The organism is Lysobacter sp. cf310 (genome assembly GCF_900114355.1).
Lineage (GTDB): Bacteria > Pseudomonadota > Gammaproteobacteria > Xanthomonadales > Xanthomonadaceae > Lysobacter.
On record NZ_FOSS01000006.1, the window covers coordinates 172065 to 226266 of the forward strand.

Here is a 54202-nt window from a genome sequence, read left to right on the forward strand (position 1 = left end):
GCCGGTGATCGACACCACCGGCACCCTCGACGCCGCTACCCGCCAGAACCTGGAAGCGCAGGCGCGCGCGCTGCAACAGCGCAAGGGCAGTCAGCTGCAGGTGCTGGTGGTGCCGACCACCCAGCCCGAAGACATCGCCCAGTACGCGGTGCGCGCGTTCGAGCAGTGGAAGATCGGCCGCAAGGGCGTCGACGACGGCGTCCTGCTGGTGGTCGCCAAGGAAGACCGGCGGGTCCGCATCGAGGTCGGTTACGGCCTGGAAGGCGCGATCCCCGATGCCACCGCCAGCCGCGTGATCCAGGAATATCTGGTGCCGCATTTCCGTAGCGGCGACTACGCCGGCGGCATCACCGAGGCCAGCGCGGCGCTGACCAAGCTCATCGACGGCGAACCCTTGCCCGCACCGATGGCCGACAACCGCGGCGACGAGGGCGGTGGCGGCGGCGAGAGCTTTTTGATCGCCCTGTTCGTGGCCTTCGTCGTGGCCCAGGTCGCGCGCGCCATCTTCAACGGCGCGCCGCGCCCGCTGCGCGCCCTGCTCGGCGCCGGCGCGGCCGGCGGCGTGGCCTGGCTGCTGTCCTCCTTGCTGCTGGTCGGCGGCATCGGCGCGGCGATCGGTTTCGTGATCGGCCTGATCAGCACGCCGCGCGGCGGCCGCTTCGCCCGCGACGCGGGCTGGGGCGGTTGGGGCGGTGGCGGCGGTGGTTGGGGCGGAGGCGGTTTCGGCGGCGGCGGTGGCGGCGGCTGGTCCGGTGGCGGCGGCATGAGCGGAGGCGGTGGCGCCTCCGGAAGTTGGTGACGGAGACCACGCCCATGCGCCTGCTCAAGCACCTGTTCGCCCCCTCGGCCGCGCGCCTGTTCCCCGAGCCCTTGCTGCGGCGCATCGCCGCGGCGATCGCGGCCAGCGAGCTGCGCCACACCGGCGAGATCTGTTTCGCGGTCGAGCCCGCGCTGCACCCGCGCGCGGTCTGGGCCGGGCGCCAGGCGCGCGCAGCGGCCATGGACGCGTTCGCGCAGCTGCGGGTCTGGGACACGCGCGCCAACAACGGCGTGCTGCTGTACCTGCTGCTGGCCGATCACCGCATCGAGATCGTCGCCGATCGCGGCTTCGAAGGTCGGGTCAGCGCCGAGCAGTGGCGCGGGGTCTGTCAGCTGGTCGAGGAGCGCCTGCGCTTGGGCGATGCCGAGGCCGCCGTGCTGGGCGGGATCGAGGCGCTGTCGGCGCTGCTGGCCGAGCACTACCCGCGTGCCGACGGCGATCAGGACGTGAACGAGCTGCCGGACCTGCCGCGGATTCTTTGAGGCGCGACTCGGGCCTGGCGGCTCGGGCTTCGGGCGAGCGGCGTAAGCCGCGACCGCGGCCCCGCTAGCCTGCGCCAGCCGCTGGAGTCCGGTCGCGACTCACGTCGCTCCTACCCCAAAGCGACCAGCGGGGGCCCGCGGGCCGGCCCGCCGGCCGCGACGCACCGTTTCGCCGCAATCGCCTTCCGGTCACGGCCGGGCAAGGCACGCGCCATGCCCCTCGGGCACAATACCGGCATCCCCAAACCGCCGGGCCGCTACGCCGCATGATCTACCTGCACCAGATCGATCCGATCGCCGTCCATCTCGGCCCGCTGCAAGTGCATTGGTACGGGATCATGTACCTGATCGGCTTCGGCCTGGCCTGGTGGCTGGGGCAGCGCCGGGTGCGCGCCGGGCGCCTGCCGGGCGTGAGCGAACAGGCCTACGGCGACCTGCTGTTCTACGCCATGCTCGGCGTGGTGCTGGGCGGCCGCTTCGGCTACGTGCTGTTCTACGCCTTCGGCGATCTGCTGCAGGATCCGTTGATGCTGTTCCGCATCTGGGAAGGCGGCATGAGCTTCCACGGCGGTTTGCTGGGCGTGATGGCCGCGGCGCTGTGGTGGGCGCGCAAGCACCGCCTGCATTTCTTCGACGTGATGGATTTCGTCGCCCCGCTGGTGCCGCCGGGCCTGGGCTTCGGCCGCCTCGGCAACTACATCGGCGGCGAGCTCTGGGGCAAGTTCACCGAGGCCGGTTGGGGCGTGATCTTCCCGCGCGCGCCGGAGCTCAGCAACTGGACTGCGCAGCAGATCCAAAGCCAGTACGCCAGCGGCGCGCTCAATCATTTCGCGCGCCATCCCTCGCAGCTCTACCAGGCCGCGCTCGAAGGCCTGACCATGTTCGTGCTGCTGTGGTGGTTCTCCAGCAAGCCGCGTCCGCGTTATGCGGTGTCGGGCCTGTTCGCGCTGCTGTACGGCTGCTTCCGCTTCCTGGTCGAGTTCGTGCGCGTGCCCGACGCCAAGCCCGGCTACATCGCCTTCGGCTGGCTGACCATGGGACAGTTGCTGAGCGTGCCGCTGATCCTGCTGGGCCTGTACTGGCTGTGGCTGTCGCGCCGCTCGCCGACCCTGCAACCGCAAGCCGTCGCGCCGAAGGAGGGCTGACCGATGCGCCAATACCTCGACCTGCTGCGGCACGTGCTGGAGCACGGCAGCGAAAAATCCGACCGCACCGGCACCGGCACGCGCAGCGTGTTCGGCTGGCAACTGCGCTTCGATCTGAACCAGGGTTTCCCGCTGGTCACGACCAAGAAGCTGCACCTGCGCTCGATCGTGCACGAGCTGCTGTGGTTCCTGCAGGGCGATACCAACGTCGCCTACCTGAAGGACAACAAGGTCAGCATCTGGGACGAATGGGCCGACGCCGACGGCGAGCTGGGCCCGGTCTACGGCAAGCAGTGGCGACGCTGGGCCGGCGCCGATGGGGTCGAGATCGACCAGATCCGCTGGGTGATCGACGAGATCAAGCGCAATCCGGATTCGCGCCGCCTGATCGTCAGCGCCTGGAACGTCGCCGACCTGCCGCGCATGGCGCTGATGCCCTGCCACACCATGTTTCAGTTCTACGTCGCCGACGGCAAGCTCAGCTGCCAGCTCTATCAGCGCAGCGGCGATATCTTCCTGGGCGTGCCGTTCAACATCGCCAGCTACGCCCTGCTGACCCACATGGTCGCGCAGGTCTGCGGGCTGGGGGTGGGCGATTTCGTGCACACCCTGGGCGACGCGCATCTGTACTCCAACCATTACGAACAGGCGCGCGAGCAGCTGTCGCGCGAACCGCGCGCGCTGCCGACGCTGACGCTGAATCCGCAGGTGACCGACATCTTCGGTTTCCGCTACGACGACATCGCGATCGAACACTACGACCCCTTGCCGGCGATCAAGGCGCCGGTCGCGGTCTGAGGGCATAGCCCCGGGGGAGGGCGCATGAGGGGACAAGGAGCCGTCACCGCCGCCTGGGCGCTGGGCCTGGTCGCGACGCTGTGCGCGACCGCGCTGCTCGCCGCCGATCCGGAGCCGGTCCGCGCCGACGGTCCCGCCGGCAGCATCCGCCTGCCGGCCGGCATCGACGCCGAGCCGCCGGCATTGCAGACCACCGGCAACGGCCCGCGCAGCAGCCAGGTCCTGCGCCACACCCGCAACGGCAAGACCGCGCAGGCGAGCCTGCTGCAATCCTGCGCGAGCGCGCCGCCGGACCTGCGCAGCGAGAAGAACCTCGAGATGCTGATGCAGGGACTGGCGGTGATGCAGCGCCAGACCCTGGGCAAGGTCAACGGCTGGGTGACGCTGGGCGAACGACGCGCCTACCGCATGGACTCGGTGCGCGACGGTGGCGGCGCCGCGACGATGTGGATGGCGCCCATGGGCGAGAAGATGGCCGTGCTGCGCTACGAGCGCCCGGCCGATTTCGCGCTCGACGACGAGATGATCGTGGCGATCGAAAGGATGGAATTGCGATGCGGTTCGACACCCTGACCCGGGCCGCGTTCGCGGCCTTGCTGATGGCGGCCTTGTGGCTGCCGGCCGCGTCCGCGCAGACCACGGACGACGAGCGCGCGCTGGCCGCCCGCGCTTACGCGCGTATCCAGCCGGCGCTGCGCGAAATGATGAAGAAAGCCTATGCGGACAGCCTGGCCAGCGGCGAGCCCAGCGCGCTCGACGGCTGCGAAGCCGCCTCCAAGCGGCAGGCGCGCGCCGATCTCGAGCGCGACACCACGGCGCTGGTGTTGGAGCTGTTCTTCAGCGAACAGATGCAGCGGCGCGTGGAGGACATCCTGGTGGAAGTCTACGATGCCGAGCAACTGCGCATGACCGCCGAGGGCGGCAATGCGCCGTCGCGTCCGGAGCAGTCGGCCAAGATAGCCAGTTCGTTCCGCGAGCTGAGTGCGGATTTCCTGCGCAGCGTCAGCCAGGACAGCCGCTTCGCCACCGCCATGGTCGATGCGCTGCAAAACGCGCGCGAGCAGTTGAAGCGATGCCGCGCGGAGCAGGGCGCGGGTTGAGCATGCCGTTAACGGGGAGCGGCGGGCGCGTGGTCGTGCCGTCGCAACAGATCGCCATCACCACGAGGGGAAGTGCAGTGTCGAATATCAAGGGAATCGTGTCCGCCGGCGCGCTCGCGTTGGCCATCGTTGTGGGCCTGGTCAACGCGCAGGCGGCGACCTCGCCGAAGTACGAGGCCGCGCTGGAGCGCTATTTCCAGATGACCTACGGCCATCAGATCGAGCAGCTCGGCATCGACGAGCTGTCGGAGAAGTTCCGCGAGGGCGCGATGTCCAAGCCCGAGGCCAAGGCCTGTCCGGCGCTGGGCAAGGCGATCGACGAGTTCTCCAAGAACGAGTTCCGCAAGGCCATCACCGATTACTTCCATTCGCCGGAGCTCAAGGCGCAGATCCTGGCGGCCATGCGCAAGCAGCTGACCGAGGGCGATCTCAACGCCTACCTGGCCTTCGTCGACACGCCGGCCGGCAAGCAGTACCTGCAGCACAGCCAGGCCTCGAACGTCGAGGTCGAAAAGGCCATGACCGAGATGACCGACAAGATGGACGAATCGCCGGCGTTCAAGGCCATGATGACCGACATGGTCACCAAGCTGGTGCCGGTGATGATGAGCTGCCCGCGCGACAAGAAGTAAGCGCGTTGCCGCGTCCCGCCGCGGGAAGCGGCGGGCGGACCGCAGGGAGAGGCGCCCGGTTTGCGAATGAGGTGAGCGGATGAACGCGATAGCGAGATGGCACCAGGCGGTCGAGGACGCGTGTGCGCGGCGCGCCGATCTGGGCTTGTTGATCCTGCGCGTCGCGATCGGCGCGCACCTGATGGTCATGACCCAGGACAACGTGTTTTCCTGGGCGCGCATGCTCGAGTTCCGCGATTTCATGGTCCACCACGGCTTCGCGTTTCCGCTGCTGTGCGCGGTGTTGTCGGTGATCGGCCAGTTCTTCGGCGGCCTGGCCCTGGTGCTGGGACTGTGCACGCGCTTCGCCGGCCTGATGATCGCGATCAACTTCGTGGTCGCGGTATGGATGGTGGATTCGAAAGCGCCGTATCCCGGCGCGTTTCCGGCCCTGGCCCTGGTCGCGGCCGGGCTGTGCCTGATGTTCACCGGCGGCGGGCGCTACTCGCTGGACCGCGTCTGGCGTAAGCGGCCGTGATGCGCCTGTCGCTGATCGCGGCGCTGGACCGCGACCGCGGCATCGGCCGCGGCAACGAACTGCCGTGGCGCCTGCCCGACGATCTCAAGCGCTTCAAGGCGCTGACCCTGGGCAAGCCGGTGCTGATGGGGCGCAAGACCGCGCAGTCGCTGGGCCGCGCCCTGCCGGGCCGGCGCAACCTGGTGCTCACGCGTTCGGGCGAGGTGCCGTACCCGGCCATGCAGGCGGTGACCTCGGTCGAGGAAGCGCTCGCGCTCGCCCACGAGGACGGCGCGCCGGAGTTGTGCGTGATCGGCGGCGGCGAGATCTACACGCTGTGCCTGCCAGCCGCGACCCATCTGCACCTGACTTACGTCGACACCGTGGTCGCCGACGCGGACGCGCATTTCCCGCGCTTCGACCTCCAGGACTGGCGCGTGCTCGCGCGCGAACATCACGGCGCCGACGAACGCCACGCCTTCGCGTTCGAGTTCGTCGATTACGCGCGCATCGGCATGGACGCCTGAGGCCGGGCCCCGGCCCCGCACCATCGACCCCGTAGGATGCGGTGAGCCGCAGGCGAACCGCATCGCCGCGAATTCGGGCGATGCGGTTACCGCCGCACCCTACGGCGTGCTCGCCAGCGCGCGTTCCAGCATCGGCCGGTAATGCCCGGTGATCTCGTAGGCGAACAACAGATCGCCCTCCTCGGTGCCGCGCGCGATGTTGTGCAGGATCAGCGGGTTGCCGCGCCAGCCTTTGCGGTCGGAGACGATGCCGATGTGCGGGGTGCCGCCGCCCAGGTCCCAGGTGACCAGATCGCCGGGGCGGTAATCGACGGCGCGATCGCTGACGGTCTGCTGCCAGCCCTGACGTTCGAACCAGCGCCGCAGGTTGGGCACGCGGCGGTGGTCGATGCTGCGGTCGGTGCCGCGCGCGCCCCAGCTTTGCGGATAGCGCGCGAAATTCGCGCGCATGTCCTCGTGCACCGCCTGCTGCAGGTCCAGGCCCTGCGCGCGCAGGGCGCGGATCACCACGTCGGTGCACACGCCGCGGTCGGCGGCGACGTCGCCGCCGGGATAGTCCAGACGCACGTAGGCGGGATCGTAGTAACGCACCACGCCGACCTGGGCGCGCGCCGCGCGCACCAGCGGATGGGTGGGCGCGCTCGCGCGCGCAGGCGCGGGCGGCGCGGCGGCGGGCGCTTGCGCGGCCGCAGGCTGGGCCGGACTGTCGCTGGAGCGGTCCGCGCAAGCCGCGCAGGCCGCGGCCAGCAAGGCGACGGCCGCGTAGCGCAGCAGCGTCGCGATGCGTGGCTTCATGCCGGGCGCGGCGGCCGCGGCTTGGGCGGATTGGCCGGCACGTCGCGGCCCGGCACCTGCACGATGCGCAGCTCGTCGGTGTCCAGCTGCAGGGCGGTGAGCTTGCCGCCCCAGACCGCGCCGGTGTCGATCGCGTGCACGCCGTGGCCGATGAACAAGCCCAGCGTCGACCAGTGGCCGCACACGATCTTGAGGTCGCGCTCGACCCGGCCCGGCACTTCGTACCAGGGATACAGGCCGACCGGCTGAGTGCCCGGGCTGCCCTTGTCCTCGAAGGCGATGCGGCCGCGCGGGGTGCAATAGCGCAGGCGGGTGAAGATGTTGATGATCGCGCGATGGCGGTCGATGCCGGCCAGCTTGGGATTCCAGGCCGGGCGGTCGCCGTACATGTTCTTGAGCAGGCGCTGGTACTGATCGCTGTGCAGGCGCTCTTCGATCTCGCGCGCGTGGCGTTCGGCCAACTGGGTGGTCCACTTCGGCGCCAGGCCGGCGTGCACCATCATCCAGCCCAGCGAGCGATCGGCGTGGACCAGCTTTTGCCGGCGCAGCCAGCCCAGCAGTTCGTCGCGGTCCTCGGCCAGCACGATGCGCTGCAGGTCGGGGTTGACCTTGCGCTGCTCTTCCTCGCGGCGTTCGCCGATCGCCAGCAGCGACAGGTCGTGGTTGCCCAGCACGACCACGCTGTTGGCGCGCAGCGAATGCACCAGGCGCAGCGTCTCCAGCGACTGCCCGCCGCGGTTGACCAGGTCGCCGCAGAACCACAACCGGTCGCGGGCGGGGTCGAAATTGATCCGCTCCAGCAATCGCTGGGTGGGGTCGTAGCAGCCTTGCAGGTCGCCGATGGCCCAGACGCTCATATCCGATCGTTCCGTGCCGTCAGTGCAGAGTGCGCGGCACGGTCAGGGTGAAGGCCGGAATCGGCGCTTCGAAGCGGGTGCCGTCGTCGGCGACCATCGCATAGCTGCCCTCCATCGTGCCCAGGCTGGTTTCCAGCACGGCACCGGAGGTGTACTCGAAGTCCTCGCCCGGGCGCAGCCAGGGTTGCTCGCCGACCACGCCTTCGCCCTCGACCTCCTGGACCTTGCCGTTGGCGTCGGTGATCACCCAGTGGCGCGAGAGCAGGCGCGCGGGCACGCGCCCGGCGTTGCGGATGTTGATGGTGTAGGCAAAGACGTAGCGGTCCTGCTCCGGCTCGGACTGATCGTCGAGGTAGCGGGTGGCGACGGCGATGTCGAAAGCGTAGTCGTGGCGGTGTTCCATGCCGGCAGTGTAAGCAAAGCGGGCATGAAGCGGGAATGAGCATTCGCGTACCAGGTCGCGTTGCGGCCGCGCGGACGCCGCCGGAGGCCGTGGCGACGCCCCGCGAACCCGGTACCGCGGCTCAGTTTTCCGGCGCCAGGTCCTTCAGCGAATTCGCCAGACGCACGAAATCGGCGACCTCGATCTGCTCGGCGCGCGCATCGGGGCGCACGCCGGCGGCTTCGATCGCCGCCGCGTCGCAGATCTGCGACAGCGCGTTGCGCAGGGTCTTGCGGCGCTGGCCGAAGGCGTCGCGCACCACCCGCGCGAAACGCGCGTGGTCGTCGATGCCGATGCGCTCGGGCGCGCGCGGGATCAGCCGCACCACCGCCGAATCCACCTTCGGCGGCGGCCGGAACGCGGCCGGCGGCACGTCGAACAGGGCGGTGACCTCGCAATAGGCCTGCAGCATCACCCCGAGCCGGCCGTAGACCTTGCTGCCGGGGCCGGCGGCCATGCGGTCGACGACTTCCTTCTGCAGCATGAAGTGCATGTCGACGATCGCTTCGGCGTGTTCCAGCGCATGGAACAGGATCGGCGAGGACAGGTTGTAGGGCAGGTTGCCGACCAGGCGGATCGGCCCGTTGTTGTGGGCCAGCGCGCCGAAATCGACGGTGAGTACGTCGCGGTGTATGACCTCGAGCGTGCCGTGGGCGCGCGCGCCCTCGGTGAGCGGGAAAATCAGGTCGCGGTCGAACTCGATCACGGTCAGCTCGCCGTGGCGGTCCAGCAGCGGGAAGGTGATCGCGCCCTGGCCGGGACCGATCTCGACCAGGCGGTCGCCGGGCTGCGGATCCACCGCCTGCACGATCATCGCGATGATGTCGCGGTCGTGCAGGAAGTGCTGGCCGAGGTGCTTCTTGGCGTCGGCGGTGAAGCCTTTGGCGTGGGCTTTGGCCGTGCCGGTCATGACGGTGCTCCGTGCTGGCGGGTGCGCGCGATGCGGGCGCAGGTCTCGGCCGCGGCGATCAGGCTGGAAGGGTCGGCCAGGCCGCGGCCGGCCAAGTCTAGGGCGGTGCCGTGGTCGACGGCGACGCGCGGGTAGGGCAGGCCCAGGGTCAGGTTCACCGCGCGCTCGAAACCGCTGTACTTGAGCACCGGCAGGCCCTGGTCGTGGTACATGGCCACCACCGCATCGAAGCCGCGCAGCTTGGCCGGCAGGAAGGCGGTGTCGGCCGGCAGCGGGCCGATCAGGTTCAGGCCCTGGGCGCGCAGCGCGGCCAGCACCGGTTCGATGACCTCGATCTCCTCGCGCCCCAGATGCCCGGCCTCGCCCGCGTGCGGGTTGAGCCCGAGCACGGCGATGGCCGGCTCGGCGATGCCGAAATCGGCGCGCAGGGCGGCGTGGACGATACGCAGGGTGCGCGCCAGCGGCTCGGCCTGGATCGCGTCGGCGACCGCGCGCAGCGGCAGGTGGGTGGTGGCCAGGGCGACCCGGACCAGGTCGTTGGCCAGCATCATCACCACCTCGCGCCCGGCCTGGGCGGCCAGCAGTTCGGTGGTGCCGGTGTAGGGGATGCCGCCCTGGTTGATCGCGGCTTTGTGCACCGGGCCGGTGACCAGGCCGTCGTAGTCGCCGCTCAGGCAGCCCTGGGCGGCCTCGTGCAGGGCCCGGATCACGGCGGCGGCGTTGGCGGGGTCGGCGCTGCCGAAGGCGGGCAGGCTGGCCTGTTCGATCTCGACCAGGGACAGCTCGCCCGGCCGCAGCGCCGCCTGTTCAGGCGGCAGCAGCTTCAAAGGCAGGTTCAGGACTTCGGCCGCGGCGCGCAGGCTGCGCGGGTCGGCGTAGGCGGTCAGGGCGTAGTCGCGCGGGCGCTGGATCAGCCGCAGGCACAACTCCGGCCCGACGCCGGCCGGCTCGCCCGGCACCAGCGCGAGCCGGGGAGGGCTCACTCAGCCGCCGCTGGCGGGCGCCGCGGGGGCGTCGGCGGTGGCGGCCTTGCCGACGCGGATGTCGACGAAGGCTTCGCCGCGCTTCTCGCGCAGGAAGCGGTTCCACTCGTCCTCGAGCTTGCGCCGGCCGATGGTCTCCTGGACCTGGGCGCGGCGGTTGCGGTCGCCGACGTCGGTCTGGCGGCTGCCGGTGCGCTCGACGATGTGCCAGCCGGCCGGGGTGCGGATCGGCTGCGAGATCTGGTTGTCCTGCAGGCCGGCGACGGCGCCGCCGAACTCGGGACCGAACTCGTCCTGGGTGAACCAGCCGAGGTCGCCGCCCTTGGCGCGCGAATTCAGGTCTTCGCTGTCCTTGACCACTTCGTCGAAGGCGGCGCCGCCGGCCAGACGCGCGCGCAGGGTCTCGGCCTTGGCCTTGGCCTGCGCTTCGGTGACGGTGTCGGTGACGCGGACCAGGATGTGGCGGGCCTTGTACTGGGTGACCATGGCCGGCGCGGCCTGCGAGGCGTCGCGGGTCTCGACCAGCTTGAGCAGCTGGAAGCCGCTGGGGCCGCGGATCGGCGCGGTCACCTGGCCGGCGCTCATGTTGCGCATCAGCTCGGCGAAGGCGTTCGGGATTTCGTCGGTGCTGCGCCAGCCCAGGTCGCCGCCTTCCAGCGCGTTGGGGCTGTCGGAGTAGCGCACCGCGGCCGCGGCGAAGTCCATCTCGCCCTTGTCGATCAGGGCCTTCACGCCCTCGATCTTCTTCTGGGCGGTGGCGATCTGCTCGGCGGTGGCGCCCTCGGGCAGGCCGACCAGGATGTGGGCCAGGTGGTACTGGGTGCCGGAGTTGGCCTGCGCGGCCAGGGCGGCGTCGATCTCGGCGTCGCTGACCGACACGCGGGTCTGGGCGAAACGCTGACGCAGGCGCTGGGTCAGCAGCTCGTCGCGGATCGAGGCGCGGAATTCGTTGTAGCTGCCGCCGTCGCGGGCCAGCTGCTGGCGCAGCTGCTCGAGGCTGATGCGGTTCTGCTGGGCGATGCCGCCGATGGCCTGGTCGACTTCCTGGTCGGTCACGCGCACGCCGCTGTTCTGGGCGTAGGCGACCTGGATCTTGAGCAGGATCAGGCGCTCGAGCACCTGCCGTTCCAGCACGTCGCGCGGCGGCAGCTGGTTCTCGCGGCCGGCGTACTGGGCCAGGATGTTGGTCACGGCGCGGTCGAGTTCGGTGCGCAGGACCACGTCCTCGTCCACCACCGCGGCGATACGATCGATCGGCTGCACTTCCTGGGCGGACGCCGCGCCGATGGGCAGCAGCACCCCGCCGGACAGCACGCCGACGGCCAGCACACAAGCGAGTAGTTTCTTCATAGGGTCGGGTCGGGGGTGGGATCGGTCTGGCCGCGGGTCACGGACGAGGGCGGCACGAGATAAAGATCGTCGCGATCGTAGCCGAGAATAGCACGGCGCAATACCCGCTCCGTGTTCTGTCCGGCCGAGCCTAGGCCCTTGAGTTCGAACTCGACCTGAAGCGAACTGTTGAGGTCGCCGGAGCGGTCGCGCAGGTAGCGGCGGGCCACCACGCGCACCGCCAGACAGCAGCTTTCCCACTGCAGGCCGGCGATCTGCTCGAGCGGCTTCTTGTCCAGCAGCGAGTAGTAATAGCGGCCGACCACGCTCCAGTTCTCGTTGATCGGATACAGGAACGACAGGTCGGCCTGCTCCAGCAGATCCTTGCGGGTGACCGGATTGCGGCGGTAGCGGTAGCCGATGTTGACGATGCCGGCGTCGCCGAACAGGTAGCGCGCGCGCAGGCTGGCCAGGTCCTGGCCGCGGAACTTGGGGTTGTACTGGTAGGTGCCGTTGATGGTCCAGCGATCGCTGGGCGACACGCTGACGTCGGCGACCCAGGCCGACTTGCCCTGTTCGATCGGGCTTTCGCCGGGCACGGTGACCTGGCTGTCGTCGAAGTACTGGATCTGGCCGATGCTGGCCGACAGCCGCTCGCGGCCGTCGTCCTCGCTGATCAGGCGCGTGGTCAAGGCCACGGTGAGCTGGTTGGCGTCGGCCTGGCGGTCGGCGCCGCTGTAACGGTTGTCGCGGAACAGCTGGCCCCAGCTGAAGGTCATGGGGTCGGTGTCGAAGATCGGCAGGCTGTCCTGGTTGCGATAGGGCGCGCGCAGGTAGAACACGCGCGGCTCCAGGGTGTGCAGGTAGCGATCGCCGCGGATGGTGGTGTCGCGGTCGAAGTACAGGCCGGCGTCGACCGAGGTGATCGGCAGGCTGCGGTTGGGCGACTTGTCGTAGAAGCGCGCATCCATATCCGGCGTGTACGGGATGCCCTGCTGCTGGGCGTAGGCGCGCGCGTTGGTGGTCGCCAGTTCGCGCGCCTTGGCCGCTTCCAACTCGTAGGCGGTGTAGCGGAACGCCAGCTTGGGACGGATGAACCAGCTCGCGCCCTCCAGCGGCAGGGACAGGTAGGGCTTGACGTCGAAGCGGCTGCCGCCGGGCAGGGCCACGTCGCGCGAGACCCGCTTACCGTCGGCCTGGGCGTAGCGCACGATTTCGTCGGTGTGCTGGAAGCGCACCAGTTCGGTATCGACGCCGGCCTCGAACCAGCGGCCGAACGGCTGCGCCCAGCGGAAGTAGGCGCGCGGCAGACGGTCGTAGGGCAGGCTGCGTTCGGTCAGGGTGTAGTCGGCGAGCTGGTAGTGGTCGGCCATGAGGCCGGCCTCCCAGTGGCGGCCGCGGCCGTACAGGCCGATGTCGCTGCGGATCGAGTAGGCGGACACGCCGTACAGGCTGTTGCTGAAGTCCTGCAGGTAGTACTTGTCGCTGACCCAGGCCAGGTTGGTCGAGGCGTACCAGTTGGCGTCCAGGCTGTGGCTGGCCTTGAGCGCGAACTGGCCGCGGTTGTCTTCCGGCAGTTCCTCGGGGCGCAAGGCCTGGTCGGCGTAGTCGGTATAGCGCGACGGCCGGTCGCCCGGCAGCTTGTCGCTGGGCATGAAGTTGGCGTAGACCTCGCCCTTGCCGTCCGGGTACAGCCAGCGGAATTCGCCGCCGAGCACGCCGCCGCGCTTGGCCATGATGCGCGGGTACAAGGTGGCGTCGTAGTTCGGCGCCAGGTTGAGGTAGATCGGCTGCTTGTAGTCGAAGCCGTTCTTGCCCGAGAGCGAGATCGCCGGATACAGCAGGCCGGTCTGGCGGCGCTCGTCGATCGGGAACTTGAACCAGGGCACGTACAGCACCGGCACCTTGCCGATGTGCAGGGTCGCGTTGTGGGCGACGCCGAATCCGTCCTCGGTGTCCAGGTCGATCTGACGCGAACGCAGCTCCCACACGCGCTGGTTGGGCGGGCAGGTGGAATAGGTGGAGCCGACCAGCTTGCCCTTGGCGCCGGTGAGGTCGATGCGCTCGGCGCCGCCGTTGCCGCGACGCTGGGTGAGCTGGTACTGCACGTCCTCGATGCGGTGGGTGTCGGCATTCTGGTCGCCGGACGCGCGCTGCGCGGTCATGCGCATGCCGTTGTCCTGGTAGCGCACGTTGCCGTCGGCGGTGTACTTGCCGGTGTTCTCGTTGTAGGACAGCTTGTCGGTGCCGATGAACTGGTCGCCGCGGCTGAGCTTGACGTTGTCCTGGACGACGATGTTCTCGTCGTCGCCGGCGCGTTCGAGCACGCCGCCGTCGATGTCGGTGGGGTTGCTGGTGCGCTCTTCGGCGGTGCCGACCGGGGCCGGCGCGTCGGCGAACGCGGGCACCACGTCCTGGATCGGGCACAGGCCCCAATTCTCCTCGTCGTCGCCGGAGGCGGCCTGGGCGGGCAGCGCGATGGCGATGCACAGCGACAAGGGAAGCAGGCGTAGGGGTTTGTGCACGCGGCCATCCGGCGGACAGAAATCGGCCGTTAGCTTGCCGCATCCCTTGCAGGGGGGCAACGCGAAACGCCGGCCGCGGGCCCGCGTCGTTCATCTTGCGCGCGCGGACGGCACCCGCGGGGCCCGCGCGATGCGCATGCGCGGCCCCGGGCGGGCGACGAGCGCGGACGGGGCCGGTCGCCACGGTTCGGGGGCCGGATACGATGCCGCCCGGCCGTGGCGCGGCCGGGCGGCGGAGGCGGCGGGCGCGCGGATCGCGCCCGCCCGCGGGCTCAGGGCTGGCCGGTGCGCGGCGGCACGCCGTCGCCCTTCAGGTAGGTGTCGAGGAAGCTCAGGATCTTGCCGTAGCCCTCGATCTGGTTCTTCTTCTTGCTGAAGCCGTGGCCTTCGTCGTCGAACACGACGTACTCCACCGGTACGCCGTTCTTGCGCACCGCGGCCACGATCTCGTCGGACTCGGGCTTGATCACGCGCGGGTCGTTGGCGCCCTGCAGCACCATCAGCGGCTTGTTGATCTTGTCGGCGTGGAACAGCGGCGAGGTCGCGATCAGGAAATCGCGCTGGGTGGCCGGATCGCCGATCTCCTTGTACAGCGCCAGACGGAAGCTCTCCCAGTACGGCGGGATGCTCTCCAGCGTGCGCAACCAGTTGGTCACGCCGAAGATGTCGACGCCGACCTTGAACTCGTCGGGGTGGAAGGCCAGCGCGGCCACGGTCATGTAGCCGCCGTAGCTGCCGCCGATGATGCCGATGCGGTCGGGATCGACGTAGTCCAGCGATTGCAGGTACTTCTTGGCCGAGATCGTGTCCTGCAGCGGCTCGCGGCCGTGCTTGCCGTCGTCGGCGGCGAAGAAGGTCTTGCCGTAGCCGGAGCTGCCGCGGTTGTTGATGCCCAGCACCACGTAGCCGTGGTTGGCCAGGTACTGGATCACCGCGCTGTGCGCGCGGGTGGTCTGGCCGCCCGGGCCGCCGTGCACCCACACCAGCGCCGGCGCCTTGGCCTGGGCGGTGGCCTGGTGCGGCTTCCACAGGATGTTCGGGATCGCCATGCCGTCGAAGCTCTTGAAGCGCACCACGCTGGAGTCGACCAGGTCGGTCGCGGCGATGGCGGGGTTGAGCGAGCGGGTGAGCTGCTTGGGCTGGCCGCCGAAGCTGAGCGTGTACAGGTCGTTGGGCTGGCGGTCGCCGTTGAGGTAGAACGCCATGCGCTTTTCCGAGCGCGAGATGCTGACGTTGCGGATCTCGCCGGCCGGCAGCTTGGGCAAGACGACCGGCTTGCCGCTGGCGTAGTCGAACACCTGGATCGCGGTGCTGCCGTCCTGGTTGATCGCGACCACGCGGTACTTGCCGTCATGCGAGAAGTAGTTGTCGGTGATGTCCCAGTCGCTGCTCTGCACCGGTTCGTGCTTCCAGCTGCCCAGCTCGACCCGACGCAACTGCGCGAACTCGCCCTGGTCGTTGGCGGTGTAGTACAGCCACTTGGAGTCGGGGCTGAAATCCTGGCCGGCGAACTGGGCCTCGCCGCTGTGCGCGGAGACCTTGGTGGCCTTGCCGCTGCTCAATTCGGCCACGAACAGGTCGGAGTCGTTGGTGGTGTTGGGCTTGGACAGCGCGATCCAGCGGCCGTCGGCCGAGATCGGGCCGATCTCGTAGGCGTCGGCGTTGCGATAGACCAGCTCGCGCGCGTAGTCGCCGCTGGCGTAGCGGTAGAGGTCGAACACCTTGGGATCGCGCTCGTTGCTGCTGACGTAGAAGTGCCGGCCGTCGTGGCTGAAGCCGGCGAAGGCGGCCTTGAGCTTGTCGCCCGGGGTGAGGTCGCGCTCCTTGCCGTCGCTGCCGATCACGTACAGGTGATTGAGCTCGTTGCCGCCCTGGTCGCGGGTGAACAGCACGCGGTCGTCATGCGGGAAGTAGGCGACCGCATAGGTGCTGTCGACCGTCGAGCGCGTCACCGGCGTCCATTCGCCGCCGTCCACCGGCATCGAATAGGCGTTCCAGATGCCGGACTTGTTGGACGAGAACAGCAGCCGCGATTCGTCGGCCGAGAACGAGGCGCCGGCCACGCCGACGGTGTCGATGAAGTCCTGGATGCGGTACTGCTTGGACGGCAGCGCCGTCGCGGGCGTGGCCTGGGCCGACGGCGTCGCGGCGGTGGCGGCGCAGACGGGGATCAGCGCGGCCAAGGCCAGGGCCAGGGCCAGAGGGGTGCGGGCGAAACCGGAACGGGTCATGGAACGGTCCTTGTAGGCAGTCGCGGAAACGGCGGCGCGGCCACGGACCGGGTCCGTCGCCGCGAGGGAAGGCGACTGCGAATATAGGCCGGCCGGCGCCGCAGCGGTTAGCCCGGGCCGGCGATCGCGCTCAGCGCGCGGGCGCGAGCAGGGCGCCCACGTGGGCCACCGCGCATTCGCGCAGGGCGGCCAGGTCGTAGCCGCCTTCGAGCATGGAGACCACGCGGCCCAGCGCGTGCTTGTCGGCGATCGCGACCAGTTCGGCGGTGATCCACCGGTAGTCGTCGCCGTCCAGCTCCAGTTGCGCGAGCGGGTCGCGCCGGTGCGCGTCGAAGCCGGCCGAGATCAGCACCAGCTGCGGTCGGAACGCGTCGATCGCCGGCAGCAGGCGCTCGCGCCAGACCTTGCGGAAGGTCTCGCTGCCGGCGCCGGGCGGCAGCGGCGCGTTGATGATGTTGCCGACTCCGCGCTCGTCGGCGTAGCCGGTGTCGGGGTACAGCGGCATCTGGTGCGAGCTCACGTACAGCACGCGCGGATCGGTGTCGAAGATCGCCTGGGTGCCGTTGCCGTGGTGGACGTCGAAATCGATCACCGCCACCCGCGCCAAGCCGTGCTTGTCGCAGGCGTGGGCGGCGGCGACGGCGATGTTGTTGAACAGGCAGAAGCCCATCGCGGCCGAACCGGTGGCGTGATGGCCGGGCGGGCGCACCGCGCAGAACGCGCGCGTCTCCTCGCCCTTGAGCACCGCATCGACCGCGGCCACGCCGGCGCCGGCCGCGCGCAGGGCGGCCTCGGCCGAGCCCGGCGCCAGCACGGTGTCGGGATCCAGTTGCATCGGCCCGTCGACCGGCGTGTCCAGCACCAGCGCCAGCAGGGCGTCGTCGTGCGCGCGCAGCAGTTGGCCGCGGCTGGCGCTGGGCGCCTCGTGCCAGTCCAGGGCGGCGAAGGATTCGCGCAGGGCTTCGGTGACCGCGACCAGGCGCAGCGGCCGCTCGGCATGACCCGGACCCGGGTCGTGGCGTGTGCAGGCCGGATGCGTATAGACGCGCATCGCTAGCCCTTGCGGCGCTCGTGGTTCCACAGCACCTCGCCGTGGCCGCTGCAGCGCGCGAGCACACGGGCCAGCACGAACAGCAGATCGGAGAGGCGATTGAGGTAACGCACGGCTTCGGGGCGCACGTCTTCCAGCCGCGACAACGCCACCGTCTCGCGCTCGGCGCGGCGCACCACGGTGCGCGCGATGTGGCAGCGCGCCGCGGCTTCGCCGCCGCCCGGCAGGATGAAATCCTTCAGCGGCGGCAGGTCTTCGTTATGCGCGTCCAGCCACTGTTCGAGGCGGTCGATGTCGGCGTCGAAGATGGCGGCGTGGCCGGGGATGCACAGCTCGCCGCCGAGATCGAACATCTGGTGCTGGATCGCGACCAGCTGGTCGCGGATCGCGTCCGGCAGCTCGCTGGCCAGGACCAGGCCTATCGTCGAGTTGGCCTCGTCGACCGTGCCGTAGGCGCCGACGCGCGCCGAATCCTTGGCGACGCGGCTGCCGTCGCCCAGGCCGGTGCTGCCGTCGTCGCCGGTGCGGGTGTAGATCTTGGAGAGACGGTTGCCCATCGGCCGGCGCGGATCAGCGCTTGTCGGCGACGTTCGCGCTGGCCGCCGCGGGCTTGCCGGCGGCCGCGGCGACGATCGCATGCACGACCGCGGCGATGCCGACGTAGGTGGCGGCGGTCTGCATGTAGGGCAGCAGCCACTGGACGTAATTCGCGGCCCAGCCGGCCACGGTCTTCTCGGCCACCGAGGCCGACAGCCAGTAGAAGCCGCCCTGGCTGAGCAGCTGGCAGACCATCGTCGAGGCGACCAGGGCGACCGCGGTCAGGGCCAGGCTGCGCCAGCTGCGCGAGTAGTGGTGCGCGACGAACAGGCCGCCGGCCCACATCGCGAAGTAGGCCGGCACCAGGAACCAGTACGCCGCCGACACGCAGTAGTGCTGCCAGAAGCTCTGGCCCTGGCCGGTGATGACCGCGTAGTCGACCACGACCGCCAGCGCCATCAGGGCCGGGAAGGCCCAGCGCGTCCACTGGCGCAGGTAGAAGCCGCCGATGAAGAACACCGCCCAGGAGGCGTCCGGGATCGGCGCCCAGTGATTGACGCGCGTGGCGACCATCAATAGGGCCAGCAGGGCGAGGATCAGACTGCGTTGGGTGGTGGGCTTCATGGCTAAGGCTCCCGACGCCGGACTGGCGCGCCAATCCCGCCATTCTAAGGAACCTGCGGCGAAAGTGCCGTATCCGGTCGCTAAGTGCTTGATCGGAGGATGCCGGCCGGGCGCGAAAGCGCGAATGCGCGCGGCGGCCACGGATTCGTCGCGGGTGCGGTCGTATCATGAACGCATGAACCAAGACGCCCACGCGCCCTCCGATCCGGCGCAGACCCTCCACGATGTGCTGATCGTCGGCGGCGGCCTGGTCGGCGCCAGCCTGGCGATCGCCCTGGACCGCAGCGGCCTGCGCGTCGGCCTGATCGAGGCCGCGCCGCCGGGCGCGCTGCCGGCGGTGTTCGACGAACGCAACCTCAGCTTCGCCGAGGCCACCGTCAACGCCCTGGGCGCCTTGGGCGTGCTGCAGAAGCTGCGCGCGCCCAGCGGCGCGATCCGCCGCATCCACATCAGCCGGCGCGGCGATTTCGGCCGCAGCCTGCTCGACGCGCACCGCTACGGCCGCGAGGAGTTCGGCCGGGTGGTGACCGCGCGCGACTTCGGCGAGGCCCTGGAGGCGCGTCTGGCGGAACTGCCGCGCCTGCAGCGCTACCGTCCGCTGCGCTTCGTCGGCCTGGCCGAGGACGACGGCGGCACGCGCGCGGTGCGGGTCGCCGACGGCGCCGGCGAGCGCGTGCTGCATGCGCGCCTGCTGGTCGCCGCCGACGGCACCCGCAGCGGCGTGCGCGAGGCGCTGGACATCGCCGTGGACGAGCACGACTACCAACAGACCTTGTTCGTGACCCGCCTGCGCGCCGAGCGCGCGCCCGACGGCACCGCCTACGAACGCCTGGGCGAAGGCGGCCCGACCGCGTTGCTGCCGCGCGGCGACGGCCACTACGGTTTGGTCCACGGCGTGCTGCGCGAGCAGGCCGATGCGGTCGCGGGCCTGGACGAGGCCGGTTTCCTGGCCCAGGCCCAGGACGCGTTCGGCTGGCGGGTCGGCCGCTTCCTCGCCTGCGGCGCGCGCAACGCCTATCCGGCGATCCGCGTGCTGGCCCAGCGCCGCGTGGCCGCGCGTGTGCTGCTGATCGGCAACGCCGCCCAGACCATCCACCCGATCGGCGCGCAGGGCTTCAACCTCGGCCTGCGCGATGCGCTGACCCTGGCCGAACTGATCGAAGCCGCGCGTAGCGACACCGGTGAGCTCGACTGCGGCGCGCCGGCCCTGCTCGACGCCTACGAACGCCGCCGCCGGGAGGACCGCGAACGCACCATCGCGTTCTCCGACGGCCTGGCCCGGGTCACCGCCAACGCATCGCCGCTGCTGCGGCCGCTGCGCAGCCTGGGCCTGTTCGCGGCCGATCGGCTGCCGTCGGTGCAGGCCTATCTGGTCGGCGGCGCGATGGGCTATCGCGGCGATGTGCCGGCCCTGTGCCGCGGGGCGCAGGCATGAGCCGGCGCGGTCCGCTGGACGTGATCGTGGTCGGCGCCGGCGTGGTCGGCGCGGCCGCCGCGCTGGCGTTCGCGCGCGACGGCCTGGACGTGGCGCTGGTCGAAAGCCGCGAGCCGCCGCGCTGGCGCGAGGACGCGCCCGACCTGCGCGTGTACGCGTTCGCGCCCGACAACGCGGCCCTGCTCGACGATCTCGGCGTGTGGCGCGGCGTGCTCGACGCGCGCGCGCAGCCGTATCGCGCGATGCGGGTCTGGGACGCGGCCGGCGGCGGCGAGCTCAGCTTCGAGGCCGATGCCTTCGGCCGGCGCGAGCTGGGCTGGATCGTCGAACACGGCTTGCTGGTCGATCGCCTGTGGGCGGCCTTGCCGGCCGCCGGCGTGCGCCTGCATTGCCCCGAACAAGTCGTCGGCCTGGAACAGACGCCCGAGGGCGACAGCGCCGAACTGCTGCTGGCCGGCGGCAGCCGCCTGCGCGCGCGCCTGGTGCTGGGCGCCGACGGCGCCGAATCGCAGCTGCGCGGCCTGGCCGGCATCGAGGCGCCCGCGCACGACTACGGCCAGCACGGCCTGGTCGCCTACGTCGATCACGCGCAGCCGCATCAGGCGACCTGCTGGCAGCGCTTCCTGCCCACCGGGCCGCTCGCGTTCCTGCCTTATGCGGGGCACGACGGGCGCCGCAGCTCGATCGTCTGGACCTTGCCCACGGCCGAGGCCGAACGTCTGCTCGAAGTCGACGACACCGGCTTCCAGCGCGAACTCGGGCATGCCTTCGGTGGGCGTCTGGGCGCGATCACCGGCGTGTCCAAGCGCGTCGCCTTCCCCTTGCGCCGACAGCTCGCGCAGAAGTACGTGAGCGGCCGCGTCGCGATCGCCGGCGACGCCGCGCACGTGGTGCATCCGCTGGCCGGGCAGGGCGTGAACCTGGGCCTGCGCGACATCGCCGCCTTGCGCGGCGTGCTCGCGGGCGCGCAGCGCCGCGGCGCCGATCCCGGCGGCGCCACCCGTCTGCAGCGCTGGGAGCGCGAACGCCGCAGCGAGAACGCCTTGGCCGCCTACGGCTTCGACGGCCTCAATCGTCTGTTCTCCAACGACGCGGTCGCCGCGACCTTGTTGCGCGGCCCGCTGCTGGGCCTGGCCGGCAAGCTGCCGCCGGTCACGCACGCGTTCTGGCGCCGCGCCGCGGGCGTGTAAGTACGCGCGCGGCGCCTCAGCCCACGTAGGACGGCGGTCGCCTGAGCAACAGGTACAGTGCCACCGCCACGCCGATCGCGGCCACCGCCATCACGTAGTACGCCGGCGCCATGCCGCCCAGCCCGCGCATCCACGGCGAGGCCAGCAGCGGCGGCGTGCTGGCGCCGAACACCGCATAGGCGACGTTGTAGGAAAACGACAGGCCCGAGAATCGCACCGGCGCCGGGAACGCGGCCACCATCACCGCCGGGATCACCCCGACCACGCCGACGAAGACGCCGGCCAGCGCGTACATCAGCAGGAAGTGCTGGGCGCCGTGATTGAGGTCGTAGTAGAGCGCGTAGCTGCTCAGCAGCACGCCCAGCGCGCCGATCAGCAGGGCGCGCGCGCGCCCGATCTTGTCCGCGAGCAGGCCCGCGCCGACCGCGCTCAGGGTCAGGCAGAACGCGGCCAGGCTGTTGCCCAGAAAGGCCTGCGCGGGCGCGATGCCGAAGCGCTGCTGCACGATGGTCGGCGTCATCAGGACGATCACCACGATCGCCGCGGTCAGCAGCCAGGTCACCAGCATCGACAGCGCCACGCCGCCCGCGTGCTCGCGCAGCACCCGCTTCAGGGGCAGCTCCTGCACCAGCTGACGGCTCTCGCGCATGGCCGTGAACACCGGCGTCTCGCTGAGCCAGCGCCGCAGGTACACGGCGAAGAAACCGAATACGCCGCCGATCAGGAACGGCAGGCGCCAGGCCCAGTCCAGCACCTGCGCCGGCGCGAACCAGGTGTTGACCGCGGCCGAGATCAGCGAGCCGATCAGGATGCCGGCGGTAAGCCCGGCCGAGAGGCTGGCGCAGGCGAAGCCGACCCGGTTCGGCGGCACGTGCTCGGCCACGAAGGTCCAGGCGCCGGGCACTTCGCCGCCGATCGCGATGCCCTGGACGATGCGCAGCGCCAGCAGCAACAGCGGCGCGGCGATGCCGATCTGCGCGTACACCGGCAGCAGGCCGATGCCCAGGGTCGGCAGCGCCATCAGGAACACGCTGAGGGTGAACATGCGCTTGCGCCCGGAGCGGTCGCCGAAGTGGGCCATCACGATGCCGCCGATCGGTCGCACCAGATAACCGGCGGCGAAGATGCCGTAGACCTGCAGGGTCGACAGCCAGCCCGGCATGTCGGGCGGAAAGAACAGCTGGCGCAGGCTCTCGGTCAGGAAGACGAAGATGACGAAATCGTAGAACTCCAGCGCGCCGCCCAGTGCGGCCAGCGACAGCGTGCGCAGGTCCTTGCGATCCAGGGCGCGTGCGGCGGGCGCGGGGGGCGCGGAGAGATCGGTCATCGGGCGTGGGCGGCGGCGGACGGAACCGGCAATGTACGGCAAAGCCCGCGCGCCGCGTGCGCCCGGGTTTGCGGTTCGCGGCCCGCGCTCAGGTGTTGGGGCGGTGCCCGTAGCTGAGCACGCGGGTGATCTGCCAGACCCCGTCCTTCAGCCGCCACACGATCACGAAATCGGCGATGCCGTCGCAGCGGCCGCTGTCGAACTGGCAGAAGCGGTGCGAGCCCTGGGCGATCGCGCCGAAATCCTTGATCGGGAATACCTTGAGGCTGCCCGCGATCAGCTCGCGACGGAAGTGGCCGCACACGTATTTCTCGGTATTGGCGAGCATGTCCTTGCGCGACCAGGTGACGCCGCCGTTGTCGTGATAGAACTCGACGCCTTCGTCGAAGTAGTCGGCGTGCTTCTGCAATTGCCCGGGTTTGTCGCAGGTGTTGAAGGCATCGAACACCGCGGCGTCCAGGGCCGAGACCGTGTCGAACAGCGGATCGGCGGCCGGCTTGGCGTTGGCGGCGGGGGCGGCGTATGCGCCCGGCGCCACGACGGCGAGCGCGGCGACGATCAGCGGGAATAACGTGTTCATGCGGGTCTCGGCGCGGGCGGGGGCGATCGTCCGACTATACGGAGACCGCGCGGGGCCGCATCTGACGGAAGGCATGGGGCCCAATGGCCGCCGCACAGCGCGACGCCCCGAACGATCGGGGCGTCGCGATGCCTCATGGCGTTCGGCCGGGCCGGCCGCCGCGCTTACATGCGTCCTTCCAGTTCGCGCGGGCTCAGATAACCGTCGCCGTCGATATCCAGCAGGACGAAGTCGGCGGTCAGCGCCGCGTGGCCGCCGGCTTCGGTGCGGTTGATGCGGCCGTCGCGATCGCCGTCCAGGGCCGGGAAATCGATGCGGTAACCGACGCTGGCCTGCGATGCCGGCGGCGCGGTGGTCGCTTGCGCGGTGGCGTCGGCGGCGGCCTGCGCGCGCAGGCTGGCATCGGCGGCGGCGCTGCTGGCGTCGCGCGCGGCCAGCGCGGCCTGACCCGCTTCGGCGGCGGCCGCGACCGGATTGGCGCCGGTCTGGGCCGCGGTCTGCGCGGCCTGGGCTTCCTGCGCCGCGCTCACCGCGCGCTGGGCCGCGGTCTGCGCCTCGATCGAGGATTGCTTGGCTTGATAGGACGTCGCCGCCGCGATGGCGGCGCCGTGCTCGGTGACCGCGCCGGCCTTGCGCGCCGCGATCGCCGCTTGCGCGGCGGTTTGCGCAGCCGCGGCATCGTCGCGCGCATTGCGCGCATCGTCGACGGCGACCTTGGCATCGGCGTTGGCGTTGACCTGCGCGCCGACCTTGGACTTGGCCTGCTGGGCCGCGGCCTGCGTGCTGATGCCGGCGGCGGCGATCGCCATGGCCAGCAGGGTGATCCGACTCAGGGACGTGACGCGTTGGTAGGCATGCCTATTCATCGTGACCTTCGTGCGGGTGGGGGAATGGCGACCCTAGACCCGACGCGGTCAATCCGATGTAAACGAGCGAAACGCCGGCTGAACGGCGTCGATGCGCGATGAACGGGCGCCTCAGCGCGGCCGCGCGTACACCGTGATCTCTTCGCGATCGTGATACAGCTGGCGCGCGCGTATCACCAGCGGCCGGTGCGTCTGGTGCTCGAACAACTCCAGACACACGCGGGTCTCCTCCCAACGCTTCTTCATCGGCAGTTTGAGATTGAAGATGGTCTGTCGGCACCAGCCTTCGCGCAGCCAGGTCGCCATGCGTTCGGCGACGCGGCTGGGCTGTTCGACCATGTCGCAGACCATCCAGTCCACGGTGCGGCGCGGCTGCCATTGGAAACCGTCGGCGCGCAGGTGATCGACGCGGCCGCTGTCGAGCAAGGCCTGGCGCAGCGGGCCGTTGTCGACCGAGGTCACCTTCATGCCGTTGCGCATCAGCACCCAGGTCCAGCCGCCGGGCGCGGCGCCTAGGTCGGCGGCCTGCATGTTGTCGCGCACCAGGCGTTCGCGTTCCTCGTCGTCCAACAGGGTCAGCAGCGCTTCTTCCAGCTTCAGCGCCGAACGGCTGGGTGCGTCGGGGTGCATGCGCAGGCGCGGGATGCCCAAGGGCCAGGGCGAGGCGTCGCGCGTATCGGCGACCGCGACCATGGCGTGGTCGCCGTCGAGGAACACGATGTGCAGGCGCGGGCGCTGGGTATCGTCGCTGGCGGTGAGGCGGCCGGCCTTGCGCAGCGCCGGGCGTAGGGCGTTGCCGAAGCTGCGCGCCAGGCCGGCCAGCGGCTTGCCGGCGTCGGAATCGGGGTGCTCGACCCAGAGTTCGCCGTACAGCGCGGGCGCGCCTTGCTCGATCGCGGCGTCGAGCGCGGCCAGGATCGGGGTGATGCGGTCGCGCGGATCCAGGCCGCGCAGATCGGCCAGGCGCAGCAGTTTCTGGCGCGCGAAGATCAGCCGGTCCAGCGGCAGCGCGCGCGCCAGCGCGGCCGGGTCCTCGCACAGGAATTCGACATAGCCGCTGCCGCGTTCGGTGCGCGCATAGCCGGGGTGGCCCGCGATCGCCGCGCGCTCGTTGAGTTCGGCCGCCAGTTCGGGCTCGAAGCCGGCGCGGCACCAGCAGAACAGCGCTTGCTCAGTCATAACGGCAGGAGTGGGCTTGGAGAAGTGAGGAGTGAGCGACGGCGAACGGGCGATGGAGGCGGAGTCCCGAGCCAGCATACGGCCTTTACTCACTCCTCACTTCTCTACGCTCACTTCCGGCTTCAATAAGCCACGCCGCTCTCGCCATAACGCCGCAGCACCTCGCGCGCGGCGTCGCGGTGGAGGTCGCGGCGCACCGCGATGCCGCGGCGCTCGAGCTCGCCGATCCAGTCCGCCGGCAGCGGGCCTTCGTCGAACTCGGTCAGCGCCATCACGTCTTCGGAGCGCGCGCCGATCAGCAAGGTATCGATGCCGGCCCAGAAGCTGGCGCCGTAACACATGCAGCAGGGCTGGGCCGAGGTCGCCAGGGTCATGGCGCCGACTTCGTTGAGGCGGTAGCGCCCCAGCGCGGTCTGCGCGGTCATGAAGGCCATCATCTCGGCGTGCGCGACCGAACAGGTCTGCGGCACCACCCGGTTCACGCCCACGCCGATCACGCGGCCGTCGTGGTCGAACACCGCGGCGCCGAACGGGCCGCCGCTGCCGACGTCGATATTGCGCCGCGACAGTTCCACCGCCAGGGCGACCTTGTCCTCGTCGCTGAGGTAGCGGCGCTGACGATCGACCGCATCGTCGATCCAATCCGGCAGCAGCAGCTCGACGCGGGCCTGCAAAGGGGCGGGGGCGGCGCTCACATCGGCACTCCCTGCTGGGCGGCGACGCCGCGGCATTGGCCCTGGACGCAGGCGCAGCCGGCGATCACCGGCGAGCCGCACATCGACATCTTGCCTTCCTTCGCGCACTGGGCCATCACCGCCGAGGGGTCGGCCGGGCTGCCGCGATTGACGCAGGCGTTGAACTGGCCGCAGCAGTTGCCGACGTTCTTGACCACGCAGTCGTTGTCGCTGGCGCAGCTCAGGTCCATCGCGATCGCCACCGGTTCCAGCGCCTCGGAATGCTGGCCCGGTGCCGGAAACTGCGGCGCGGGCGCCGCCGGTTCGGGCGCGGTCGCCGTTGCCGCGGGCGCGGGAGCGGGCGAGGAGCACGCGGCCAGCAGCGACAGCAGCAGCGCGCCCAGCAACGGTACGAAGAGTCGGCGAGTCATGGCGTCAGGCCTTGCTGGCCCAGGTGTCGCGCAGGGTCACGCTGCGGTTGAACACCGGATGCGCGGGGCTGTGGTCGTGGCGGTCGGCGACGAAGTAGCCCACACGCTCGAACTGGAACGCGGTCTCGGGCGCAGCCTGCGCGGCCGAGGGTTCGACGTAGCCGACGGTGGTGCGGCGCGAGTTCGGGTTGAGGTGGTCCTGGTAGGTCTTGCCGTCGCTGTCGTCGTCCGGCGCGGCGACGTCGAACAGACGGTCGTACAGGCGCACTTCGGCGGGGATCGCGTGGCGCGCGCTGACCCAGTGGATGGTGCCCTTGATCTTGCGGTCGGCGCCGGCCATGCCGGGGCGCGACTCGGGATCGAGGCTGCCGCGCAGCTCGACGATCTCGCCGGCGGCGTTCTTGATCACCTCGTCGCAGCGCAGGATGCCGGCGCCGCGCAGGCGCACTTCGCCGCCCGGGATCAGGCGCTTGTAGCCCTTGGGCGGGACTTCCTCGAAGTCCTCGCGCTCGATCCACAGCTGGTTGGAGAACGGAATCTGGCGCGCGCCGAAGCTTTCGTCCTTCGGGTGGTTGGAGAAGTGCAGGAATTCCTCGTGCGCGTCGTCGAGGTTGCTGATGACCAGCTTGAGCGGGTCGATCACCGCCATGCGCCGCGCCGCGGCCGCGTCGAGGTCCTCGCGCAGGCAGCCTTCCAGCACCGAATAGTCGATCACCGAGTTCTGCTTGCTCACGCCCAGGCGCTCGGCCCACAGGCGCAGCGACGCCGGGGTGTAGCCGCGGCGGCGGATGCCCTGCAGGGTCGGCATGCGCGGATCGTCCCAGCCGTCGACCAGCTTCTCCTGCACCAGCACCATGAGCTTGCGCTTGCTCATCACGGTGTAGTTGAGGTTGGCGCGCGAGAACTCGATCTGGCGCGGGATCGCAGCCTCGTTCGGCAGGCCCCGGGCCAGCAGCGGTGCCAGCAGTTCGGGCGAGTTGGGCAGGTCGACCTTGGCCACGCACCAGTCGTACAGCGGGCGGTGGTCCTCGAACTCCAGCGTACACAGCGAGTGGGTGATGCCTTCGCAGGAATCGCTGAGCGAATGGGCGAAGTCGTACATCGGATAGATCGGCCAGGCGTCGCCGGTGTTCTGGTGGCTCACCTTCTTGATCCGGTACAGGGCCGGATCGCGCAGGTTGATGTTGCCCGAGGCCATGTCGATCTTGGCGCGCAGGGTGCGCGCGCCGTCGGCGAACTCGCCCGCGCGCATGCGCCGGTACAGGTCGAGGTTTTCTTCGACGCTGCGCTCGCGATACGGCGAGTTGCGGCCCGGCTCGTTGAGGGTGCCGCGGTAGGCGCGCACTTCCTCGGCGCTGAGGTCGCAGACGAAGGCGTCGCCCTGGCGGATCAGCTTTTCGCCGGCCAGGTAGAACACCTCGAAGTAATCGGAGGCGTGGCGCAGCTCGGCCCAGTCGAAGCCCAGCCAGCGCACGTCCTCCTGGATCGCGGCCACGTACTCGGGGTCTTCCTTGGCCGGATTGGTGTCGTCGAAACGCAGGTTGCAGCGCCCGCCGAACTCCTGGGCGATGCCGAAGTCCAGACAGATCGCCTTGGCATGGCCGATGTGCAGGTAGCCGTTGGGCTCGGGCGGGAAGCGCGTGCGGATGGCCGCGTGCTTGCCCGAGGCCACGTCCTCGCGAACGATTTGCCGGATGAAGTCGTTCTTGACCGGCGCGGCGTCGGGGGTGGAATCGGTGGCGGGTGCGGACTCGGCGGACATGCGGCACTTGAAGGCAGGGGAGAACGCCCAGTTTAGCCGCTGGCGGGTTTTCCTGCCCTGACGGGACTGGCGCGGCTGGAACCGTGCCGTGGTTTTGGGTAGGCGCGGCGCGAGCGGCTCACCCCGCGGCTGCCCCGGAGCGGGCAGGGCCGGCGTATGCTGGTTACGGACCCGAATGGCCCCGTGGGCCGAAGGATCGCGACGATGAAGGTCGTCTACGAAGCCGCCAATCTGATCGACGCGCACCTGGTGCGGCACGCCCTGGAAGCCGCCGAAATCCCGGTCTTCCTCAAAGGCGAGGCGCTGCTGGGCGGCGTCGGCGAGCTGCCGGTGTTCGGCATGGTCCAGGTCTGCGTGCCGGAGGCGGCCTGGCCGCAGGCGCGCGACATCGTCGAGCAGTTGTCGCTGGGCGAGGCGGCGCAGGCCGACGCCGCTCAGGACGACGAACCCGACCCCGGCGCGATCGGCTGGCTGCCGGCCTGAACCGGCTGCGTTCGACGCCCGTTCCCGACTTCCTCGGCGCCCGCGCAGGCCGGTGCCGGCATCCCTACGTTTCTTCTTCAGCAGGACCCGCATGCAATCGATTCGCTCCCTGATCCGCGACGTCGCCGATTTCCCCAAGCCGGGCATCGTGTTCCGCGACGTCACGCCCCTGTTGGCCGACGCCGGCGGTTTCGCGCGCTGCATCGACGCGCTGGCCGAGCCCTGGCAGGGCAGCGGGGTGCAGGCGGTGTGCGGGATCGAATCGCGCGGCTTCATCTTCGGCGCGGCGTTGGCGCAGAAGCTGCACGCCGGCTTCGTGCCGCTGCGCAAGCCCGGCAAGCTGCCGCCGCCGCTGGTGTCGGTGGACTACCAGCTCGAATACGGCAGCGACCGCCTGCAGGCACGCAGCGACGCCCTGCGTCCGGGCGAGCGCACCCTGATCGTCGACGACGTGCTCGCGACCGGCGGCACGCTGGAAGCGGCGCGCACCTTGGTCGAGCGTCTGGGCGGCGAACTGGTCGGCGCCAGCGTGCTGATCGAGCTGGCGGGCCTGGGTGGGCGCGCGCGCTGGCAGAGCCCGGCGCGCCTGCACGCTTTGTTGAGTTATTGATTTCGCCTGCGCCGGCGCTGTGGCGACGCAGCCCGCTGTCGCGACGGTGGGCCTGGGGCACCTGACGATTCGACCGCCCCGATAGGCCGCGGCGAGCCGAAAGCGAGCCGAAAGCGAGCCGCATCGTCGCGATCAGCGCAGAACCGCGACGATGCCGATTCGCGACCGACCGGCTCCCTCTCCCGCTTGCGGGAGAGGGTTGGGGTGAGGGCCGCGCCCACAGCGCGAACGTCTCGCACCCTCAAGGCTGCCCGCAGCGGTACCGGTCCACGTTCACGTAGCCATTGCTCTGACCGATCTCGTGGTCGTAGCACCCCTGGCTGCCGTAACGCTGATGCCGTTGCGTCGAATGGCCCACCGCATGGCGTTGGTCGCGCGGCACGCCATAGTTCCAGCCGGCCTCGCCGTCGAAGCGGTTGCGCTTGACCTGCGCCAGCGGCGTCGTGCCCGGCGCCGGCGTCTGCAGGGCGTTGGCATCGTCGTAGATCTTGAGCCGCGTAGTCACCCGATAGTGGTCCTCGACCGGCTCGAAGCTGAGCAGGCCGTCGAAGCCGAAGCTCTGCGAGTTCACCGCCACCGAGGGCAGGCCGCCGCCGATGCGGGTCACGGTTTCGGTGTCGTCCCAATCGCCCTCGACGCCGTCGTGGTACTCGCCCTCGTCCCACCGGTGCAGATTGCGATTGCCGACGATGCGGTCGACGTGGGTGATCACGCGGCCCTGGGAGGTCTCCAGCCAGCCGCTCGCGCGCAGGCGATGACCGCCGCGGGTGTCGACCTGATGGCGGCCGTCGGGCAGCGTCGTATAGGCCGGATCGTTGGCCAGTGCGGTGAGTTCGTAGCGGAGCAGGCCGCCGCGGGTCACCGCGCGGCGCGGATCGCGCCAGACCTGCAGATTGGGTTGCAGGGTCCAGCCCGAGGCGCCGTCGGGCAGATTGGCCACGCGGAAGCGCAGCTCGTGCGCACGGCCGTCGTTGACCAGGCCGATGTAGGGCGTGAGGTCGTAGCGGATCGGTTCGATGTTGAACGCGCGCGGCGCCGGCATCACGTACCACAGGAAGGGATTGGACCAGCCGCCGGTGTAGATGTGCGGGTAGGGCATGGCGATGCCGGCGACGCGGCCGTCGATCAGCACCTGCACTTCGCGATACGGCCCGTGCTGCGCCGGACAGGAATAGTCGGCCTGCGGCGGCGCGGTGAAGTACCAGAACTCCTCGCAACCGCCGCCGGAGCCGGTGGCGTACACCTCGGCGACCCAGCGCTGCGCGTTCGCGGGCAGGGCGATGTCGCCGATCAGATCCGCGCCGTCGCGACGTTCGCCGGTCAGCGCGACGACGCTGTCGGCGGCGGCCACGGCCGGATGGCGGCGGTCGGCGTTGTAGAACGTCACCCGCGCCTTGATGTGGATCACGCCGGTGTAGGTTTCGTTGACCACGTTGCCCAGATACATGCGTACCTGCTGCGGCGAGCGCAGCAGGCTGGCGTAAGCGCTGATGTCCTTCTCCACGTGCCACTGGATGCCTTCGCGCGAAGGCTCCGGGGTGCTGGTCGAGAACACCGTCATGCCGCCGATCTGCAGATAGCCCAGGCGGTCGTACTGCACGCCCTTGACCGCGCCGTCGATCTCCAGCACGACCTTGTTCCAGGGGCCGGGACAGGCGGCCGGCGGCGCGATCTGGCCGTAGTGCCAATCGAAGTCGGCGAAATGGGTGTCGAGGATCTCGACCGTGCAATGCGCGGTCGGCGGGCGCGCGACCGCGGGATCGGCGGTGCGCGGGTCGTCCCAATCGCTGCCGAACTCGTCGGCGGCTAGGGCCGGCGCGGCGCTCAACAGCAGGCCCGCGGACAGCAGGGTGGAGGCGCACCAGGCGCGCAAGCTCGCGTTCGCATGCATTCGGGTCGGTTCCTTCGATGGCGGGAGAGTCCTCGCCTCGGTCGCGATGCCGCCAGGCGGCATCCCCCTGCGGACCGGGCGGCGTCCGCCGAGCATCCTGCGATGGCACGCGACGGACCGCGAACGCGGTCTCGGTTCGGGCGACGGGCGCGCGATCGCCAGCGCGAGTCGCCATTCCGGGTGGGCAAGGCGCGCGCCGGTAGCGCCCTCAAACCCTTGAAAAAACGCCCCGGCGCCGCATTTCTGAGCCACGGATTCCCCCGTGATCGCACCGGAGTCGGACATGCTGGGTATCGGCGCCAACAAACAACGTCTTCCGCAACCGCAGGACGCGCTGCCCGGCCGCAACGACGCCATGCCCTTGCACGACGCCCACTACGTGCACGGCCGCCCGCTGCGCGCCGGCCCCGACGCGTTCGCCGGCCTGGCCCAGGTCCAGTTCGGCATGGGCTGCTTCTGGGGCGCCGAACGCAAGTTCTGGTCGCTGCCGGGCGTGGTCACCACCGCGGTCGGCTATTCCGGCGGTTACACGCCCAACCCCAGCTACCGCGAAGTCTGCAGCGGCCAGACCGGCCACACCGAGGCGGTGCTGGTGGTCTACGATCCTGCCCAGGTCTCGTTCGACACGCTGTTGCAGACCTTCTGGGAGAACCACGACCCGACCCAGGGCATGCGCCAGGGCAACGATGTCGGCACCCAGTACCGCTCGGCGATCTATTGCAGCGACGAGGATCAGTACCGCGCCGCGTTGGCCAGTCGCGACGCCTTCCAGGCGCGCCTGCGCGAAGCCGGCTACGGCGAGATCAGCACCGAGATCGCATTCCCGGCGCCGACCTTCTACTACGCCGAAGACGAGCACCAGCAATACCTGGCCAAGAACCCGATGGGCTACTGCGGCCTGGGCGGTACCGGCGTGAGCTGCCCGATCGGCGTGGGCGCCTGAGCAGGCGACGTTCGCTGCGTGGGCCGCGCCAGCATGCGCAAGCCACGCGATGCCCGCCTCAGTTGGCGCGCTCCGCGCGTCGGCGCGTTTTGGTCGGCGCCTTGGGCGGTTGCAGCAGCGCCTGCGGCAGTTTGCGCAGTTCGGCGGCGAGTTCGCTGAGGAAGTCCGACATCGCCGAGCTGCGCCGCCACAGCATCGCGATCTGGCGGTGCGGGGCGTCGCCGCGGAAACGCAGCAGCTGGATGTCCGGCGAGGCCGGCACCGGCGGCTGCACCGCCAGCATCGGCAGCAGGGTGATGCCGACCCCGGCCGCGACCATCTGACGCAGGGTTTCCAGGCTGGTGGCGCGGAAGCCGTCGCGCTCGTCGGCGCCGGCCAGGCGGCACACGTCCAGCGCTTGATCGCGCAGGCAGTGGCCTTCTTCCAGCAGCAGCAGATGCTGATCGTCGAGGTCGTGCAATTCCAGCGAGTCCTGCGCGGCCATCGGATGCTGCTGCGGCACCGCCAGCAGGAAAGGCTCGTCGAACAAGGGCTCGATATGCAGTTGGTCGTCGTGCACCGGCAGCGCGAGCAGGCCGGCGTCGAGGCGGCCGTCGCGCAGGCGCGCCAGGATCTGATCGGTCTTTTCCTCGACCAGCAGCAGTTCCAGGCGCGGGAAACGCTTGCGCAGGCCCGGCACCACGTGCGGCAGCAGGTAGGGGCCGAGGGTAGGGAACAGGCCCAGGCGCACGGTGCCGGCTTCCGGGTCCTGGCTGCGCCGCGCGATCTCGCTCATCTGTTCGACGTCGGCGATCACCTTGCGCGCGCGTTCGGCGATATCGCGGCCGACCGGGGTCAGCATCACCCGTCGCGGCGCACGTTCGACCAGCGACACGCCCAACTCGTCCTCGAGCTTCTTGATCTGGGTCGAGAGCGTGGGCTGGCTGACGAAGCTCGCGGCGGCGGCGCGACCGAAATGCTTGTGATCGGCGAGCGCGACCAGATATTTGAGATCACGAAGATTCATGCGGCGGTCGGCTCAGGGCTTTAGAACGAATGTTCATTGAGATAGGCTATCGCCATCATAGGAACAATTCATTTCTTTAATCAAATGCTGTCCTGCAACATAGCCTCATCGGATGCGGCCCGCAGCATCCAACCCCCTTTCCACCCCCTTCCCATCCGTTAATCAAGGAGTTGTGCGCATGCTTTCCATCGGCGAAAAGTTCCCGAAATTCAAGGTCAAGGCCACCGTCGGCATCGAGAGCCTCGACAGCGCCTTCGCCGACATCGACAACGACACCTATAAGGGCAAGTGGCTGCTGGTGTTCTTCTACCCGAAGGACTTCACCTTCGTGTGCCCGACCGAGATCAAGGGCTTCGGCGACCTGAACCAGCAGTTCCTCGATCGCGATTGCCAGGTCCTGGCCGCATCGACCGACAGCGAGTTCGTGCACCTGGCCTGGCGCAAGGACCACAAGGATCTGCGCGACCTGCCGTTCCCCATGCTGGCCGACATCAAGAAGGACCTCACCTCGGCGCTGGGCATCCTCAGCGAAGACGGCGTGGCCCAGCGCGCGACCTTCCTGGTCGATCCGGAAGGCGTGATCCGCTTCGTCTACGTCACCGACGGTTCGGTCGGCCGCAACCCGCAGGAAGTCCTGCGCGTGCTCGACGCCCTGCAGACCGACGAGCTGTGCCCCTGCAACTGGAACTCGGGCGACAACACGCTGAAGGTCGCCTGATCCGTCAGTCGGATCGGCGAGCCAGGCCGCGGATCTCCGTGGGTCGCGGCCGGCTCCCTTAGCGTCGACGTCCGGTTTCACCTGCGCCGCCTGCGTATGCGGTCGGCGCAGATCTTTTCAGGCAACACCCGCACGCGGGCCGGCTTCACCCCCGGCTCCCCCCTCCCTCCCGTGCGGGATGCCCGCAGCCGGGGCTCGCCCCGGCTGTTTTTATCGCAGCGCCGCGATCCGCGACGCCCGCGCAACCTCGCTTACGTCCGCCAGCCGCAGGCCCCGGGCCGCATGCCAGCCAGCGTCGGTGCCGTCTTGCGCGTTTCCCCCGCGCGTCTATTTCCGCAGTATCAGGAGCCCCTTCGATGAGCCTTTCCGATCTTCGCAACTCGCTGCCCGACTACGCCAAGGACCTCAAGCTCAACCTCGACAGCGTGCTCAGCGACGCCGGTGCGCAGGGCCTGGACGGCAAGCAGATCCGCGCGATCGCGCTGGCCTCGGCGATCGCCTCGCGCTACCAGCCGCTGGTCGCCGCGATCGAAGCCTTTGCCGCCGAGCAGCTCTCGCCCGAGGAGCTCGACGGCACCCGCGCCGCGGCCGCGGTGATGGCGATGAACAACATCTACTACCGCGCGACCCACCTGATCCAGAACCAGGAATACGGCCAGCTGCGCGCCGGTCTGCGCATGAACATCATGGCCAACCCCGGCATCGACAAGATGTCCTTCGAACTCGCCTCGCTGGCGGTGTCGGCGATCAACGGCTGCGGCGCCTGCATGGATTCGCACGAACGCGTGCTGCGTAAGCACGAAATCAGTGCTCTCGGTGTGCAGAGCGCACTGAAGATCGGTGCCGTGGTGCATGCCGTCGCGGTGACCCTGGAACAGCGCACGGCCTGATCGGCCCCCGCTTTCAGCGCGTACGGACCCGAACGGTCCGTGCGTGCGTCTGGCCTCACGACCGCCGGCCCTGTGCCGGCGGTCGTTTTTGTGCCTCAGGGCGCGGGCGGCGGCCCGCGCTCGCGTAGGATGTGCCGCTGGATTCGCCGGGCGCGGAATCGCCCGCGGCCGATTCCCAACACGTCTTGGTGGCGTCGGGCCGCCGAGCGAACTCCAATCAGGGAAGATTGCCCCATGAAAAATACGATGCCTCGTCTGCTGCTCGTGGCAAGCGCCTGCCTGTTCGCGGCTGCGTTCGCCGTCGGCGCCAAAGGGCCGGAGGCCGCCAAGTCGGCCGACCCGGACGCATTGGCCGAGCGCGTGTTCGGTTGCGCGCATCTGGCGGGCGAGGTCGGGTCCGGCGATCCGGAGCGCGAGAAAGAGCTGAGTCAAACCAACGACGAGCTGGATTGCGACTCGGACCTGATTCATGCGCAGATCGCCGCCGCTCGCAAGAAGTACGCTGGCCAGCCCAGCAAGCTGGCGAAACTCGACAAGGCGATAGCGGACGCGAAGTCCGAATACGGCGTGGAGTTCTGACGGGACGTCGCCGATGAACCGCATCGATCTGCTGCTGCGCGAAGCCAGGACGCGTCTGGACGACGGCGCCGAAGCCGAGCTGCTGCTCGCGCATGCGCTGGGCAAACCGCGCAGCTGGCTGTTCGCGCACGGCGACGACGTGATCGCCGAGGAACTCGCGCGCCGCTACCGCACCCTGGTCGCGCGCCGCGCCGACGGCGAGCCGGTCGCCTACCTGCTCGGGCAGCGCGGCTTCTGGAGCTTCGACCTGCGCGTGACCCCGGCCACCCTGATCCCGCGTCCGGAAACCGAGCTGCTGGTGGAACTGGCTCTGGCGCGCCTGCCGGCCGGCCGGATCGCGCGCATCGCCGACCTCGGCACCGGCAGCGGCGCGATCGCGCTGGCGCTGGCGCGCGAGCGCCCGGCCGCGCGCGTGACCGCCACCGACGCCAGCGACGCGGCCCTGGGCGTGGCCGCCGACAACGCGCGCGCGCTGGCCTTGAACAATGTCGAGTTCCGCAACGGCGACTGGTACGCGCCGCTGCAGGGCGAGCGCTACGAGCTGATCGTCAGTAACCCGCCCTACATCTCCGAAGACGACGCCCACCTCGAACAGGGCGACCTGCGCCACGAACCGCGCAGCGCGCTGGCTTCGGGCGCGGACGGCCTGGACGCGATCCGCGCGCTCGCCGCCGGCGCGCTCGCGCACCTGCAACGCGGCGGCTGGCTGCTGATCGAACACGGCTGGGAGCAGGGCATGGCCGTGCGCGGCCTGCTGCGCGAGGCCGGCCTGGTCGAAGTGGCGACCGAACGCGATCTCGAGGGCCGCGATCGCGTGACCCTGGGGCGCGCGCCCGCCGACTGAGCGCGGCTGGCGTTCGCGCGCGCAAGGCCCGCATACGGTATCGCCCGCGCGCCGCGCCTGGGTAGACTCGGCGCATTCCGCCAGAGATTCCGCGATGCGCACGCTCTATCCCGAGATCGAACCCTACGACGTCGGCACGCTTCAGGTCGACGACCGCCATACCCTGTACTACGAGCAGTGCGGCAACCCCGACGGCAAGCCGGTGGTACTGCTGCACGGCGGCCCGGGCGCCGGCTGCAGCCCGAAAATGCGCCGCTTCCACGACCCCGCCAAGTACCGCATCGTGCTGTTCGATCAGCGCGGCAGCGGACGCTCCACGCCGCACGCCGACCTGGTCGACAACGGCACCTGGGAACTGGTGGCCGACATCGAGCGCCTGCGCGCGCGCCTGGGCATCGAGCGCTGGCAGGTGTTCGGCGGCTCCTGGGGTTCGACCCTGGCCCTGGCCTATGCCGAGACCCATCCGCAGCAGGTGACCGAGCTGGTCCTGCGCGGCATCTTCATGCTGCGCCGCTGGGAACTGGAGTGGTTCTATCAGGAAGGCGCCTCGCGCCTGTTCCCGGATGCCTGGCAGCACTACCTGGCCGCGATCCCGCCGGTCGAGCGCCACGACCTGATCAGCGCCTACCACCGCCGCCTCACCAGCGATGACGAACGCCAGCGCCTGGCCGCCGCACGCGCCTGGAGCGTCTGGGAGGGCGCGACCAGCTTCCTGCACGTGGACGAGGACTTCGTCAGCGGCCACGAGGACGCCGCGTTCGCGCTGGCGTTCGCGCGCATCGAGAACCACTACTTCGTCAACGGCGGCTTCTTCGAGGTCGAGGACCAGTTGCTGCGCGACGCCCATCGCCTGGCCGGCATCCCCGGCACCATCGTGCATGGCCGCTACGACGTGGTCTGCCCGGTGCAGAACGCCTGGGACCTCAAGCAGGCCTGGCCGGGCGCCGAGCTCACCATCACCCCGGCCTCCGGCCACTCCGCCTTCGAGGCCGAGAACGTCGACGCCCTGATCCGGGCCACCGATCGCTACGCCGCCGGCTAAGCGCCCGCGACGCCGCAACACCCCGAACGGCCGGTAGCGCGCAGCTACCGGCCGTTTTCGTTTGTGGGGCCTCAGGGCGCACTCGTCGTCCGACCTTGTGCGCGGGCGGTTTTTCTCAACAGAAAATGTGTGCCCTTGGCATGTAGTTGGTGCTGATCATGCCTGCGGCCCGGTTGCACGTGTCCGCAAGCACAGGGATTGAGCGATTTCTGTTGATGAATCATCTGTTTATGGCGCATCGCCGAGCACCGCTAGGCGATGTCGCGAATGGCGTCTTGTTTTCACCGGCCTCCGATGTACCGGGATTTTGATTTCGTATTCAGATATCAAAGTCCCAATCAGGATTGAAAATTCTCCGTTTGGATGTAAGGCTGATGTGGAAATAGGGAGATATCGGGGGGCGTGCGTTGCGCGGCCACCTGCTCGTGCAGTGACCGGGCGCTCCAAGAAGGCTGCCTGGGAAGGGGAACGTATGAGGGGTTTGTTTTGACTTTTCGCCGCCTGCTAGCGGCCATCGCCCGGCGACTTCCGGGGCGGGGCATGAGACTGGATCTGGTCCCGTTGAAGCAGTTGAGCGCAACCCGGAGCGGCGATGCCTGGGATTGCCATGCCCAAGGCGAGGACCCTCAGTTCGACGTGCGCGCCCAGGCAGGCAGCGGCTTGCCTGCCCCGGGTTGGTACTTGCTCGACCTGCGCTGCAGCGTGCGCGAAGGCGCGATCGTCGCTCCGTGCTTCTATCCGGATTACGGAAAGGGCCAGAGCGAGGCGAACCGGATCGAGATCGCTGAACCCGTCGACGGTCAGCGACGCGTTCGTACGGTGGTACTGATCAATGCGGCCCTGCGCGCCCTGCGCTACGACCCGACCCAGTGCGAGGCCGCGTTCGCGCTGAAGGGCTTTCGGCTGCGTCGGATCTCGCGTCCGCGCGCGGTGTGGGAAATGCTGCGCGGTATCCAGCGCAGTAGCCGTCGGCTGTTCTCGGACGAGGCGCTATCGGCCCTGCGCGACTTCGCGCGATCGATCGCACGGGGCCGGGCCGCCGAAGCCGCCGAGGATCTGAAGCAGCGCTATCGGGCGGCGTTGCGCCGGAAGACCTATTCCTATCAGCAATGGATCGCGCGCTTCGATCGCAGCTTTGGACGCCGCGAGCGCGCGGAGCTGGAGGCGGGCGCGCCGCTGTTCTCGATCGTGCTCCCCGTGCGCGACACGCCCTTGCCCTGGCTGCGGCGTTGCATAGACAGCGTGCTAGCGCAGACCTATGCGCGCTGGCAGCTATGCATCGTCGACGATGCATCGAACGATCCGGCGGTGAAGAAGCTGCTGCGCGACTACGCGATGCGCGACCGTCGCATCTGCGTGCAGTTCCGCGAGCGCCATGGGCACATCTGCGAAGCCAGCAACGACGCTATCGATCTCGCCCGTGGAAACTACCTCGGGTTCCTGGACCACGACGACGAACTGAGCGAGCGCGCGCTGGCGGAAGTCGCCCGCGCGATCGGCGAGCACGCCGACGCGCAATTGCTGTACTCCGACGAGGACAAGATCGATCGCGACGGTCGCCGCTACGACCCGCACTTCAAGCCGGCCTGGAACCCGGAGTTGCTGTGCGCGCAGAACTACATCTGCCATTTCGCCGTGATCCGCGCCGACCTGGTGCGCGCGGTCGGTCGCCTGCGGCCGGGTTTCGAAGGCGCCCAGGACCACGATCTGGTCCTGCGATGCGTCGAGCGCCTGCGCGATGAGCAGATCGTTCACATACCCAAGGTGCTCTATCACTGGCGCGCGGTGCAAGGATCCACGGCGATGGGCGGCGATCACAAGCCTTACGCCCTGGAAGCGGGCCGGCGCGCGGTCGACGAGCACCTGGCGCGCATGGGGCGTCCATCGCGGGTCGAGGTGACCCCGCACCAGTACTACCGCCCGATACGACGTCTGGGGGCGGAATCGCCCAGGGTCACCGTGATCGTGCCGACGCGGGACCGGGTCGATTTGCTGCGCAAGTGCGTCGAGAGCGTGCTCGCGCGCACCGAGTATCCCGACTTCGAGTTGATGGTAATCGACAACGGCTCGATCCATGCCGAGACCCTGTCCTATCTAGACGAGTTGCGCGCGCGCCCGAGGCTGCGCGTGGTCGAGTATCCGCAGCCGTTCAATTTCTCGGCCATCGTCAATTACGGCGTGCGGCAGGGGGCGGCCGAGGTGCTGTGCCTGTTGAACAACGACACCGAGGTGATCGATGCGCATTGGCTGAGCGAGTTGGTCTCGTACGCCGCGCGCGACGAGGTCGGTGCGGTCGGCTGCATGCTGTATTACCCCAGCGACACGATCCAGCACGCGGGCGTGATCCTCGGGGTGGGCGGCGTGGCGGGGCATGCGCATCTCCACCTGCAGCGAGGCAGCAACGGCTACCTCGGGCGCGCCGGCGTAGTCCACAACCTGACCGCGGTCACGGGGGCCTGCCTCGCCGTGCGCCGCTGCGTATTCGACGAAGCCGGCGGCATGGACGAGGAGCTCGCGGTCGCCTTCAACGATATCGACCTGTGCTTGCGCATCGATGCCCTCGGCTACCGCAACGTGTGGACGCCGTTCGCCGAGCTGTATCACCACGAGTCGGCCAGTCGCGGGCTCGACAGCGCGCCCGATAAGCGCGCGCGCTTCCAGGTCGAGTGCGAAACCATGATCCGGCGCTGGGGCGAGGTCCTGTTCAACGATCCGGCTTACAACCCCAATCTGTCATTGGACAGCTTCCATTTCGAGCTCGCGTTTCCGCCGCGCTCGGTCGCCAGTCGCGCGCCGCAAGGTCGCCGCCGCCCCCTCTCCAGGATCGCCAGCCTATGAGCTCCTTGCTAGCCCATCTACGCCAAAGCCTGCGGCGCCCGGACCATTGGGTCTACGGGAGCTGGCTGGATACCGTCACCAAATACCGCAAGACCCATTTCGGCCTGATCTGGATGCTGGTGCCTACCGCTGTCTACATCTGGGGTATCGGCGGCTATCTGGGGGCCTTGCAACCCGGCATGGACACGCAGCGCTTCCTGGGCCACGTGGCGGTGGGCTTCGTGGTGTTCCGCATGGTCATGACCGTGTTCGTGGACGCGACCAGCGTGTTCAGCGGCAGTCAGTCCTTCATATACGACGGCAATGTGCGCCTGACCGATTTCATCCTGCGCATGATCAGCCGCTCGTTCTACTACTTCCTGATCGCGCAGCCGCTGCTGGCGGTAGCGGTGTTGGGCTCGCCGGACTTCCAGTGGTCGGGCGTTCCCGGATCCCTGCTCGGATTGGCCGTGCTGATGGTGAATCTGTTCCTGTACTCGGTGCTGCTGTCCCTGCTCGGCGCGCGCTATCCGGACGTCGGCGAGCTGATGGCCAGCACGATGATGGCGGCGTTCCTGGTCACGCCCATCGTCTGGTATCCCGAAGGCGCTCCGGAAGGCACCGCGCGCGGCGTTCTGATGCGCGCCAATCCGTTCCATCACTTGGTCGCGAGCATACGCGCGCCGCTGTTGGGGGAGGGGCTGGAGCCGGTGACGGTCTGGTATTTGGCGGCGATGACGCTGATCGGCCTGATCGGGGCGATCCTCGCCTATCGCACCTATGCGCGCCGCGTCGCGCTGTGGCTCTGAGGGCGCGCCTATGTCCATCTTCCTGCACGCCGAATCGATCAGGTTGGAGTTGCCGCTGAATATGCAGCGGGTCGACGGCGATCCCTATGCCACGCAATTCAAGACCGCCCTGGGCGGCACGGTCCGCCGCTACCGCGATGTGCTGAAGGACATCAGCTTCTCGGCCGAGCAGGGCGATCGCATCGGCATCGTCGGCCTCAATGGCTCCGGCAAGACCACGCTGCTGCGCGTGCTCAATGGCGCCTTCCCGCCGACCCAGGGCCGGGTCCGCCACAGCGGCAGCATGCAGTCGCTGTTGAACGCGACGCTGGGCTTCGCCGAGTACGCATCGGTCAGCGAAAACGTAATCCTGCGCGGAACAGCGATGGGATTGAGGCGGCGCCAACTGCAAGCCGTACTGCGCGATGTTCTGCAGTTCTCCGGGCTGGCCGATCGGGCGCTGCACCGGCTGCATACGCTCTCGTCGGGGCAGCGCATGCGCCTGGGCTTCGCGATTTCGACTGCCATTCAGCCGGACATCCTGGTCATGGACGAATGGCTGGCGACGGGCGACGCGGCCTTCGTGCATAGGGCCCAGGAGCGCATGTCCGATCGCGTGCATGGAAGCGGAATAGTGGTCATCGCCAGTCACAACACCGGGCTGATTCGCAGGCTCTGCAACCGTGTGCTGGTGCTGCACGAGGGGCGCGCCAAGTTCGTAGGCGATACCGAGGCCGCGCTGGAGTGCTATCGCGACATCGTCTCTCTCGCCAGCGCCGAAATGCGCGCCCAGCTCGCCCATCACGACCCCCTGTTGTTCGGAGACGCCATCGGCGTGGTCGATCGCGTGGCCAGGGTCGGTGACGGCTTGCAGATCGAGGGCTGGGCGGTCGGAGACCGGGGCAACGAGGTGCGCACGGTGCGAGTCGACGTGAGCGGCGTGTCCTACGTGTTCGACACGTTCCAGAAGAAGTGCCGGGACGACGTGAATCGCTATATGGGCAAGCGCGGCGATTTCGGCTTCGTGGTCGATGTGCCCTTGGCGGAGGGCGCGCTGATCACGCCGTTGCAGGAGCGCGTAACGGTCAGCGTGGGCATCAGCGGCAACAAGCTGGGCGCGCCGCTGCGCTACGCCAATGCGGGCAAGTTCAACGTGTGATCGGGGCGAGATAAGTGCGGCGCGCCGCACGGGAGGATGGCTTGAACAGGGCTAGAGACAAGAAGAACCGTCGCGCTCACGAAGGCGAGACGCGGGCCGATTCGTTCCCGAATGGAGTAGGGCCGGACGTCTCCCGGGAAAAGTCCCGGGCGCGCGTGGGCGCGTGCTCGGACGAGCCGGAAGCCGGTGCGGCTGTAGCGACGAAGCACGATGGCAAGGCGGCGTTGGCGCCCGCGGCGTCGCCCCTGGCCGGAGCGAACGACGAGACCGAGAGCGCCGTCCGGCTGCGCGACCTGAGCGCCTGCCTGGCGCACCGGTACAAGGAGATCGAGTTGCTGACCGGCTTGCTGGCCGCCAGCGAAGGCGAGCGCGACGAGCTCAAAGGCAAGTGCGATGCGACGACCTCGCAGTTGCTGACGATGCAGCACGAGCGCAACTGCCTGGCGGCGGAGCTGAGCCGTACGCAGGCGGAACGCATGGAACTCGCATCCGCGTTGGAGTCGCGCGACACCACGCTGAGAACGATCACATCCAGCCATTCCTGGCGGATGACGTGGCCGATGCGAAAGCTGCGCCGGTGGGTCACCGGTTGAGCATCGTCGAATGGCCGCGGACCCGTATGCGAGCGAGAACATGCACGAAATCGAATTGATCAAGGCCACGGAGCTGTTCGATCCGGAGTGGTACCGGCGTGAGTATCCTGACGTGGCCGCTATCGGCATGGACCCGGCCGAACACTACTACCGCTTTGGCGCGCGCATGTTTCGCGACCCCAGTCGGGCATTCAGCACACGCTATTACCTGGGCGCCTATCCGGACGTCGCGGCGGCGGCGATCAATCCGCTGGTGCACTACGTCCGTCATGGCCGCGCCGAGGGGCGCAAGCCTCGCCCGAATACGCAGGTTCGCAGCCGTTACGGCGTCAGCGTGGACGTGGTGATCCCGGTCTACAACGCCCTGTCCGATGTCGAGCAATGCATCGAATCGGTTCTGGCCTGTCGCGACGGTCTGGATGTCCGGGTGCTGGTGGTGAACGACGGCTCGGATGCCGAGACGACCTCCTGGTTGCGCGAACGCTGCGCGCGCGGTCCGGCTCTCACATTGATCGAGCATCCGCGCAATCTGGGCTACACCCGCGCGGTCAACAGCGGCCTGCGTGCAGCGAACGCCCAGTACCTGGTCACCCTCAATAGCGACACGATAGTAAGCGAGGGCTGGCTCAAGGGCATGCTGCGCTGCATGGCTTCGGATCGCGAATTGGGCATCGTGGGTCCGCTGTCCAATGCGGCCAGCTGGCAGAACGTGCCGGAGCTGTTCGATCCCGATGGTTCGTTCTCGGTCAACGCCTTGCCGCCAGGCTTCGACGTCGCGGCGATGGCGCGCACCGTTGCGGCGGCGAGCAAGCGTCGTTATCCCAAGCTGCCCTTCGTCAACGGGTTTTGCTTCTTGATGCGCCGCGAGGTGGTGGACGCCATCGGATTTATGGATGAGGCATCGTTTCCGGAGGGCTACGGCGAGGAGAACGACTATTGCGTGCGGGCCGCGGACGCCGGATTCAAGCTCGCCATCGCCGACGACGTGTACGTGTTTCATGCTAAGTCCAAGAGCTTCGGTCATACCCGTCGCAGAGCGCTCTCGGAGGCGGGATCGCGCATTCTGCGCCGCAAGCATGGCGATGGCCGGTTCGGCGCGATCGTCGCCAGGATGCGCTCCGATAGCGGTCTGGATCGGGTCAGGGCCGATGTCAGAGCAGCGTTGCGACGGCCCATGCAGGGCGATGCCGATCTGAGCGCGCCTCCGCGTGTCCTCTTCCTGCTCCCCGTCAAGGGCGGCGGCGGCGGCGCCCACTCGGTGGTCCAGGAATGCGCCGAACTGGTCAAGATGGGCGTCCTCGCGCGCGTCGCGGTGGGCCGCGATCAGCTCGCCGGCTTCCATCACATGTACCGCGACATGCCCGGATCGAGCGAGCTGTTCGTCGGCTTCTCGCAGGCGGATCTGGTCGATCTGGCCGACGACTACGATGTCGTGATCGCGACCATATTCTCCTCTGTACCCATGCTGAAACGCGTGCACGAGGCTTGCCCGCACGTGTTGCCTGCCTATTACGTGCAGGACTACGAGCCGATGTTCTTCGAGCCGGGAAGCCCGCAGTGGATCGCGGCCAAGGCCTCCTACACGCTGATCCCTAACGCGCTGCTGTTCGCCAAGACCCATTGGATCTGCAATATGGTCCGACAGGAGCACGCTGTCGAGGTGAACAAGGTCGAGCCCAGCATCGACCACGCCACCTACTCGCCCCGGCCGCGAAAGGCGGATGCCCGCTTGCGCATCGCTGCGATGATCCGCCCGCAGACGCCTTATCGCGGCGCCGAGCGCACGATGCGGCTGTTGTCGCGGCTGACGGCGCGGTTTCCAGGCGCGTTGAGCTTTAGTCTGTTCGGTTGCAGCGAGGACGACCCGCGCTTCCAGGCGCTGCCGCGCGATTTCGAGTATCGCAATCACGGCGTGCTCGATCGGCCCGAGGTGGCTGCCTTGCTCGCCGATTCCGACCTGTTCATCGACCTGTCGGACTATCAGGCCTTCGGGCGTACGTCCTTGGAGGCCATGGCCTCCGGCTGCGCTGCGGTTGTGCCGGAGCACGGCGGCGGCGACGAGTATGCGATCGACGGCCACAACGCGCTGGTGGTCGACAGTTTCGATGAGGACGCCTGTTTCCAACGCATCGGCGCCCTGTTGTCCGAACCCGCGGAGCTGAGCCGCCTGCGCCTCGCCGGGCTGCGGACCGCGTCGCGTTACTCCGTACGCGCCGCCGCGGTCAGCGAGTTGGACCTGTTCTCGCGGGCCCTGGCCGGGCACCGCGCGGGCACTCATGCGCAGGCGAAGCCAATCCTCAAACTGATGCACGCGCGGCGCGGAGACGATCTGCCGACGGGCTCGGCTTACGTCAGAACCTTGCTGCCTTACGGCGCCCGCGCGGTGCGCAGCGCCTGGCGGGTCAAGCCGCAACCGCTGTCGTTGCCCACGCCGGGCTCGGCGCAATGCCTGCTGATACAACGTGATGCCGCCGGTATCGGTCTGGCCGAACTGACCGAGTGGCTACCGGCCTGGCGCGCATGCGGCGCCAGCCTGGTCTATGAGCTAGACGACGATCTGCTGGATGGGCAGGCCCTGAAGGCACGCAAATTCGGCGGTGATACGACGGAGCTGGCGCGCAAGGTCGCCTGGTTGAGCGAGCACGCGGATCTGGTGACGGTGTCGACCGAGCCGCTGGCCGAGCTGCTGGCGGGACGCAATCCGAACGTTCAGGTCGTACCGAACCTGCTGGACGGCGACTTGTGGCGTCTGGGGAGCGAACGCGACCACCACTCCGGCCCATACGCCAGGGCGGCGGATGGGCCGATCCGCGTCGGCTATATCGGTACCCCCTCGCACGATCAGGATCTGGCTTTGGTGACCGATGCGATGCAACGCCTGCAGGCGCGCTACGGGCCGCGTATCGAGGTCGAGGTGATCGGTGCCTTCCAGAATATCGCGCCGATGTTCGGACGTCGGATCGCACTGCCCAGAAGCACCGACTATCCGAACTTCGTGAATTGGTTGCTGCAGCGCGTGCACTGGGATATCGGCATCATTCCGCTGGCGGACGACCGCTTCAACCGCTCCAAGTCCAATCTGAAGTTTCTCGAATACGCGGCCCTGGACATGGCGATCGTGTGCTCGGACATGGAGAGCTATCGCAACATCGGCCGCCACGAGGCCAATGCCCTGATGGTCGCCAATGAAACCAACGTCTGGTGCGAGGCGGTGGAGCGTCTCATCGACCATCCCGGTCTGCGTCAGGAGCTCGCCCGGTGCGCGCGCTCCGAGGTGCAGGCTCGTTGGTGCATCGACGGCAAGTTCGTCGATCGACTCCCCCGGCCTGCGTCGGCAGGCCGCCCTTCCGCTCCTCTCGCCTAATCGGGTCCGGTCCGAGCGCGCATGTCGAATCCAGCCAAAGTACTGTTCTTCTCATACGCGGACAGGCGTTACGACCTGTTCGCGATCCCATACGTTTACTTCGCCTTGAGGAGCAATCCAGACTCCCTGGTGGAGATATGCCTGCAGGACTACGATTCCTTCCAGGTCCGTTACGCGCGCGCATTGGCGATCCTGGAAGAGGCTTATCCAGGACGCTTCCTGATTCGCCAGTCCGAACTCGCGCGCAAACAGCCGCGCATCGTCCCGAACGTGGTGCGCTTTGTGGAGGCGCCGCAGCTCAAGGCGCGTTACATCTATATCGGCGACATCGATCTGCTGGTGTTCGAAGACGTCTGCGAAGTGCATGAGGAGCTGATCGCGCGTCACGCGCTTGCGTTCAGCAACATCTTGCGGCTGCAGTTCGCCATGTCCGAGAAGCCGCGCCTGTCCGGTCTGCACTTCTGCGAGTACGATCGCTACTATCCCTTGCCCTCGATTCAGGACCTGGATCTGGCAGTCGAGAACGACGAGTACGTGCTGTACGAATGCATGCGCAGAAAGGGCTTGATGGTGCCGATGGACTTCCAGCAGCGTCCGGAGTGCGGCCTGCATATGTCGCTCAGTCGCGATCCGCTGGGGCGCACCACCGGCAGCGCGGGCGGCCACTACTCGCGCGAGAACGCGCATGGCTGGGGCGGTCGGCATTATTACGGCGAATTCCTTAAGCAGATTCGGGAGCCGGGCTTCGCGCGGCTGTATCCGCATCTGGACCTGGAATTCCGGCTGCTGCTGCTGGCGGCCGAAGGTTTGGCGACCGGGAAATCGCACAGCCTACACCGCGCCGCGACCTCGTTCCTGCTCGACAAGCGCCTGATCGTCACGGAGCGAGCGTTCTCGGCCAAGGAGATCTACGACCGTCGCCACGATGCGATCGTGAGCGGCGACATGGAGGCCGCCGAATCGATCGGGATCACGCTGTGCATGGTATGGCCCAATCGTCTGGACGTGTGGTTCAAGCAGGCCTGGTTGTGGATGCAGATGGGCAAGGTCGAGTTCGCGGTGGAGGCTTTGTCGCATATCGCTGATATGCAAGGCGGCGTGGCCTTTCTGCAGTCCGGAGACTTCATCAAGGTTCATGGCAACGCGATCGCCGATTCCGGTCGCACCGGCCACGAGTTACTGCGACGGCTCTCGGCCTGAGGTCGGGGGCGGTCGGGCATCCATTCCATTCGAGGTACGCATGAGCGATTCGAGCATCGAGGGCCGCTTCACCCGCATCTTCAAGACCAACGCCTGGCGTTGCGACGAAAGCGTGAGCGGCCCTTCGTCCACCCTGGCGCGTACCCAGACCCTGCGCGCGGCGCTGCCGGAATTGTTCGAATCGCACGGCATACGCTCAATGCTCGATGCCCCTTGCGGTGACTTCAATTGGATGCGGCACGTGGTGGAAGGTGCCGATCTGCGCTACACCGGCGCGGATATCGTCCAGGATCTGGTCCAACGCAACGCCGAGGCGTTCGCTCACCTCGACAATGTCGGCTTCGTCCATGTCGACCTGACCCGCGATGCTTTGCCGCAGGCCGACCTGATGCTGTGCCGGGACTGCCTGTTCCATCTGTCGTACGAGGACACCGAGCGGGCGCTGGCGAACTTCCTGGATTCTGGCATTCCGTATTTGCTCACCACCACGCATCTCAACAAGAATGGCTTCTCGAACCGGGACATCGCCAGTGGCGACTGGCGATGGATGGATCTGTTCGAGGCGCCCTACCTATTTCCGCGCGAGGTGAGCTGGCGGGTGGTGGACGGTGGCGGAGATCGCGAAATGTGTCTGTGGTCGCGCGATCAGGTGCCAAGGCGCCTGCAGCGCTGAGCGTGCCGGCCGCAGCACGGCGCTCAAGCCGGCGCGGAGGACGATGCGGCCTGGATGGGCTTGACGAGTACTGCGACCGATTGGCCGAGGTTGCCGCTGCCGCTCATTTCCTTGCCGCTGTCCCAACGGATGCTGCGGTCCAGGGCGATATGCGGCAAATGCCCGTCGTGGAGCTCGAGCACCTGCAGGCCCAGGTGCGTCGCGAACGCGCGGATCAGGTCGCGGTCCATGAACTGGTTGAGCACCTTGTCCGCGCGCTCGTCGGCCACTGAGTGTTCGAAGATGAACCAGTGGCTGGGAATGCCGAACTCCAGGAAGGAAAAGACGATCTTGCCGCCGGGTTTGAGCGTGCGCGCGGCTTCGCGCAGATAGCGGTAGGTTTCTTCGTGCAGTAGGTGCGTGAAGACGGAGAAGAACACCACGAAGTCCGCGCTGTCGTTGGGTTCGGGAATCCGAGTGCCCGGGGCGGCGTAGAAGCGCCAGTCCTCGCGCGCGCACTGTTTGCGCGCGTACTCGTAGAGTTCTGGGACCACGTCGATGCCGACATAGGGGCCGAGCAGATAAGAGCGCAGCTGCATGGCGAGGCGGCCGCTGCCGCAGCCCACATCGATCACGCTGTGATCCGGCGCCAGCCCCAATTGCTTGAGCAGGCAGAATTCGAGCGCGCCCACCGCTTCGAAATCGCCGCCTACCGCCAACGACATCGCGCGATCCTCACCGTGGGTCTCCAGCAGGTCACGACTTTGCTTGAGGTAGCTGCTGAGGAAGTGCGGCAGTTTCATGATCTCGCCCGATCCGGGCCGCGTGCCGCGGCGTTGGCGCGCCGATCGCTCCGTGGATGTGCGGATACGCATCGATGCGCCAGCCAGCTTGCCCGAGCGGGCGGCTTAGGGAAATGAGCAAGGGATGTGGACCGAGTGTGGCAACGCGGGCCGCACGCGCCGCGACGCGGCCTGGGCGGCTTAAGCGATCGGAGGCGATCGGGTCAGCGCCTCCGCGGTCTCGCTCAATCCGCGCGCGACCCATCCGGATTGTGTTCGATCATCCACAAGCCGGCCCACAGCTTGAGATCGAGCTCGTAGCCTTCGGCGTGCTTGCGCATCAGCCAGCCCGGCGCGTCGGCGCGCGGTACTTCGTGGACCACGATGTCCTCACCGTCGACGCCGCCGCCTTCGCCGACGCGGCGCAGCTGGCGCGCGCGCACGAAGGCGATGCGTTCGCTGCTCATGCCCGAGGAGGTCGGGCCGGTCAGCAGCACTTCGACGCGTTCGGCCTCCCAGCCGGTTTCCTCGATCAGCTCGCGGCGCGCGGCGCTTTCCAGGGTGTCGGCGTCGTGGTCGTCGCCGACCAGGCCGGCCGGCATTTCGATGGTGCGCGCGTTCAAGGGCACGCGGTACTGCTCGACGAACAGCAGCTTATCTTCGGGCGTGACGGCGACGATGATCACCGCCATGCCCTTGCCGTGGGTGCGCTCGGCGTACTCCCAGCGGCCGCGGCGCATCATCCGCAGCCATTGGCCGTCGTACAGGGTTTCGACTGGTTCGTTCATCGCAGGTCCGGGCGTTCGTTCGCCCCGATGCTACGACGGAAGCGATGACGTCGCGAAGTCCAGGCCGGCGGCCTCGTGCAGGCGGCGCCGGGTCATGGGGCCGAAACGCAGGGCTTCGCACAGGCCCAGCAGCTCCGGGGCCAGGCCGCGGCCGCGCAGGAACGGGGCGGCGTCTTCGCCCAGCGGGGCGTCCAGGGCGATGGTGGTCAGGCGCCGGCACAACAGGGCCTGCTCGCGGTGTTCGCGCAGGCGCGCGGCCGCGCTAGCGGCGCCGCGCACGCGCAGGAACGGGACTTCCTCGACCCGCGCCAGCAGCGCGTCCAGGGTGCCGAAGTGGCCGAGCAGGGCCGCCGCGGTCTTGGCGCCGATGCCGGGCACGCCGGGGATGTTGTCGACGGCGTCGCCGCACAGGGCCAGGTAGTCGGCGATCTGACGGGCCTCGACGCCGTGGCGCGCCGGCACGCCGTCGGCGCGCCAGCGTTGGCCGCGCGCGTAGTCCCATTGCTCGTCGGGGCCGTCCAGCAGCTGCGACAGGTCCTTGTCGGCCGAGACGATCACGCCGCGGTAGCCCTGGGCGCGCATCGCCGCCAGGGCGCTGCCGATCAAGTCGTCGGCCTCGTACTCGCTGTGCGCCAGCACCGGCAGGCCGAGCGCGCGGCACAGCGACTTGCAGTGCACGAACTGGCGCTTGAGTTCCTGCGGCGCCGGTTCGCGGTTGGCCTTGTAGGCCGGGTAGAAGGTGTTACGGAAGCACGAGTCCAGGGCCTCGTCGAAGGCGATCGCGATGTGGCGCGGGCGTTCGCGCTCGATCAGTTCGACCAGGAAGCGCGCGAAGCCGTGCACGGCATTGGTCGGCCAGCCCTCGGCGTCCTCGAACTCGTTGGGCATCGAGTGCCAGGCGCGGAACACGTACAGGCTGGCGTCTACCAGGTACAGCGGCGGGCGCGCGGCGCTCATTCGGGCGTCCAGGCGGTCAGCAGCTCGCGCGGGTCGGGACGCTCGCGCTCGGGCGCCTCGAGCTTGGGCGTGCCGATGTGGATGAAGCCGGCCACGCGCTCGTCCGCGCCCAGGCCCAGCCAGGACAGGACCTGGGCGTCGTAGGCCGGCCAGCCGGTCAGCCAGACCGCGCCGTAGCCCAGGGCCTGGGCGGCCTGGAGCAGGGCGAAACAGACGCTGCCGGCGGTCAGCAGGCGTTCCTGCTCGGGGATCTTCTCGTCGGGCCCCAGGCGCGCGATCACCACCACTATTAAAGGAGCGTGCGAGAAACGCCCGCGGTCCTTCTCGAACGCGGCCTCGCCGGCGTCGGGGTCGCGCTCGCGGCCGCGCGCGGCCAGGCGCTCGCCCAGGCTGTGGCGGGCGTCGCCGCGGATGCTGAGAAAGCGGAACGGCACGCGTTTGCCGTGGTCCGGCACACGCACCGCCGAGCGCAGCATGCGCTCGAGTTCGCGCGGGTCCGGGCCCGGTTCGGTCAGCTGTTTGGCTGGCACCGAGCGCCGAGTGTCTAGAGCCGCTAACGCTTTTTCGGATTCAGGAGGGAAGTCGGTATCGATTCGGGACATCGGTCACAAAAGCCTATTTTGTGTGTGCATTCGCTGTCGTATCTTGCCACTATGCTGTTGCCAACTGCCTAAAAACGGCACGTTCGGTCCACACGATTCAAGCCCTTCACGGGAACAGGGGAACACGCAGTGTCTGGTCATCTGCACGGCGTAGCTCAAGCCACGCGTACCGATCCCTTGCGCATGCTCGAGGAGATCAAGCGCCTGGCGTTGGAGCAGCTGGGCGGCCTGCCTGGAACCCTGTACGGACCGATCGAGGACGCCATGAAGGTGGACTCGCTCAAGGGCGACGGCAAGAACCATCAATACGAAGAACAAGCCGCATTGTGGGTCCTGCGGCAGCATCAGGCTACCCATGTGATGGCGTTCCGCCAGCAGGTGGCCAAGGGCTTCGACGAATTCCGCGCCCTGCGCATCCGCAGCGGCGGCGAAGTGCCGATGCGGCTGGTGGACGAGAACCAGCTCGAATTCGACCTGGCCGGCGAACGCCTGACCGAATCCCTGTGCGGCCGCTACGCGCGCCCCCTGGATATGGTCCAGGGCCGTCTGGCCGCGGTTTCGGAGGTCATGGGCCTGGCGCCCGGCCCGAATCCGATCGGCCCGCAGCGCCTGGTCGCCGCCTTCGTCGAGACCTTCGTCGACGCGCAGCTGCCCGAGGCGCTGCGCGCGCGTCTGTTCCGCCAGTACGAACACGAACTGGCGCGCGTGCTCGGCGATCTGTACGGCCGGGTCAACACCTTGCTGTCCAGCGGCGGCTACGGGGTCGGGCTAGGCCCGGGCCTGGGCGCCAAGCCGCCGCGCGAACCGGTGCGCGAGCGCGGCTACGGCGACAGTTTCGATCCGAACTATGGCGCGGGCTTTGGGGGGCCTGCGCCGGGCGCCGGCGGTTATGGCGCATATGGCGGCGTCGCGCCGCCCCACGGCGGCTCGGCCGCCCAACACGACCCCCAACGTCCGTCGATGTCGCCCAGCGATATCGCGGCCATGGCCAGCGAGCTCGCCGACTTGCGCAGTCAATTGCATGCCTGGCGCGAAGGACTGATGCGGTCCGACGCCGTTCCCAATGCTCACGCTCCGCAGCGCACGATGGCGCCGCGCCGCGAGCTGCGTATCGATGAAGTGGTCAGCGTGGCTTCGCTGCTGCAACCCGAACCGCCGGACGCGTTCGCGCGCGCCCTGGCCGTGTCCGGGCGCCTGGGCGAGAGCATCCGCGACCATCTGCACGACGGCGCGCGCCGGCTCGGCCTCAACCCCGACCAGACCTGCTTCAGCGCCGAAGAAGACGATGCGATCGATCTGGTCGCCTTGTTGTTCGATTCGCTGTTCCGCAATCACGCTTTGCAGGATCGTGCGCGCCGTCTGTACGCGCGCTTGGTGCTGCCCTACGTCAAGGTCGCGCTGACCGACAACGAAGTCTTCGTCAAACGCGAGCATCCGGCGCGCCGCCTGCTCGACGCGATCACCGAGGCCTGCGAAGGCAACGACGGCGAGACCCCGCAGGACCGCGAATTGCTCGACCGCGCCACCGAGATCTCGCAGCGCGTGGTCGCCGAGTACAACGAAGACGTGGCCGTGTTCGAGATGGCGCACGCCGAACTCGACGCCCTGCTGGCGCAGCAGCGCCGCCGCGTCGAGCTGCAGGAGCAGCGCGCGGCCAAGGCCACCTACGGACGCGAGCGCCTCGGCGCGGCGCGCAACCAGGCCGATCACGCCCTGCGCGAGCGCCTGGCCGAGCCGCCGCTGACCCAGGCCGTGGCCGACTTCCTGGCCATGCCCTGGCGCCATCACCTGGTCCAGGTGCTGCTGCGCGAAGGCGGCGAAGCGCGCCGCGACGAAGCCCTGTCGCTGGGCGACGCCCTGATCGAGGCCGACCGCCTGGCTTCCGAACAACGCGGGCGCGAGCTCGCCGACCGCCTGATCTCGCTGCAGCCGCTGATCGTGCAGTGCCTGGCCAGTTCCGGCCTGGACGACAGCGCCGCCCAGCACGGCATGGCCGGTCTGGTGCGCGCGCTGGCGACGCCGGATTCGGCGCGCCGCACGCGTCCGGCCTCGCCGCTGCCCGCGGCCGAGGACGAGGCGATCGAGGAAACCCGCCGCTTCCTGCCACCTGGCAAGGACGTGTCGCAGCACGATCCGGTGCTGGCCGAGCGCATGCGCGGTCTGGATCCGGGCGACTGGCTGCGCCTGACCGACCTGCAGGGCGAACAGATCGCGGCCAAGGTGGCCTGGGTCAGCCCGCTGACCTCGCGTTACCTGCTGGTCAACCGCCGCGGCCTGCGCGTGTTCGCGGCCTCGCCGGAAGAGCTCGCGATCCTGGCCGGCGAAGGCCGGCTCAGCATCGGCGCCGAGCGCAACGCCTTCGACGAGGCCATGCGCCAGGTCCGCCGCCATCTCGATCGCGCGGTCGGCCACCGCTGAAAGCCAGGAAAGAGTGGGAGGAGTGAGGAGCGAGCGAGAGCGGCTCCTGCTCCATGATCGCCGGCGCGCCACAGTGCGACCGGTTGATTAGCGGCTTATCCCATCCGTAGCGGCGCCAACGGCGCCCAGCTCGCCCCTCGCGCCTCCGCGTTCGCTCCTCGCCTTATTCGGCTAGGATGCGGCGAGACACCATCACCGGGTACGGAGCGAAGCATGGCGGGCATCACCATAGGCGTTGCGAGCGAAACCGCTGCGGGCGAACGGCGCGTCGCGCTGACCCCGGAAACCTGCAAGAAGCTCGTCGCGCGCGGTGCGCGCGTGCGCGTGCAGCGCGGGGCCGGTCGCGCCGCCAGCTTCGGCGACGAGGCCTATGCGCAGGCCGGCGCCGAACTCGCCGACGATGCCGCCGCCGCGCTGGCCGACGCCGACCTGGTGCTGTGCGTGCAGCCGCCGGACCCGGCCGGCCTGGGCCGCCTGCGCGAAGGCGCGGTGCTGGTCGGCTCGCTGGCGCCGCAGGCCGACCCCGCGCGCGGCGACGCCATCGTCGCGCGCGGACTGGTCGCGTTCCCGCTGGAACGCCTGCCGCGCACCACCCGCGCCCAGGCCATGGACGTGCTGAGCTCGCAGGCCGGCATGGCCGGCTACAAGGCGGTGCTGATCGCCGCGCAACTGGCGCCGCGTTTCTTCCCGATGCTGACCACGGCGGCCGGTACCATCCGTCCGTCCAAGGTGTTGATCGTCGGCGCCGGCGTCGCCGGCCTGCAGGCCATCGCCACCGCCAAGCGCCTGGGCGCGCAGGTCGAAGGCTTCGACGTGCGTCCGGAGACGCGCGAGCAGATCGAATCGCTGGGCGGCAAGTTCCTCGACCTGGGCGTGAGCGCCGCGGGCGAAGGCGGTTACGCGCGCCAGCTCACCGAAGAGGAGCGCGCCGAGCAGCAGCGCCGCCTCGGCGAGCACCTGAAGAACATCGACGTGATCGTCTGCACCGCCGCCGTGCCGGGCCGCCCGGCGCCGAAGATCGTGAGCGCGGCGATGATCGCCGGCATGAAGCCGGGCAGCGTGCTGGTGGACCTGGCCGCGGAAACCGGCGGCAACTGCGAACTCACCCGTCCCGGCGAGACCGTGGACGTGGAGGGCGTGACCATCGCCGGCCCGCTCAACCTGGCCAGCAGCGGCGCCGTGCACGCCAGCGAGATGTACGCGCGCAACGTGTTCAACTTCGTCAGCCTGTTCGTCGACAACGGCGAGCTCAAGTTCGACTGGAACGACGAACTGTTGGCCAAGACGGTGTGGCCGGAGCGCGCGGCGGCGGCATGAGTTCGCCGGCGCCGGATCAGTCCGAGATCGA

General features: G+C 69.0%; 53 protein-coding genes (2 of these 53 only partly in view). 29 read left to right on the forward strand and 24 right to left on the reverse strand.

The window, feature by feature from the left end; translation table 11 throughout:
* The 9 genes from BMZ45_RS19435 to BMZ45_RS19475 form a co-directional block, all read left to right on the forward strand.
* A protein-coding gene (locus BMZ45_RS19435) for a TPM domain-containing protein (protein ID WP_091638163.1) crosses the window boundary here: on the forward strand, nucleotides 1-799 show its 3' portion. The gene continues 125 nt to the left of window position 1, outside the view; 799 of the gene's 924 nt are visible here — the last part of the coding sequence; its start codon lies beyond the left edge, outside the window; the stop codon is at nucleotides 797-799.
* Nucleotides 800-813: 14 nt separating this feature from the next.
* Entirely contained in the window at nucleotides 814-1302 is a 489-nt protein-coding gene (locus tag BMZ45_RS19440; RefSeq protein WP_091638164.1) for a TPM domain-containing protein, read from the forward strand.
* A gap of 266 nt (nucleotides 1303-1568) precedes the next feature.
* Nucleotides 1569-2447 carry a prolipoprotein diacylglyceryl transferase gene (gene lgt, locus BMZ45_RS19445; protein WP_091638165.1) on the forward strand — a complete coding sequence of 293 codons (879 nt, stop codon included), beginning with the start codon at nucleotides 1569-1571 and terminating at the stop codon, nucleotides 2445-2447.
* A gap of 3 nt (nucleotides 2448-2450) precedes the next feature.
* On the forward strand, nucleotides 2451-3245 hold the full coding sequence (locus BMZ45_RS19450; protein WP_091638166.1) for a thymidylate synthase: 795 nt from the start codon (nucleotides 2451-2453) through the stop codon (nucleotides 3243-3245).
* 24 nt (nucleotides 3246-3269) lie between these two features.
* Nucleotides 3270-3818, forward strand: coding sequence for a hypothetical protein (locus BMZ45_RS19455; RefSeq protein WP_091638167.1), 549 nt, complete (start codon nucleotides 3270-3272; stop codon nucleotides 3816-3818).
* Nucleotides 3800-4345, forward strand: a complete 546-nt coding sequence (locus BMZ45_RS19460; protein ID WP_091638168.1) for a hypothetical protein — start codon at nucleotides 3800-3802, stop codon at nucleotides 4343-4345. The genes BMZ45_RS19455 and BMZ45_RS19460 overlap by 19 nt, the downstream gene beginning before the upstream one ends.
* 77 nt (nucleotides 4346-4422) lie before the next feature.
* Complete coding sequence (locus BMZ45_RS19465) at nucleotides 4423-4977, forward strand: DUF2059 domain-containing protein (RefSeq protein WP_091638169.1); 555 nt, start codon at nucleotides 4423-4425, stop codon at nucleotides 4975-4977.
* A 79-nt stretch (nucleotides 4978-5056) separates the two neighbouring features.
* Nucleotides 5057-5494, forward strand: coding sequence for a DoxX family protein (locus tag BMZ45_RS19470; RefSeq protein ID WP_091638170.1), 438 nt, complete (start codon nucleotides 5057-5059; stop codon nucleotides 5492-5494).
* Entirely contained in the window at nucleotides 5494-6000 is a 507-nt protein-coding gene (locus BMZ45_RS19475) for a dihydrofolate reductase (RefSeq protein ID WP_091638171.1), read from the forward strand. The genes BMZ45_RS19470 and BMZ45_RS19475 overlap by 1 nt, the downstream gene beginning before the upstream one ends.
* A gap of 99 nt (nucleotides 6001-6099) precedes the next feature.
* Here the strand turns inward: BMZ45_RS19475 and BMZ45_RS19480 are convergent, their stop codons facing one another.
* The 11 genes from BMZ45_RS19480 to BMZ45_RS19530 all read right to left on the reverse strand — a co-directional run bounded on the left by BMZ45_RS19480 (nucleotide 6100) and on the right by BMZ45_RS19530 (nucleotide 18284).
* Nucleotides 6100-6795 (reverse strand): DUF1287 domain-containing protein, encoded by a 696-nt coding sequence (locus BMZ45_RS19480; RefSeq protein ID WP_091638172.1) that lies wholly within the window; start codon nucleotides 6793-6795, stop codon nucleotides 6100-6102.
* Nucleotides 6792-7652, reverse strand: coding sequence for a symmetrical bis(5'-nucleosyl)-tetraphosphatase (locus tag BMZ45_RS19485; RefSeq protein WP_091638173.1), 861 nt, complete (start codon nucleotides 7650-7652; stop codon nucleotides 6792-6794). Before BMZ45_RS19485 ends, BMZ45_RS19480 begins: the two co-directional genes overlap by 4 nt.
* 19 nt (nucleotides 7653-7671) lie before the next feature.
* Nucleotides 7672-8055, reverse strand: coding sequence for a Co2+/Mg2+ efflux protein ApaG (gene apaG, locus BMZ45_RS19490; RefSeq protein WP_055900614.1), 384 nt, complete (start codon nucleotides 8053-8055; stop codon nucleotides 7672-7674).
* Between the two features lie 121 nt (nucleotides 8056-8176).
* Nucleotides 8177-9004 (reverse strand): 16S rRNA (adenine(1518)-N(6)/adenine(1519)-N(6))-dimethyltransferase RsmA, encoded by an 828-nt coding sequence (rsmA, locus tag BMZ45_RS19495; protein WP_091638174.1) that lies wholly within the window; start codon nucleotides 9002-9004, stop codon nucleotides 8177-8179.
* Entirely contained in the window at nucleotides 9001-9987 is a 987-nt protein-coding gene (pdxA, locus tag BMZ45_RS19500; protein WP_091638175.1) for a 4-hydroxythreonine-4-phosphate dehydrogenase PdxA, read from the reverse strand. Before pdxA ends, rsmA begins: the two co-directional genes overlap by 4 nt.
* Complete coding sequence (locus tag BMZ45_RS19505) at nucleotides 9988-11337, reverse strand: peptidylprolyl isomerase (RefSeq protein WP_091638176.1); 1350 nt, start codon at nucleotides 11335-11337, stop codon at nucleotides 9988-9990.
* Nucleotides 11334-13841: an LPS-assembly protein LptD gene (gene lptD, locus BMZ45_RS19510; protein WP_091638177.1), complete on the reverse strand. Its 2508-nt coding sequence runs from the start codon at nucleotides 13839-13841 to the stop codon at nucleotides 11334-11336. Before lptD ends, BMZ45_RS19505 begins: the two co-directional genes overlap by 4 nt.
* A gap of 272 nt (nucleotides 13842-14113) precedes the next feature.
* Nucleotides 14114-16072 carry a S9 family peptidase gene (locus BMZ45_RS19515; RefSeq protein WP_091638178.1) on the reverse strand — a complete coding sequence of 653 codons (1959 nt, stop codon included), beginning with the start codon at nucleotides 16070-16072 and terminating at the stop codon, nucleotides 14114-14116.
* Nucleotides 16073-16202: 130 nt separating this feature from the next.
* Nucleotides 16203-17123, reverse strand: a complete 921-nt coding sequence (locus BMZ45_RS19520; RefSeq protein ID WP_091638179.1) for a histone deacetylase family protein — start codon at nucleotides 17121-17123, stop codon at nucleotides 16203-16205.
* A 2-nt stretch (nucleotides 17124-17125) separates the two neighbouring features.
* Nucleotides 17126-17680, reverse strand: coding sequence for a cob(I)yrinic acid a,c-diamide adenosyltransferase (locus tag BMZ45_RS19525; protein WP_091638180.1), 555 nt, complete (start codon nucleotides 17678-17680; stop codon nucleotides 17126-17128).
* 13 nt (nucleotides 17681-17693) lie between these two features.
* Nucleotides 17694-18284 (reverse strand): hypothetical protein, encoded by a 591-nt coding sequence (locus tag BMZ45_RS19530; RefSeq protein WP_254776702.1) that lies wholly within the window; start codon nucleotides 18282-18284, stop codon nucleotides 17694-17696.
* Between the two features lie 175 nt (nucleotides 18285-18459).
* Here BMZ45_RS19530 and ubiH point away from each other — a divergent pair, with 175 nt between their 5' ends.
* Together ubiH and BMZ45_RS19540 are read left to right on the forward strand one after the other, a co-directional pair.
* Nucleotides 18460-19719: a 2-octaprenyl-6-methoxyphenyl hydroxylase gene (gene ubiH, locus BMZ45_RS19535; protein ID WP_091638181.1), complete on the forward strand. Its 1260-nt coding sequence runs from the start codon at nucleotides 18460-18462 to the stop codon at nucleotides 19717-19719.
* Nucleotides 19716-20909, forward strand: coding sequence for an FAD-dependent oxidoreductase (locus tag BMZ45_RS19540; RefSeq protein WP_091638251.1), 1194 nt, complete (start codon nucleotides 19716-19718; stop codon nucleotides 20907-20909). The genes ubiH and BMZ45_RS19540 overlap by 4 nt, the downstream gene beginning before the upstream one ends.
* Nucleotides 20910-20925: 16 nt before the next feature.
* Here BMZ45_RS19540 and BMZ45_RS19545 read toward each other — a convergent pair whose 3' ends face one another.
* From BMZ45_RS19545 to BMZ45_RS19575, 7 genes are all read right to left on the reverse strand, one after another.
* Nucleotides 20926-22236 (reverse strand): MFS transporter, encoded by a 1311-nt coding sequence (locus tag BMZ45_RS19545; RefSeq protein ID WP_091638182.1) that lies wholly within the window; start codon nucleotides 22234-22236, stop codon nucleotides 20926-20928.
* Nucleotides 22237-22324: 88 nt separating this feature from the next.
* Entirely contained in the window at nucleotides 22325-22816 is a 492-nt protein-coding gene (locus tag BMZ45_RS19550; protein ID WP_175489160.1) for a nuclear transport factor 2 family protein, read from the reverse strand.
* Between the two features lie 164 nt (nucleotides 22817-22980).
* Complete coding sequence (locus BMZ45_RS19555; RefSeq protein ID WP_139215594.1) at nucleotides 22981-23682, reverse strand: EF-hand domain-containing protein; 702 nt, start codon at nucleotides 23680-23682, stop codon at nucleotides 22981-22983.
* A 111-nt stretch (nucleotides 23683-23793) separates the two neighbouring features.
* On the reverse strand, nucleotides 23794-24861 hold the full coding sequence (gene rlmM / locus BMZ45_RS19560; protein ID WP_091638185.1) for a 23S rRNA (cytidine(2498)-2'-O)-methyltransferase RlmM: 1068 nt from the start codon (nucleotides 24859-24861) through the stop codon (nucleotides 23794-23796).
* A gap of 122 nt (nucleotides 24862-24983) precedes the next feature.
* Nucleotides 24984-25556 (reverse strand): nucleoside deaminase, encoded by a 573-nt coding sequence (locus BMZ45_RS19565; RefSeq protein ID WP_254776703.1) that lies wholly within the window; start codon nucleotides 25554-25556, stop codon nucleotides 24984-24986.
* The gene (locus BMZ45_RS19570; RefSeq protein WP_091638187.1) at nucleotides 25553-25966 is read right to left on the reverse strand and encodes a hypothetical protein; all 414 of its coding nucleotides are present in this window, start codon (nucleotides 25964-25966) and stop codon (nucleotides 25553-25555) included. The genes BMZ45_RS19565 and BMZ45_RS19570 overlap by 4 nt, the downstream gene beginning before the upstream one ends.
* A gap of 4 nt (nucleotides 25967-25970) precedes the next feature.
* Nucleotides 25971-27728 carry a glutamine--tRNA ligase/YqeY domain fusion protein gene (locus tag BMZ45_RS19575; protein ID WP_091638188.1) on the reverse strand — a complete coding sequence of 586 codons (1758 nt, stop codon included), beginning with the start codon at nucleotides 27726-27728 and terminating at the stop codon, nucleotides 25971-25973.
* A gap of 204 nt (nucleotides 27729-27932) precedes the next feature.
* Here BMZ45_RS19575 and BMZ45_RS19580 point away from each other — a divergent pair, with 204 nt between their 5' ends.
* Nucleotides 27933-28211 carry a putative signal transducing protein gene (locus BMZ45_RS19580; protein ID WP_091638189.1) on the forward strand — a complete coding sequence of 93 codons (279 nt, stop codon included), beginning with the start codon at nucleotides 27933-27935 and terminating at the stop codon, nucleotides 28209-28211.
* A 91-nt stretch (nucleotides 28212-28302) separates the two neighbouring features.
* Complete coding sequence (locus tag BMZ45_RS19585) at nucleotides 28303-28821, forward strand: adenine phosphoribosyltransferase (protein WP_091638190.1); 519 nt, start codon at nucleotides 28303-28305, stop codon at nucleotides 28819-28821.
* A 241-nt stretch (nucleotides 28822-29062) separates the two neighbouring features.
* On the opposite strand, the gene BMZ45_RS19590 is transcribed toward BMZ45_RS19585, so the two are convergent.
* Complete coding sequence (locus tag BMZ45_RS19590) at nucleotides 29063-30712, reverse strand: peptide-N4-asparagine amidase (RefSeq protein ID WP_091638191.1); 1650 nt, start codon at nucleotides 30710-30712, stop codon at nucleotides 29063-29065.
* A 283-nt stretch (nucleotides 30713-30995) separates the two neighbouring features.
* Between BMZ45_RS19590 and msrA the strand changes: the two genes are divergently transcribed.
* Nucleotides 30996-31655 carry a peptide-methionine (S)-S-oxide reductase MsrA gene (gene msrA, locus BMZ45_RS19595; RefSeq protein ID WP_091638192.1) on the forward strand — a complete coding sequence of 220 codons (660 nt, stop codon included), beginning with the start codon at nucleotides 30996-30998 and terminating at the stop codon, nucleotides 31653-31655.
* A 58-nt stretch (nucleotides 31656-31713) separates the two neighbouring features.
* Here msrA and oxyR read toward each other — a convergent pair whose 3' ends face one another.
* Nucleotides 31714-32661 carry a DNA-binding transcriptional regulator OxyR gene (gene oxyR, locus BMZ45_RS19600; RefSeq protein WP_091638193.1) on the reverse strand — a complete coding sequence of 316 codons (948 nt, stop codon included), beginning with the start codon at nucleotides 32659-32661 and terminating at the stop codon, nucleotides 31714-31716.
* A 178-nt stretch (nucleotides 32662-32839) separates the two neighbouring features.
* On the opposite strand from oxyR, the gene BMZ45_RS19605 reads away from it, so the two are divergent.
* The 12 genes from BMZ45_RS19605 (at nucleotide 32840) to BMZ45_RS19660 (ending at nucleotide 47328) form a co-directional block, all read left to right on the forward strand.
* The gene (locus BMZ45_RS19605; protein WP_091638194.1) at nucleotides 32840-33379 is read left to right on the forward strand and encodes a peroxiredoxin; all 540 of its coding nucleotides are present in this window, start codon (nucleotides 32840-32842) and stop codon (nucleotides 33377-33379) included.
* Nucleotides 33380-33735: 356 nt separating this feature from the next.
* Nucleotides 33736-34269, forward strand: coding sequence for a carboxymuconolactone decarboxylase family protein (locus BMZ45_RS19610; protein WP_091638195.1), 534 nt, complete (start codon nucleotides 33736-33738; stop codon nucleotides 34267-34269).
* A gap of 234 nt (nucleotides 34270-34503) precedes the next feature.
* A complete protein-coding gene (locus BMZ45_RS19615; protein WP_091638196.1) occupies nucleotides 34504-34848 on the forward strand; it encodes a hypothetical protein in 345 nt (114 codons plus the stop codon).
* Nucleotides 34849-34861: 13 nt separating this feature from the next.
* Nucleotides 34862-35692, forward strand: coding sequence for a peptide chain release factor N(5)-glutamine methyltransferase (prmC, locus tag BMZ45_RS19620; RefSeq protein WP_091638197.1), 831 nt, complete (start codon nucleotides 34862-34864; stop codon nucleotides 35690-35692).
* 94 nt (nucleotides 35693-35786) lie between these two features.
* Nucleotides 35787-36734, forward strand: coding sequence for a prolyl aminopeptidase (pip, locus tag BMZ45_RS19625; RefSeq protein WP_091638198.1), 948 nt, complete (start codon nucleotides 35787-35789; stop codon nucleotides 36732-36734).
* A gap of 540 nt (nucleotides 36735-37274) precedes the next feature.
* Nucleotides 37275-39572: a glycosyltransferase family 2 protein gene (locus BMZ45_RS19630; RefSeq protein WP_091638199.1), complete on the forward strand. Its 2298-nt coding sequence runs from the start codon at nucleotides 37275-37277 to the stop codon at nucleotides 39570-39572.
* Nucleotides 39569-40360 (forward strand): ABC transporter permease, encoded by a 792-nt coding sequence (locus BMZ45_RS19635; RefSeq protein WP_091638200.1) that lies wholly within the window; start codon nucleotides 39569-39571, stop codon nucleotides 40358-40360. The genes BMZ45_RS19630 and BMZ45_RS19635 overlap by 4 nt, the downstream gene beginning before the upstream one ends.
* Nucleotides 40332-41498, forward strand: coding sequence for an ABC transporter ATP-binding protein (locus BMZ45_RS19640; RefSeq protein ID WP_091638201.1), 1167 nt, complete (start codon nucleotides 40332-40334; stop codon nucleotides 41496-41498). The genes BMZ45_RS19635 and BMZ45_RS19640 overlap by 29 nt, the downstream gene beginning before the upstream one ends.
* Before the next feature lie 41 nt (nucleotides 41499-41539).
* Nucleotides 41540-42091 (forward strand): hypothetical protein, encoded by a 552-nt coding sequence (locus BMZ45_RS19645; RefSeq protein ID WP_175489163.1) that lies wholly within the window; start codon nucleotides 41540-41542, stop codon nucleotides 42089-42091.
* A gap of 40 nt (nucleotides 42092-42131) precedes the next feature.
* Nucleotides 42132-45455 (forward strand): glycosyltransferase, encoded by a 3324-nt coding sequence (locus tag BMZ45_RS19650; protein ID WP_175489164.1) that lies wholly within the window; start codon nucleotides 42132-42134, stop codon nucleotides 45453-45455.
* A 21-nt stretch (nucleotides 45456-45476) separates the two neighbouring features.
* On the forward strand, nucleotides 45477-46655 hold the full coding sequence (locus BMZ45_RS19655) for a hypothetical protein (protein ID WP_139215596.1): 1179 nt from the start codon (nucleotides 45477-45479) through the stop codon (nucleotides 46653-46655).
* A 40-nt stretch (nucleotides 46656-46695) separates the two neighbouring features.
* A complete protein-coding gene (locus tag BMZ45_RS19660) occupies nucleotides 46696-47328 on the forward strand; it encodes a class I SAM-dependent methyltransferase (protein ID WP_091638205.1) in 633 nt (210 codons plus the stop codon).
* A gap of 23 nt (nucleotides 47329-47351) precedes the next feature.
* Here BMZ45_RS19660 and BMZ45_RS19665 read toward each other — a convergent pair whose 3' ends face one another.
* The 4 genes from BMZ45_RS19665 to BMZ45_RS19680 form a co-directional block, all read right to left on the reverse strand.
* Nucleotides 47352-48110 carry a class I SAM-dependent methyltransferase gene (locus BMZ45_RS19665; RefSeq protein WP_091638206.1) on the reverse strand — a complete coding sequence of 253 codons (759 nt, stop codon included), beginning with the start codon at nucleotides 48108-48110 and terminating at the stop codon, nucleotides 47352-47354.
* Nucleotides 48111-48334: 224 nt separating this feature from the next.
* Complete coding sequence (locus tag BMZ45_RS19670; protein ID WP_091638207.1) at nucleotides 48335-48877, reverse strand: NUDIX hydrolase; 543 nt, start codon at nucleotides 48875-48877, stop codon at nucleotides 48335-48337.
* Between the two features lie 30 nt (nucleotides 48878-48907).
* A complete protein-coding gene (locus BMZ45_RS19675; RefSeq protein WP_091638208.1) occupies nucleotides 48908-49834 on the reverse strand; it encodes a 5'-3' exonuclease in 927 nt (308 codons plus the stop codon).
* Complete coding sequence (locus BMZ45_RS19680) at nucleotides 49831-50436, reverse strand: nitroreductase family protein (protein ID WP_091638209.1); 606 nt, start codon at nucleotides 50434-50436, stop codon at nucleotides 49831-49833. Before BMZ45_RS19680 ends, BMZ45_RS19675 begins: the two co-directional genes overlap by 4 nt.
* Before the next feature lie 129 nt (nucleotides 50437-50565).
* Here BMZ45_RS19680 and BMZ45_RS19685 point away from each other — a divergent pair, with 129 nt between their 5' ends.
* The 3 genes from BMZ45_RS19685 to BMZ45_RS19695 form a co-directional block, all read left to right on the forward strand.
* Nucleotides 50566-52854, forward strand: a complete 2289-nt coding sequence (locus BMZ45_RS19685) for a DUF1631 family protein (RefSeq protein ID WP_343124213.1) — start codon at nucleotides 50566-50568, stop codon at nucleotides 52852-52854.
* 213 nt (nucleotides 52855-53067) lie between these two features.
* Nucleotides 53068-54171, forward strand: a complete 1104-nt coding sequence (locus BMZ45_RS19690) for an NAD(P) transhydrogenase subunit alpha (RefSeq protein WP_091638211.1) — start codon at nucleotides 53068-53070, stop codon at nucleotides 54169-54171.
* Nucleotides 54168-54202, forward strand: partial view of a YcxB family protein gene (locus BMZ45_RS19695; protein WP_139215597.1) — the beginning only. Its footprint extends 487 nt past the window's final position; the window shows 35 of its 522 coding nt (coding positions 1-35); its start codon is at nucleotides 54168-54170; its stop codon lies beyond the right edge, outside the window. Before BMZ45_RS19690 ends, BMZ45_RS19695 begins: the two co-directional genes overlap by 4 nt.

What these genes read in the sequence shown, in the direction of transcription:
- BMZ45_RS19455 (WP_091638167.1), top strand. Translation starts at nt 3,270, where the DNA reads ATGAGGGGACAAGGAGCCGTCACCGCCGCCTGGGCGCTGGGCCTGGTC.
- pip (WP_091638198.1), top strand. Translation starts at nt 35,787, where the DNA reads ATGCGCACGCTCTATCCCGAGATCGAACCCTACGACGTCGGCACGCTT.
- BMZ45_RS19540 (WP_091638251.1), top strand. Translation starts at nt 19,716, where the DNA reads ATGAGCCGGCGCGGTCCGCTGGACGTGATCGTGGTCGGCGCCGGCGTG.
- apaG (WP_055900614.1), bottom strand. Translation starts at nt 8,055, where the DNA reads ATGGAACACCGCCACGACTACGCTTTCGACATCGCCGTCGCCACCCGC.
- rsmA (WP_091638174.1), bottom strand. Translation starts at nt 9,004, where the DNA reads ATGACCGGCACGGCCAAAGCCCACGCCAAAGGCTTCACCGCCGACGCC.
- BMZ45_RS19670 (WP_091638207.1), bottom strand. Translation starts at nt 48,877, where the DNA reads ATGAACGAACCAGTCGAAACCCTGTACGACGGCCAATGGCTGCGGATG.
- BMZ45_RS19605 (WP_091638194.1), top strand. Translation starts at nt 32,840, where the DNA reads ATGCTTTCCATCGGCGAAAAGTTCCCGAAATTCAAGGTCAAGGCCACC.
- BMZ45_RS19570 (WP_091638187.1), bottom strand. Translation starts at nt 25,966, where the DNA reads ATGACTCGCCGACTCTTCGTACCGTTGCTGGGCGCGCTGCTGCTGTCG.
- BMZ45_RS19655 (WP_139215596.1), top strand. Translation starts at nt 45,477, where the DNA reads ATGTCGAATCCAGCCAAAGTACTGTTCTTCTCATACGCGGACAGGCGT.
- BMZ45_RS19650 (WP_175489164.1), top strand. Translation starts at nt 42,132, where the DNA reads ATGCACGAAATCGAATTGATCAAGGCCACGGAGCTGTTCGATCCGGAG.
- msrA (WP_091638192.1), top strand. Translation starts at nt 30,996, where the DNA reads ATGCTGGGTATCGGCGCCAACAAACAACGTCTTCCGCAACCGCAGGAC.
- BMZ45_RS19690 (WP_091638211.1), top strand. Translation starts at nt 53,068, where the DNA reads ATGGCGGGCATCACCATAGGCGTTGCGAGCGAAACCGCTGCGGGCGAA.
- oxyR (WP_091638193.1), bottom strand. Translation starts at nt 32,661, where the DNA reads ATGAATCTTCGTGATCTCAAATATCTGGTCGCGCTCGCCGATCACAAG.
- BMZ45_RS19640 (WP_091638201.1), top strand. Translation starts at nt 40,332, where the DNA reads ATGCGCGCCGCGTCGCGCTGTGGCTCTGAGGGCGCGCCTATGTCCATC.
- BMZ45_RS19525 (WP_091638180.1), bottom strand. Translation starts at nt 17,680, where the DNA reads ATGGGCAACCGTCTCTCCAAGATCTACACCCGCACCGGCGACGACGGC.
- BMZ45_RS19545 (WP_091638182.1), bottom strand. Translation starts at nt 22,236, where the DNA reads ATGACCGATCTCTCCGCGCCCCCCGCGCCCGCCGCACGCGCCCTGGAT.
- BMZ45_RS19590 (WP_091638191.1), bottom strand. Translation starts at nt 30,712, where the DNA reads ATGCATGCGAACGCGAGCTTGCGCGCCTGGTGCGCCTCCACCCTGCTG.
- BMZ45_RS19680 (WP_091638209.1), bottom strand. Translation starts at nt 50,436, where the DNA reads ATGTCCCGAATCGATACCGACTTCCCTCCTGAATCCGAAAAAGCGTTA.
- BMZ45_RS19460 (WP_091638168.1), top strand. Translation starts at nt 3,800, where the DNA reads ATGCGGTTCGACACCCTGACCCGGGCCGCGTTCGCGGCCTTGCTGATG.
- BMZ45_RS19665 (WP_091638206.1), bottom strand. Translation starts at nt 48,110, where the DNA reads ATGAAACTGCCGCACTTCCTCAGCAGCTACCTCAAGCAAAGTCGTGAC.
- BMZ45_RS19530 (WP_254776702.1), bottom strand. Translation starts at nt 18,284, where the DNA reads ATGAAGCCCACCACCCAACGCAGTCTGATCCTCGCCCTGCTGGCCCTA.
- BMZ45_RS19630 (WP_091638199.1), top strand. Translation starts at nt 37,275, where the DNA reads ATGAGACTGGATCTGGTCCCGTTGAAGCAGTTGAGCGCAACCCGGAGC.
- BMZ45_RS19675 (WP_091638208.1), bottom strand. Translation starts at nt 49,834, where the DNA reads ATGAGCGCCGCGCGCCCGCCGCTGTACCTGGTAGACGCCAGCCTGTAC.
- BMZ45_RS19515 (WP_091638178.1), bottom strand. Translation starts at nt 16,072, where the DNA reads ATGACCCGTTCCGGTTTCGCCCGCACCCCTCTGGCCCTGGCCCTGGCC.
- BMZ45_RS19450 (WP_091638166.1), top strand. Translation starts at nt 2,451, where the DNA reads ATGCGCCAATACCTCGACCTGCTGCGGCACGTGCTGGAGCACGGCAGC.
- BMZ45_RS19520 (WP_091638179.1), bottom strand. Translation starts at nt 17,123, where the DNA reads ATGCGCGTCTATACGCATCCGGCCTGCACACGCCACGACCCGGGTCCG.
- BMZ45_RS19440 (WP_091638164.1), top strand. Translation starts at nt 814, where the DNA reads ATGCGCCTGCTCAAGCACCTGTTCGCCCCCTCGGCCGCGCGCCTGTTC.
- BMZ45_RS19660 (WP_091638205.1), top strand. Translation starts at nt 46,696, where the DNA reads ATGAGCGATTCGAGCATCGAGGGCCGCTTCACCCGCATCTTCAAGACC.
- BMZ45_RS19615 (WP_091638196.1), top strand. Translation starts at nt 34,504, where the DNA reads ATGAAAAATACGATGCCTCGTCTGCTGCTCGTGGCAAGCGCCTGCCTG.
- lgt (WP_091638165.1), top strand. Translation starts at nt 1,569, where the DNA reads ATGATCTACCTGCACCAGATCGATCCGATCGCCGTCCATCTCGGCCCG.
- BMZ45_RS19580 (WP_091638189.1), top strand. Translation starts at nt 27,933, where the DNA reads ATGAAGGTCGTCTACGAAGCCGCCAATCTGATCGACGCGCACCTGGTG.
- BMZ45_RS19480 (WP_091638172.1), bottom strand. Translation starts at nt 6,795, where the DNA reads ATGAAGCCACGCATCGCGACGCTGCTGCGCTACGCGGCCGTCGCCTTG.
- BMZ45_RS19470 (WP_091638170.1), top strand. Translation starts at nt 5,057, where the DNA reads ATGAACGCGATAGCGAGATGGCACCAGGCGGTCGAGGACGCGTGTGCG.
- BMZ45_RS19475 (WP_091638171.1), top strand. Translation starts at nt 5,494, where the DNA reads ATGCGCCTGTCGCTGATCGCGGCGCTGGACCGCGACCGCGGCATCGGC.
- BMZ45_RS19635 (WP_091638200.1), top strand. Translation starts at nt 39,569, where the DNA reads ATGAGCTCCTTGCTAGCCCATCTACGCCAAAGCCTGCGGCGCCCGGAC.
- prmC (WP_091638197.1), top strand. Translation starts at nt 34,862, where the DNA reads ATGAACCGCATCGATCTGCTGCTGCGCGAAGCCAGGACGCGTCTGGAC.
- ubiH (WP_091638181.1), top strand. Translation starts at nt 18,460, where the DNA reads ATGAACCAAGACGCCCACGCGCCCTCCGATCCGGCGCAGACCCTCCAC.
- BMZ45_RS19505 (WP_091638176.1), bottom strand. Translation starts at nt 11,337, where the DNA reads ATGAAGAAACTACTCGCTTGTGTGCTGGCCGTCGGCGTGCTGTCCGGC.
- rlmM (WP_091638185.1), bottom strand. Translation starts at nt 24,861, where the DNA reads ATGACTGAGCAAGCGCTGTTCTGCTGGTGCCGCGCCGGCTTCGAGCCC.
- BMZ45_RS19585 (WP_091638190.1), top strand. Translation starts at nt 28,303, where the DNA reads ATGCAATCGATTCGCTCCCTGATCCGCGACGTCGCCGATTTCCCCAAG.
- BMZ45_RS19610 (WP_091638195.1), top strand. Translation starts at nt 33,736, where the DNA reads ATGAGCCTTTCCGATCTTCGCAACTCGCTGCCCGACTACGCCAAGGAC.
- BMZ45_RS19485 (WP_091638173.1), bottom strand. Translation starts at nt 7,652, where the DNA reads ATGAGCGTCTGGGCCATCGGCGACCTGCAAGGCTGCTACGACCCCACC.
- BMZ45_RS19575 (WP_091638188.1), bottom strand. Translation starts at nt 27,728, where the DNA reads ATGTCCGCCGAGTCCGCACCCGCCACCGATTCCACCCCCGACGCCGCG.
- BMZ45_RS19555 (WP_139215594.1), bottom strand. Translation starts at nt 23,682, where the DNA reads ATGAATAGGCATGCCTACCAACGCGTCACGTCCCTGAGTCGGATCACC.
- BMZ45_RS19550 (WP_175489160.1), bottom strand. Translation starts at nt 22,816, where the DNA reads ATGAACACGTTATTCCCGCTGATCGTCGCCGCGCTCGCCGTCGTGGCG.